At 57.7% G+C, this 53,095-nt stretch carries 50 protein-coding genes, 2 tRNA genes and 1 pseudogene; 20 read left to right on the forward strand and 33 right to left on the reverse strand.

Annotation, left to right across the window (positions count from 1 at the left end; all coding sequences use genetic code 11):
• Positions 1 to 237 precede the first annotated feature (237 nt).
• A tRNA-Gln gene (locus M7439_RS09790) sits at positions 238 to 313 on the reverse strand.
• A 96-nt stretch (positions 314 to 409) separates the two neighbouring features.
• Between M7439_RS09790 and M7439_RS09795 the strand changes: the two genes are divergently transcribed.
• Positions 410 to 508, forward strand: a complete 99-nt coding sequence (locus tag M7439_RS09795; RefSeq protein ID WP_081901091.1) for a 30S ribosomal protein bS22 — start codon at positions 410 to 412, stop codon at positions 506 to 508.
• Between the two features lie 42 nt (positions 509 to 550).
• On the opposite strand, the gene M7439_RS09800 is transcribed toward M7439_RS09795, so the two are convergent.
• The 8 genes from M7439_RS09800 to ychF all read right to left on the reverse strand — a co-directional run bounded on the left by M7439_RS09800 (position 551) and on the right by ychF (position 7,542).
• Complete coding sequence (locus M7439_RS09800) at positions 551 to 1,378, reverse strand: 4-(cytidine 5'-diphospho)-2-C-methyl-D-erythritol kinase (RefSeq protein ID WP_298347314.1); 828 nt, start codon at positions 1,376 to 1,378, stop codon at positions 551 to 553.
• Positions 1,365 to 2,222 (reverse strand): 16S rRNA (adenine(1518)-N(6)/adenine(1519)-N(6))-dimethyltransferase RsmA, encoded by an 858-nt coding sequence (gene rsmA, locus M7439_RS09805; RefSeq protein ID WP_308464480.1) that lies wholly within the window; start codon positions 2,220 to 2,222, stop codon positions 1,365 to 1,367. Before rsmA ends, M7439_RS09800 begins: the two co-directional genes overlap by 14 nt.
• Positions 2,223 to 2,831, reverse strand: a complete 609-nt coding sequence (locus tag M7439_RS09810; RefSeq protein WP_298347315.1) for a septal ring lytic transglycosylase RlpA family protein — start codon at positions 2,829 to 2,831, stop codon at positions 2,223 to 2,225. It lies immediately after the preceding gene.
• Positions 2,832 to 2,979: 148 nt separating this feature from the next.
• Positions 2,980 to 3,768, reverse strand: a complete 789-nt coding sequence (locus tag M7439_RS09815; protein ID WP_298347316.1) for a TatD family hydrolase — start codon at positions 3,766 to 3,768, stop codon at positions 2,980 to 2,982.
• Complete coding sequence (gene metG, locus M7439_RS09820; protein WP_298347317.1) at positions 3,768 to 5,267, reverse strand: methionine--tRNA ligase; 1,500 nt, start codon at positions 5,265 to 5,267, stop codon at positions 3,768 to 3,770. The genes M7439_RS09815 and metG overlap by 1 nt, the downstream gene beginning before the upstream one ends.
• 39 nt (positions 5,268 to 5,306) lie before the next feature.
• A complete protein-coding gene (gene rsmI / locus M7439_RS09825) occupies positions 5,307 to 6,146 on the reverse strand; it encodes a 16S rRNA (cytidine(1402)-2'-O)-methyltransferase (RefSeq protein WP_298347318.1) in 840 nt (279 codons plus the stop codon).
• Positions 6,143 to 6,460 carry a hypothetical protein gene (locus M7439_RS09830; protein WP_298347319.1) on the reverse strand — a complete coding sequence of 106 codons (318 nt, stop codon included), beginning with the start codon at positions 6,458 to 6,460 and terminating at the stop codon, positions 6,143 to 6,145. Before M7439_RS09830 ends, rsmI begins: the two co-directional genes overlap by 4 nt.
• 5 nt (positions 6,461 to 6,465) lie before the next feature.
• Positions 6,466 to 7,542 (reverse strand): redox-regulated ATPase YchF, encoded by a 1,077-nt coding sequence (ychF, locus tag M7439_RS09835; RefSeq protein WP_298347320.1) that lies wholly within the window; start codon positions 7,540 to 7,542, stop codon positions 6,466 to 6,468.
• Positions 7,543 to 7,622: 80 nt separating this feature from the next.
• On the opposite strand from ychF, the gene M7439_RS13100 reads away from it, so the two are divergent.
• On the forward strand, positions 7,623 to 7,706 hold the full coding sequence (locus M7439_RS13100; RefSeq protein ID WP_371524890.1) for a 50S ribosomal protein bL37: 84 nt from the start codon (positions 7,623 to 7,625) through the stop codon (positions 7,704 to 7,706).
• A 587-nt stretch (positions 7,707 to 8,293) separates the two neighbouring features.
• Here M7439_RS13100 and M7439_RS09840 read toward each other — a convergent pair.
• Genes M7439_RS09840 through kynU form a run of 3 tightly spaced genes read right to left on the reverse strand, consistent with a single transcriptional unit; the run spans position 8,294 to position 11,200 of the window.
• Entirely contained in the window at positions 8,294 to 8,776 is a 483-nt protein-coding gene (locus M7439_RS09840; protein ID WP_298347321.1) for a hypothetical protein, read from the reverse strand.
• Positions 8,777 to 8,795: 19 nt separating this feature from the next.
• Positions 8,796 to 9,926 (reverse strand): cysteine desulfurase family protein, encoded by a 1,131-nt coding sequence (locus M7439_RS09845; RefSeq protein WP_298347322.1) that lies wholly within the window; start codon positions 9,924 to 9,926, stop codon positions 8,796 to 8,798.
• A 56-nt stretch (positions 9,927 to 9,982) separates the two neighbouring features.
• Complete coding sequence (gene kynU / locus M7439_RS09850; protein WP_298347323.1) at positions 9,983 to 11,200, reverse strand: kynureninase; 1,218 nt, start codon at positions 11,198 to 11,200, stop codon at positions 9,983 to 9,985.
• 319 nt (positions 11,201 to 11,519) lie between these two features.
• On the opposite strand from kynU, the gene M7439_RS09855 reads away from it, so the two are divergent.
• Positions 11,520 to 12,518 (forward strand): DUF4921 family protein, encoded by a 999-nt coding sequence (locus tag M7439_RS09855; protein ID WP_298347324.1) that lies wholly within the window; start codon positions 11,520 to 11,522, stop codon positions 12,516 to 12,518.
• Positions 12,519 to 12,850: 332 nt separating this feature from the next.
• Here M7439_RS09855 and M7439_RS09860 read toward each other — a convergent pair whose 3' ends face one another.
• The 3 genes from M7439_RS09860 to M7439_RS09870 all read right to left on the reverse strand — a co-directional run bounded on the left by M7439_RS09860 (position 12,851) and on the right by M7439_RS09870 (position 17,002).
• Positions 12,851 to 13,717, reverse strand: coding sequence for an ROK family protein (locus tag M7439_RS09860; protein ID WP_298347325.1), 867 nt, complete (start codon positions 13,715 to 13,717; stop codon positions 12,851 to 12,853).
• Complete coding sequence (gene zwf / locus M7439_RS09865; protein ID WP_298347326.1) at positions 13,718 to 15,085, reverse strand: glucose-6-phosphate dehydrogenase; 1,368 nt, start codon at positions 15,083 to 15,085, stop codon at positions 13,718 to 13,720. It lies immediately after the preceding gene.
• 126 nt (positions 15,086 to 15,211) lie between these two features.
• Complete coding sequence (locus M7439_RS09870; protein WP_298347327.1) at positions 15,212 to 17,002, reverse strand: glycoside hydrolase family 15 protein; 1,791 nt, start codon at positions 17,000 to 17,002, stop codon at positions 15,212 to 15,214.
• Between the two features lie 129 nt (positions 17,003 to 17,131).
• On the opposite strand from M7439_RS09870, the gene M7439_RS09875 reads away from it, so the two are divergent.
• Positions 17,132 to 18,298, forward strand: coding sequence for a hypothetical protein (locus tag M7439_RS09875; RefSeq protein ID WP_298347328.1), 1,167 nt, complete (start codon positions 17,132 to 17,134; stop codon positions 18,296 to 18,298).
• Between the two features lie 24 nt (positions 18,299 to 18,322).
• Here M7439_RS09875 and M7439_RS09880 read toward each other — a convergent pair whose 3' ends face one another.
• The gene (locus tag M7439_RS09880; protein ID WP_298347329.1) at positions 18,323 to 19,327 is read right to left on the reverse strand and encodes an adenosine kinase; all 1,005 of its coding nucleotides are present in this window, start codon (positions 19,325 to 19,327) and stop codon (positions 18,323 to 18,325) included.
• A 200-nt stretch (positions 19,328 to 19,527) separates the two neighbouring features.
• Between M7439_RS09880 and M7439_RS09885 the strand changes: the two genes are divergently transcribed.
• Together M7439_RS09885 and M7439_RS09890 are read left to right on the forward strand one after the other, a co-directional pair.
• Positions 19,528 to 22,071 (forward strand): M1 family metallopeptidase, encoded by a 2,544-nt coding sequence (locus M7439_RS09885; RefSeq protein WP_298347330.1) that lies wholly within the window; start codon positions 19,528 to 19,530, stop codon positions 22,069 to 22,071.
• Positions 22,072 to 22,193: 122 nt separating this feature from the next.
• Positions 22,194 to 22,871: a class I SAM-dependent methyltransferase gene (locus tag M7439_RS09890; RefSeq protein WP_298347331.1), complete on the forward strand. Its 678-nt coding sequence runs from the start codon at positions 22,194 to 22,196 to the stop codon at positions 22,869 to 22,871.
• On the opposite strand, the gene M7439_RS09895 is transcribed toward M7439_RS09890, so the two are convergent.
• From M7439_RS09895 to M7439_RS09905, 3 genes are read right to left on the reverse strand one after another with little or no spacing between them, the layout of a single operon-like run.
• A complete protein-coding gene (locus tag M7439_RS09895) occupies positions 22,857 to 23,843 on the reverse strand; it encodes a hypothetical protein (protein WP_298347332.1) in 987 nt (328 codons plus the stop codon). The genes M7439_RS09890 and M7439_RS09895 overlap by 15 nt on opposite strands.
• Positions 23,840 to 24,505, reverse strand: coding sequence for a class I SAM-dependent methyltransferase (locus tag M7439_RS09900; RefSeq protein WP_298347333.1), 666 nt, complete (start codon positions 24,503 to 24,505; stop codon positions 23,840 to 23,842). The genes M7439_RS09895 and M7439_RS09900 overlap by 4 nt, the downstream gene beginning before the upstream one ends.
• Positions 24,502 to 25,731, reverse strand: a complete 1,230-nt coding sequence (locus M7439_RS09905; RefSeq protein WP_298347334.1) for a glycosyltransferase family 4 protein — start codon at positions 25,729 to 25,731, stop codon at positions 24,502 to 24,504. Before M7439_RS09905 ends, M7439_RS09900 begins: the two co-directional genes overlap by 4 nt.
• 652 nt (positions 25,732 to 26,383) lie before the next feature.
• On the opposite strand from M7439_RS09905, the gene M7439_RS09910 reads away from it, so the two are divergent.
• A complete protein-coding gene (locus tag M7439_RS09910) occupies positions 26,384 to 26,563 on the forward strand; it encodes a hypothetical protein (protein WP_308464481.1) in 180 nt (59 codons plus the stop codon).
• A gap of 85 nt (positions 26,564 to 26,648) precedes the next feature.
• A complete protein-coding gene (locus tag M7439_RS09915) occupies positions 26,649 to 27,896 on the forward strand; it encodes a magnesium transporter MgtE N-terminal domain-containing protein (protein ID WP_298347335.1) in 1,248 nt (415 codons plus the stop codon).
• A 133-nt stretch (positions 27,897 to 28,029) separates the two neighbouring features.
• Here the strand turns inward: M7439_RS09915 and M7439_RS09920 are convergent, their stop codons facing one another.
• Both M7439_RS09920 and M7439_RS09925 read right to left on the reverse strand, forming a co-directional pair.
• Complete coding sequence (locus M7439_RS09920; RefSeq protein WP_298347336.1) at positions 28,030 to 29,616, reverse strand: NRAMP family divalent metal transporter; 1,587 nt, start codon at positions 29,614 to 29,616, stop codon at positions 28,030 to 28,032.
• A gap of 189 nt (positions 29,617 to 29,805) precedes the next feature.
• Positions 29,806 to 30,540, reverse strand: a complete 735-nt coding sequence (locus M7439_RS09925) for a class I SAM-dependent methyltransferase (protein WP_298347337.1) — start codon at positions 30,538 to 30,540, stop codon at positions 29,806 to 29,808.
• Between the two features lie 386 nt (positions 30,541 to 30,926).
• Here M7439_RS09925 and M7439_RS09930 point away from each other — a divergent pair, with 386 nt between their 5' ends.
• On the forward strand, positions 30,927 to 31,532 hold the full coding sequence (locus M7439_RS09930) for an SOS response-associated peptidase family protein (RefSeq protein ID WP_298347338.1): 606 nt from the start codon (positions 30,927 to 30,929) through the stop codon (positions 31,530 to 31,532).
• Here M7439_RS09930 and dxs read toward each other — a convergent pair.
• Positions 31,477 to 33,378 carry a 1-deoxy-D-xylulose-5-phosphate synthase gene (gene dxs / locus M7439_RS09935; RefSeq protein WP_298347339.1) on the reverse strand — a complete coding sequence of 634 codons (1,902 nt, stop codon included), beginning with the start codon at positions 33,376 to 33,378 and terminating at the stop codon, positions 31,477 to 31,479. The genes M7439_RS09930 and dxs overlap by 56 nt on opposite strands.
• Positions 33,379 to 33,609: 231 nt before the next feature.
• Here dxs and M7439_RS09940 point away from each other — a divergent pair, with 231 nt between their 5' ends.
• The 3 genes from M7439_RS09940 to M7439_RS09950 all read left to right on the forward strand — a co-directional run bounded on the left by M7439_RS09940 (position 33,610) and on the right by M7439_RS09950 (position 34,852).
• Positions 33,610 to 33,945, forward strand: a complete 336-nt coding sequence (locus M7439_RS09940; RefSeq protein WP_298347340.1) for a lycopene cyclase domain-containing protein — start codon at positions 33,610 to 33,612, stop codon at positions 33,943 to 33,945.
• Positions 33,945 to 34,268, forward strand: coding sequence for a lycopene cyclase domain-containing protein (locus M7439_RS09945; RefSeq protein WP_298347341.1), 324 nt, complete (start codon positions 33,945 to 33,947; stop codon positions 34,266 to 34,268). Before M7439_RS09940 ends, M7439_RS09945 begins: the two co-directional genes overlap by 1 nt.
• Before the next feature lie 116 nt (positions 34,269 to 34,384).
• Positions 34,385 to 34,852, forward strand: coding sequence for a sterol desaturase family protein (locus M7439_RS09950; protein ID WP_298347342.1), 468 nt, complete (start codon positions 34,385 to 34,387; stop codon positions 34,850 to 34,852).
• Between the two features lie 389 nt (positions 34,853 to 35,241).
• Here M7439_RS09950 and M7439_RS13105 read toward each other — a convergent pair.
• Positions 35,242 to 35,776, reverse strand: a pseudogene (locus M7439_RS13105) (IS607 family transposase); the annotation flags it as partial.
• 430 nt (positions 35,777 to 36,206) lie between these two features.
• On the opposite strand from M7439_RS13105, the gene M7439_RS09955 reads away from it, so the two are divergent.
• Positions 36,207 to 37,172 carry a hypothetical protein gene (locus tag M7439_RS09955; protein ID WP_298348876.1) on the forward strand — a complete coding sequence of 322 codons (966 nt, stop codon included), beginning with the start codon at positions 36,207 to 36,209 and terminating at the stop codon, positions 37,170 to 37,172.
• Between the two features lie 315 nt (positions 37,173 to 37,487).
• Here M7439_RS09955 and M7439_RS09960 read toward each other — a convergent pair whose 3' ends face one another.
• The 6 genes from M7439_RS09960 to M7439_RS09985 form a co-directional block, all read right to left on the reverse strand.
• The gene (locus M7439_RS09960; RefSeq protein WP_298347344.1) at positions 37,488 to 38,297 is read right to left on the reverse strand and encodes a DUF6671 family protein; all 810 of its coding nucleotides are present in this window, start codon (positions 38,295 to 38,297) and stop codon (positions 37,488 to 37,490) included.
• Positions 38,288 to 38,428: a hypothetical protein gene (locus M7439_RS09965; protein ID WP_298347345.1), complete on the reverse strand. Its 141-nt coding sequence runs from the start codon at positions 38,426 to 38,428 to the stop codon at positions 38,288 to 38,290. Before M7439_RS09965 ends, M7439_RS09960 begins: the two co-directional genes overlap by 10 nt.
• A 63-nt stretch (positions 38,429 to 38,491) precedes the next feature.
• Entirely contained in the window at positions 38,492 to 39,742 is a 1,251-nt protein-coding gene (locus M7439_RS09970; protein WP_298347346.1) for an acyltransferase, read from the reverse strand.
• A 206-nt stretch (positions 39,743 to 39,948) separates the two neighbouring features.
• Positions 39,949 to 40,809 (reverse strand): phytoene/squalene synthase family protein, encoded by an 861-nt coding sequence (locus tag M7439_RS09975; protein WP_298347347.1) that lies wholly within the window; start codon positions 40,807 to 40,809, stop codon positions 39,949 to 39,951.
• Positions 40,806 to 42,293 carry an NAD(P)/FAD-dependent oxidoreductase gene (locus M7439_RS09980; RefSeq protein WP_298347348.1) on the reverse strand — a complete coding sequence of 496 codons (1,488 nt, stop codon included), beginning with the start codon at positions 42,291 to 42,293 and terminating at the stop codon, positions 40,806 to 40,808. Before M7439_RS09980 ends, M7439_RS09975 begins: the two co-directional genes overlap by 4 nt.
• Positions 42,293 to 43,387 carry a polyprenyl synthetase family protein gene (locus M7439_RS09985; RefSeq protein ID WP_298347349.1) on the reverse strand — a complete coding sequence of 365 codons (1,095 nt, stop codon included), beginning with the start codon at positions 43,385 to 43,387 and terminating at the stop codon, positions 42,293 to 42,295. Before M7439_RS09985 ends, M7439_RS09980 begins: the two co-directional genes overlap by 1 nt.
• A 311-nt stretch (positions 43,388 to 43,698) precedes the next feature.
• On the opposite strand from M7439_RS09985, the gene M7439_RS09990 reads away from it, so the two are divergent.
• The gene (locus tag M7439_RS09990) at positions 43,699 to 44,388 is read left to right on the forward strand and encodes a PHP domain-containing protein (protein WP_298347350.1); all 690 of its coding nucleotides are present in this window, start codon (positions 43,699 to 43,701) and stop codon (positions 44,386 to 44,388) included.
• A gap of 100 nt (positions 44,389 to 44,488) precedes the next feature.
• Here M7439_RS09990 and M7439_RS09995 read toward each other — a convergent pair whose 3' ends face one another.
• Positions 44,489 to 44,851: an FmdB family zinc ribbon protein gene (locus M7439_RS09995; protein ID WP_298347351.1), complete on the reverse strand. Its 363-nt coding sequence runs from the start codon at positions 44,849 to 44,851 to the stop codon at positions 44,489 to 44,491.
• A 125-nt stretch (positions 44,852 to 44,976) separates the two neighbouring features.
• Between M7439_RS09995 and galU the strand changes: the two genes are divergently transcribed.
• Genes galU through M7439_RS10010 form a run of 3 tightly spaced genes read left to right on the forward strand, consistent with a single transcriptional unit; the run spans position 44,977 to position 47,596 of the window.
• Positions 44,977 to 45,861, forward strand: coding sequence for a UTP--glucose-1-phosphate uridylyltransferase GalU (gene galU, locus M7439_RS10000; protein WP_298347352.1), 885 nt, complete (start codon positions 44,977 to 44,979; stop codon positions 45,859 to 45,861).
• Positions 45,858 to 47,111 carry a gephyrin-like molybdotransferase Glp gene (glp, locus tag M7439_RS10005; protein WP_298347353.1) on the forward strand — a complete coding sequence of 418 codons (1,254 nt, stop codon included), beginning with the start codon at positions 45,858 to 45,860 and terminating at the stop codon, positions 47,109 to 47,111. Before galU ends, glp begins: the two co-directional genes overlap by 4 nt.
• Before the next feature lie 5 nt (positions 47,112 to 47,116).
• Positions 47,117 to 47,596, forward strand: coding sequence for a YbaK/EbsC family protein (locus M7439_RS10010; protein ID WP_298347354.1), 480 nt, complete (start codon positions 47,117 to 47,119; stop codon positions 47,594 to 47,596).
• Positions 47,597 to 47,618: 22 nt separating this feature from the next.
• Here M7439_RS10010 and M7439_RS10015 read toward each other — a convergent pair whose 3' ends face one another.
• Complete coding sequence (locus M7439_RS10015) at positions 47,619 to 47,822, reverse strand: hypothetical protein (protein ID WP_298347355.1); 204 nt, start codon at positions 47,820 to 47,822, stop codon at positions 47,619 to 47,621.
• A gap of 183 nt (positions 47,823 to 48,005) precedes the next feature.
• Between M7439_RS10015 and M7439_RS10020 the strand changes: the two genes are divergently transcribed.
• On the forward strand, positions 48,006 to 48,533 hold the full coding sequence (locus tag M7439_RS10020) for a hypothetical protein (RefSeq protein ID WP_298347356.1): 528 nt from the start codon (positions 48,006 to 48,008) through the stop codon (positions 48,531 to 48,533).
• 130 nt (positions 48,534 to 48,663) lie between these two features.
• On the opposite strand, the gene M7439_RS10025 is transcribed toward M7439_RS10020, so the two are convergent.
• Positions 48,664 to 50,208 carry a hypothetical protein gene (locus M7439_RS10025; RefSeq protein WP_298347357.1) on the reverse strand — a complete coding sequence of 515 codons (1,545 nt, stop codon included), beginning with the start codon at positions 50,206 to 50,208 and terminating at the stop codon, positions 48,664 to 48,666.
• 146 nt (positions 50,209 to 50,354) lie between these two features.
• Between M7439_RS10025 and M7439_RS10030 the strand changes: the two genes are divergently transcribed.
• Positions 50,355 to 50,430, forward strand: a tRNA-Thr gene (locus tag M7439_RS10030).
• A gap of 190 nt (positions 50,431 to 50,620) precedes the next feature.
• Complete coding sequence (locus M7439_RS10035; RefSeq protein WP_298347358.1) at positions 50,621 to 52,294, forward strand: DUF885 domain-containing protein; 1,674 nt, start codon at positions 50,621 to 50,623, stop codon at positions 52,292 to 52,294.
• 504 nt (positions 52,295 to 52,798) lie between these two features.
• Here the strand turns inward: M7439_RS10035 and M7439_RS10040 are convergent.
• Positions 52,799 to 53,095: hypothetical protein (locus M7439_RS10040; RefSeq protein WP_308464482.1), on the reverse strand; the 297-nt coding region annotated here is incomplete at its 5' end.

A 53,095-nucleotide genomic window follows, 5' to 3' on the forward strand; every position in this document is an offset into this window, starting at 1 on the left:
GGCCCGTGGAAGACCTTAGTCTTGCGTCGCTCCCTGCCAGTAGCGGGATCTTGACCTAAGTAAACCTGCAATCGCCAGGTATCCGGTTGGCCCTTGTGGGGAGTGATACTTCCGCGCATGTGATCACACTACCAGCAAGCAATCGCTCCACGGATACCTATCCGTATCACATCCGTATCACGCAACTTTTAGAGCGTATAGTGCTCCACGCAATACTGCCTCTGAGCTGGGCGTTCCTGGCTGGCGGGCCAGGGCTCGAACCTGGAACCTCCTGATCCAAAGTCAGGCGTTCTGCCGATTGAACTACCCGCCACTGCAACCTGATACCCTACCATACGCTCGAATCGATGCCGACCAATCCGCAGCAGGAGACAGAGGGCTACGCCAGAGCGACTAGCATCTCTGACTCATGGGATCATTGATTAAGAAGCGCCGTAAGCGCATGCGCAAAAAGAAGCATAAGAAGATGTTGAAGAAGACGCGCTGGCAGCGACGCGCTGGTCGTTAACTGATTCACGGTTTAATAACCCCTCTGGCGTTGCCAGAGGGGTTATTCTTTCGACGTCGTTGTAGCTCGGCGAAGACGTGGCTCTGCGTGACAGCCGACAGCCACCACCTCTCCCACAGCACTCGGCAACATCGCCGCATGTGCATTGGAGCCGCCTCGCTCCGCCACAAGGCCAAGCTCTGCAAAACTCCCCTCGATGAACAGAGTGGAGCCTGATCCGGCGAGCAACACTGGACGAAGGAACCTTGCGTGCAACTCCTCACTCAATGCGCGCAGTCTCGGTTCGACCTCGCAGGCTGCCAAGAAGAGATCGTTATCGCCTCCATCACTACCTATTCGATCAAAGGCCCGATAGACGGCGACCGTCGAGATTGAGAACTCAGGCAAAAAGAGGATGTAGTGCCGTTCGATGTCTCCAAGAGCTTCGACTTGGTCGCCAATCCCACCGACGCGGACATGCCCACCGACCAAGGATGGCGGGACATCGGCCCCGAGACGTGCGACTTCACCAAGGTCCCCGTGATAACCAAAGTGACGCAATATGGCGGCTGCGTCGCTTGACCCGCCTCCCAAACCTGCACCCTGAGGGATTCGCTTTTTCACCTCAACATGAGCCGATATCCCCAGAAAATCAAGGGCTCTGATAACTGAATTAGCGCTGTCGACAGCAACCTGGTAACGGCTGGCTCCACCCAAAAGAGGATCTGCGACCATTGTCACGACGCTTGGTTCATGCGTGGCGCGGATAGAGAGCACGTCGGCAAGAGAGAGCGAGACCATATCGGCTTCAATTTCATGGTATCCATCGGCCCGACGGGAGACAATTTTGAAGCGAATTGTCAGCTTCGCAGGTGCCTCAAGCTGGAGCACCAAGGCCAGCCTCCTCTAGAGCTCGCCCAATAGCAATCCACTCGTCGAGGAGCAAGGACTCGGGACGACGCGTCACCGCAATGCCTAGCGATCCAACAATGGCACCTTGCTCAGGAGTCAGTGCTCGCCGTAACATCTGACGACGGTGTCCAAAGGTCAACCGAACAACCCAAACGATGGTGTCATACAACCGTGGATCAACTATGGACAGAGGGTCACGCACGCGATCGAGACGTATCACCTTTGAACCCACCTTGGGCGGAGGCACAAAGACTGAAGCTGGTACGGTGAGGACTTGGCGCGTACTCGCCATGAGTGCAACATGAACTCCAAATGCCGAGGAATTACGGCTACCGACTGGTGCCAGCAGCCGGTCGGCCATCTCTGCTTGAACCATTACGATCACCGACTCAACATACCATGCGCGTTCGAGAACACGAAGGATAATCTGGGAAGCGATATTATAAGGGAGATTACCGACGACGACAGTAGGAAGAAGATCGAACCCGGCATGAATAAAGTCGAAAGCCAGGATATCGTCGTTGACGACTTCAACGTTCGTGATTCCCCGCTCCATCAGTGTTGATTGCAATTCAGCCGTGAGCGCACGGTCTGCCTCGACCGCTAGCACCTGCTCGAAATACTCAGCAAGGAAAACTGTAAGCGATCCCGCACCAGGACCTACCTCAATCGCCCGAGCCTTCTGCCCGATGGAGGCCTCATACGCTATTTTCCGAGCGATGTTTGCGTCGACGAGAAAGTTCTGACCCAACGCACGGGACGGCTCAAAGCCTTGCGAGAACAACCGCCGATGCAGTTCAGATTTCGAAACACCCGTGGTCAACTATTGCCAGTGTAGCACTGCCTCCGTAAGCCCTTGGCCAAGAGGTGCGATGTTGGCAAAAGAGGCGGGAGAGAGGTCAAGAATGCGACCACCGACATACGGGCCACGATCGTTGACCACGCACTGTGTTGATGCACCGGTGTTGGCATTGGTCACCGTCACGACTGTCCCAAACGGCAAACCAGGCGACGCGCAGGTCCCAGCAGGTGAACCGTACCAAGAGACAACACCTGACTGGCTGTACTCTGGTGGAGGAGGAGGAGGTGGTGGTGGAGGTGACGTCACAACCGGCAAGGGAATCGGTAATGGTCCCGGAGGCGGAGGCGGAGGTGCCGCCAGCTGCGTCATTCCTGCAGTAGCATCTGCGATTGACCCCAAGCCGGCAATAACCGCAAGGCCATTTTCATTCAAGAGTGTGACCTTGGATGTCGATGAATACAAAACTGGGAGCACTCCGCTGCCAACACTCGCTGAAGTGTGAGCAGTGGGTAGCTGACGCCCAGCGGTGAGATCACTCGTCAGAGAAAAACTCCCTAACGGCATCACAACCGCCCAACTGGTCGCGACAAGCGAAGCAACACCGACACTGATCGGTACTGCCCTACTCATGCGAGCCAACTTCCTGCGAAGTCTCAGAGCGAAATCCTTCCACTCGGCAATAGGACGGCAGATTTGCCTAAGCGAATCTGCATGTAGCTCAAGAGCCTTGGCCAACCTAGCCTGATGAAGTTACTCCTCCGTCACTTCTCAGCCGATTTTATAGATTTTTATGCTGTAATTGGAACACTTCTATGGTATTCTGCCACGTCTGGCCCGCGAATTTCGTGGGGTCGACGCCTCGAAGTTCGGCAAGAAACGAACCGGTGATCGCCACGTTGCCGATGTGATTCGGCCGGCCCCGAAGGGGTACCGGTGCCAAGTAGGGTGCATCAGTCTCAACCAAAACCCGCTCCAAAGGAGCGACCAAAAAGGCCTGACGGACCTCCTCGGCGTTCTTGAAGGTTGCAATCCCCGAGAACGACAGATAAGCACCATAGTCGAGCGATCTTCTCGCCTCAAGAGGGCCACCTACGAAGCAATGCATAATCAGACGGTCCGGAACTCCCTCATCATCGAAGATCCGGAACGTATCCTCCCAGGCGTCGCGGGTGTGAATGACAAGTGTCCGATCAAAGCGTTTTGCGAGCGCGATCTGGGCCCGGAACGCCGCCTCCTGGTCTTTTGGATTCGAGTACTCATAGAACAGATCGAGTCCACACTCGCCAACCCCGCAGACGATCTCGGGGTTCTCCTTGATCATCCCTTCGAGGGTCTCGAGGCTCTCCTTGCTCGCCGAGTCCGCATCGTGTGGGTGAATCCCCACCGCAACCCCGATGGTCAACTCGGGGTACTGTTGGCGCAGTTGGCGGGAGAGCCGTACCATCTCCGCGGACGATTCGACCGAGGTGCCGACCGCCACGAAGCCACCTACTTCCTGTTCTCTCATTGCATCGAGTTCGTCGCTCCAACCCTGGGCCGTCGGATGGGCATGCGAATCGAACCACATCAACGCCCTCCCTTGACCAAGCGCGGGAACAACGGTTCAGCACGCGCAAGTTCGCACACCTCTCCACCGGCGACCCATTCGAGAGGTCCTAGCTCATGCCACCCCAACCGCGCGAGCACTCCCGCACTCGCGTCTGGGACTGCAGGAATGAGAAGTGCTGTGGCGAGTCGAAGCGCCTCCCTGACCACACCGAGACACCATGCACTTGCAGGGTCATCCACAGGCTGGCGCCACGGCTCGTATTGCTCAAGGAGCGAGTTCGAAAAGCGCACCATCTCCATGGCCGCGCCAAGGGCAGCATTTGGACGGAACTCATTCCAGGCAGCGACTCCTTCCAACCACATCGCTTGTAACGGCTCAATTCTCTCATCTAAGGCCGGAACAGGTGGAGTCCTGCCCCCCAATTTTTGCACAATCAGTGCGACCGTTCTTGAGACAAGATTACCAAGATCATTCGCAAGATCAGCGTTATAGGTCGCACGCAAACGCTCGAGTGAGACGTCGCCATCCGACCCGAAACTAGTAGCAGAAAGTAAGTAATAACGAAGTGCATCAGAGGATAACTCCCGGACGACACTCAGTGGATCGATCTGATTGTGGCTTGACTTCGACATTTTAGCGCCGTCCACCAAGAGCCATCCACTCACGAGCAGCTGTGATGGTGGATCGATGCCCGCCGCCAAACACATCGCTGGCCACCAGACAGCGTGAAAACGAATGATGTCCTTACCTAACAGGTGATGAACTGCCGGCCACCAGTCTGCGAACCGGGTGTCATCTTCCCCATAGCCAATGGCGGTAAGATAGTTAATCAGAGCATCGTACCAAACGTAGAAGACGTGCTGATCATCCCATGGAACCTGCACACCCCAGGTAATGGAGGTCCGGGTAATCGAGATATCTTTGAGCCCCTGTCGGAGGAAACCAAGAACCTCATTGACTCTAAATTCGGGCGTCACCTGAATCTTGCCTGATTCGTAGAGTTCAATCAGCCGATCGGTAAATGCGGAGAGTTTAAAGAAGTAATTCTCCTCGCTCATCTCGGAGACTGGTCGCTCATGCACGGGACACCGGTTGCCGTCAAGGAGTTCGCTCTCCTCGTAGTAGGCCTCACAGGCGACACAGTAGAGACCGACGTAGTAACCCTTCTCGATGAAACCATTCTCGTAGATAGCAGTCAAGAACTTCTTGACGGTCTGATGATGACGATCCTGTGTTGTCCGGATGAAATCATCGAAAGAGATCGCAAGCTCTTTCCACGCACCCACGAACCGGGTAGCGGTCTGGTCGACCCAGGCCTGCGGCGATATCTGGTGCTCCTCGGCTGACTGCTGAATCTTCAACCCATGCTCATCGGTTCCCGTCAGGAAAAGGACCTCGTCCCCGAGCAACCGATGCCAACGAGCAAAGGCATCTGCATTGATCGCGGCATAGGCGGTGCCCAGGTGCGGATCACCATTCACATAGAAGATGGGTGTCGTAATATAGAAGCGACTCATTCTGGCAATTCCAATCCATCGTTGCTGTCGAACGCTAGTTTAACTCGACCGCGTTCCATTGGATCGACTCGAGAGCATCAGTTGATAGGCATCCCGGTTGGGCACCGCTTGAACCTGCGCATAGATTGCGGCCGCCTCCTTGGTTCCCAGCGTCGATGCGGCGAGTGCGTGCAGCAATCGATCACCCTCGACTTCGGATGGCGCCACTGCTGGGGCCTCTTCGACTACAATCACCCATTCCCCTTTGGGCTCCGTACCCGCGAGCCACTCCAGCGCTTCGGAGAGGGTCATCCAGTGCATGGATTCGTGCAGTTTGGTTAGCTCACCAAGCAGCAGCACCTGGCGAGAAGGATCGTGCGCAGCAAGCTCGGCACAAGTCTCATGCAACCGTCGAGGCGATTCCAGGATGACTCCGACAGAGGGAGCCCTCATCACGTTCGCGACCATCTGCGACCGTTCCACCCCGCGACGAGGGAGAAACCCATAGAAGCAGGCGGTGCTCGCCATCCTCGGCCAAAGTGCCAATGCTGCGGTGAGTGCCGACGCTCCTGGAATCACGCGAACCGTCCCACCATGACGAAGGGCAAGTTCCACGAACCCAGCTCCGGGATCCGACACACCGGGCATGCCTGCATCCGAGACGAGTGCCACATCACCGGTCTCCAGGGAGGCGAGAAACTCCACCTCAGTGATGTGCTGCCTACCTTGATAGCTGCGGACCTCGCGGGGGGTGATCCCCACCAGATGACAGAGTCGACCAAGGACGCGAGAGTCCTCCGCTATCACAAGATCGACCGTGCTCAAGCACTCGCGAGCGCGCGGGCTAAAGTCTCCCAGATTGCCGATCGGAGTACCGACCACAAAGAGCGTGCCGCTCATGACTTGATCATCAGCCGATCCCCGATTCCTGGCGTCGCAACCGCCACTACATGCCGAGGCAACACGATAACCCTAAGGGATGAAACCATTAACCAGGGGCGTAGGGCACGTAGTTCACGCACACGACGAACAACTAATTCCTTATCGAGGAAGAGTGCTACTCCATTGGTTGCCCTCCCGACTCCTGGCCACAGCACAACGCCTGCACCGAGATCAATGGCCATGTCAATTGCTGCGCGCATTGACCAGCTCATCGATCGTGCCAACATGAGCGAGGCGAGAACCTGACCACGCGAATCAAGTAACCACGCCATGGTCACTACACGTTAAAACGAATCTCGAGGACATCACCATCGGCGACAAGATAGTCCTTGCCCTCCAATCTCAGCTTGCCCGCCGCCTTTGCCTTCGACCACGATCCAATCGCCAGGAGATCCTCCCAGAAGATAACCTCGGCGCGGATAAATCCGCGGGCGAGGTCAGAATGAATCACCCCAGCACACGCCACCGCGTTGGAACCCGCACGGAAGGTCCAGGCGTGGGACTCCTTATCGCCGGTGGTGAAGAACGTACGCCGATCGAGGGCGCGATAGGCAGCCTCGGCGATACGATCAAGCGCCGGGCGCTCGATACCAAGTGCCTCTAACATCTCCTCTCGCTCCTCCTGGCTGAGACGAACCAGTTCGGATTCGAGTTTGAGACTTGCTGACAGCACCACCGGATCACCGCCGAGTTGCGCCGCCACCTTTGCTTCAAGCTCTGGATCACCTTGCGGAGTCTCCTCGTCGGTGTTGATGACCGCCAAGACTCGCTTGTTGGTCAGGAGAAAGGAGTTGTGCAAGATGGCGAGCACCTCACTACTCAAGCCAGCCCGGTAAATAGGTGTCCCCTCCTCCAGTGCAGCACGGGCGACCTCCAGGGCTTCGATCTCTCCACCAAGGGACTTATCAGCTCGCGCGGCACGCTTTCTTCGATCGAGGGTGCCCTCAATGCTCCCGAGATCGGCGAGCGTCAACTCCAACTCCAGCGTCTCGAGACTCGACAGCGGGTCACTCTCCCCTGGTATCTGATCATCTTCAAAAGCCCGTAGGACATAGACAATGCCGTCGACTTCACGAATCTGGCCAAGAAAGCGATTGCCTAATCCCGCACCGGTGGAACTCCCTGAAACAAGTCCCGCGATGTCGGCAACCTGGATATGGGCATAGACGAGTTTCTTGGACTCATGCAACACTGCGAGCTTGTGCAGACGTTCATCAGGTACAACCGCCTCTCCCACCACGCTCTCCGTAGTCGAGAAGGGATGAGGCGCCACCAAGGTCTCCGACCCCGTGAGCGCGTTATAGAGGGTCGATTTGCCAGCGTTTGCGAGGCCAACCAGGCCGAGACGTTCCATACTCCAAAGCCTACCGCTCAATACCACTTCTCCGAAGGGTGGCGAGACTAGCCCCTGTGGCCGACTAGCCTGTCTCACCTATGTCAAAGAGAACAGTCAAGAGAAAACTGCGGGCCAAGAAGAAGGCGAACCATGGGAAGAAGCCGAACTGCGGTCGAGGCTAGTAGCGTCCTCGAGATCGCGACGCTGTTCACGGGTCGATCGCATCACTCTGGGATGACCGGAGAATCTTGCTGGCCTGCACGATGAGTTGAAACCGTCGCAGAGACAGTTGCATCCTGCCAAAGGCAGGGGAATTTGGGCAGGTCAGGCAATGAGAGACGGGGCGAGCCTCGCTCGGTTGGGCTGTCCCAAAGTCGACACCAAATCGGTTCTCTCGCTGCCCAAAGCAGGTCGGCTAGGTCGAAGGAGCGTGGGCGTATCAAGGACCACGACCGACTCACAGCTGAGTTCACCCATCAAACACACTCACCCGCAGGACGAATGCGATAGCCGGAACGGGCCGCCAGTCTTGACAGAAAGGCACCTCCCCCGACAGAATGGTTCCTCTCCGACGGCGTGGAACTTCGGGGTCGCATCGACCATGACCAACACAAGCGTCCACGATCCGGTCCTCTCATTAACCATGTGAAACGTGCTGAAGGGATCGTCTCGACCGGCCGGGGTTGTTGGCGTTTACTCTTCTACCTATTCGACACTTGATTGGATCGAGGTGACGAAGGGGCCGTAGGCACGCAGTAACGATAGGGACTCAGGGCTTAAAGAGCATCAGGTAAAAGGCGACGAGATACAGTACCACTACAACCTGTTGGGTCCGCAGGACGATGAGGCCTTGCGAGTGGATCTCAGCGTCGCTACCTGCTACAGCACCTACCTCCGGTACCGATGCCAAGAGCGCACCCAACGTACGCTGCGCCGGCCAGCCGCGCGCGGTCAAGAGACCAAGGGTGATCACCCAGATCGTGACTGCTGCCAAGAACCAAATCTGGCTGATGTCTGCGGCATCGCGGAGCACCAGCAGGCTAATCCCAAAGACTGGCACAAGGATGACACACCATTGCGCCAGCGATATCCTGCCATCAAAAAACCGCCGTACCGACTCGCTCGGTCCCAAGTGCGCGGCGTCACGGGCAGTCCATCCCGCCATTGCGTTGGAGCCAAAACCGATCAGTCCTATTCCAACGTGAAAGATGAGGAGCACAACATAGAACGGGTTGTTAATCGCTAGATGCACCAGAACACCCTTGAATACTTCACCTTCGCCATAGCTTCCCTGTCACTTCAGTGACTGCATCGAGTGCATAGTCGATATCGGCGGCGTCGAGCGATGCCGCGTAGGAGAAGCGCACTTGGCTCAACGCCTCTTCACGAGCGTAACCAAGGGCGCGCAACACATGCGATGGCTGCATCGCTCCGGAAGCACACGCCGCTCCTGCGGAGGCATAGACGCCACGCTCGTCCAGGAGAAAGAGAATGTCCTCTGCGCGTAGGCCACGAAAGACTGCACTGGTCATTCCCACCCGGGACTCCTCGGAGCCTACGATGATAATTCGTTGATCGAGAGCGACCAATCCCCGTTCCAGCCGCTCCTGCAGAGATCGACAGACCTGTCGATGCTGCTCGCTCTCCCTCTCGGCCGTGAGCAACGCATGAACGCCTGCCGCTGCAAGTGGGACCGACACCGTTCCAGCGCGCAGGTCATACTCCTGGGGGCCCCCAACCAAGAGCGGTGTGATCTCAACCCCACGTCGTCGAAGCACCACCCCCACTCCAACTGGACCGCCTACTTTATGTGGGCTCAAAACGCCAAAATCAACCCACTCCATCGTCTCTGCGATCCCACCCCAAGGTGCAAGCGCGACAAGGTCGGAGGCCACGAACGCAGAAGGATTGAGCCGCTTCACCAGCGAGCTCAACGCACGAACTGGCTGAATGACCCCTGTCTCGTTATTCGCTCCCATGATGATTAGGGCGTTAATGGTCTTTGGCGAGGCCTTCAAAGCCTCCATAGCCGGTACCAGATCGACGATTCCTGATGGAGTCATCGGGAGCCAAACGACCCGATCACCCAAGCGTTTCAGTGGTTCCATCGCGCAGCTATGTTCTATCGGTGTGGCAAAGATCATGCCAGGTCGCTCGGCAGCTACACGGACTGCCCAATTCATCGATTCTGTCGCACCGGAGGTGAAGAGAACTTCATCAGCCGCCACGCCAAAAGCGTGAGCGGCTCGCGTGCGGGAGAGTTCAAGCTGATGCTTCGCGGCAGCTCCAGCAGCGTGCCCGGAGGCTGGATTCCCAAGAGTCGCACGTACCGCGTCGACGTACGTCGCTACGACTTCCTTTGACATCGGGGAGGTCGCCGCATGATCGAGATAGACTTCCACGTCTCCTGAGTCTACGGATCCAACCAGCACCGTTGCGCTGCAACCTCAGCCCCTCCTCATCGAGTCGCAACCTCGCGCAGCGCCATCACGCCTTCGTAGACCTGTGCAAAACTGGTATAGAGCGGAGACGGGGCAAACCGGATACGCTCGGGGACGCGGTAGTCCACCAACACTCGATGATCGACAAAGAGGGAGTGCGAGAAGGCAAGAGCATCGGGATGCTCGAAGGTGAGATGTCCGCCCCGTTGTGCGACCTCGCGCGGTGATGCGAGTCTGAAGCCTTCTGGCGCCAGATAGGCATCGAAGAGCTCAAGGGCCAGCTGCGTTTGAGCGATCGACTTACTCCGAAGTCGTTCGATGCCCGCATCACAGACCACGCCGAGCGCACCCTTGAGCGCTTGGAGCTGCAGTACCGGGGGTGTGCCGACCAGAAAGCGTGCTATGCCAGGGGCAGGTTCGTATCGTGGCCCCATCTGGAACTGATCGGCCGCAGAGAACCACCCCCAGATGGGTTGCGTGAGCTCACTCTGGAGACGCGCTCGCGCATAGAGAAAGGCTGGCGAGCCTGGCCCCCCGTTGAGATACTTATAAGTACAGCCAACCGCGAAATCGACATCGCCATCGTCCAAGGCAATCGGTATCGCACCGACCGAATGGGAAAGATCGGCGACCAACATGCCTCCAACGCTGTGGACCGTATAGGCGATGCGAGCAAGATCGTTCAGTGCACCAGAACGGTAGTTGACCTGCGACACAACGACAAGCGCCACGTCATCATCGAGATAGGGTGCAAAATCGTCGACTGAGATCGGATCATTCATCGCGGTGGCCATCAGGCGAAGTTCTAGGCCATGGGCTGCGGCGATCCCCTCAAGGATATAACGATCCGTAGGGAAATCATTGGCATCGACCAGAAGCGCGCGACGATTTGGAACGAGCGAGAGGGCTGCGAGAATCGTCTTATATAGGTTCACCGAGGTCGAATCAGAGACGACGACTTGCCCGGGTGCGGCACCGAGCAGCTCTGAGCCCAACACGTCACCCAGCTGGGAGCTGAGTTCCGTCCAGTGCTCCCAACCCCGAATCAACTCTTCGCCCCACTCGTCATCGATGGCAGCAAGGATGGCGGCGCGGGCATCGTGGCTCAGACGACCAAGCGAGTTCCCGTCAAGATAATTGATACCAGACGCGTCGGAGACGAATCGACCCCGAAACTCTCCAAGCTCATCTGACTGGTCGAGCTGATCGATTCTCTGCCTTACCTCCGCCACCATAAGCCACCCCTCTCTTCCTAGGGTTACCCTAGCGAGACAGCAGCCCGCTCCCCACCTCGCTCGAATCGCTCCCTGCCTCTCGCAACACGCACCTACTCGACACGACAACGCTTCCGCTCGGGCGATTGACACCACCATGATCGACACCTGCCTTCTCGGTCCTATGCACCGCGCGCGTTGCTGCCAACGGCATCGCAGCTTCCCCGCTCGTGTAGCAGACCGAAACGGAACATCTCGGTGAACTCTCGGTTATACCTAGCACAACAATTCACGAAACTAGGGTCACGAGCTGCTAGCTTGAGTGGATAAAGGAGCGCCTGTGGATGCACATCAGTTGAGACTCGATCCCCTCACCGGTCGATGGGTAGTCGTCGCCGAGGGGCGACGATACCGACCAGCCGCAATCTCCCTCTCTTCGGAGGTATCACCAGAGGATCAGACCCGCCCCTGTCCGTTCTGTCCGGGGAATGAAGAGGCCACGCCTCCGGCACTCGAGACCTATGGACCAACGGGTTCCTGGCAGGTCAGGGTGGTTCCAAATCTCTACCCAGCCTTTCAAGGGGATGCCCCGATGGTCAGTGTCAGTCACGGACCCGTCTTCACCCAAGCCCCGGCCGCCGGGATACACGAAGTACTGATTCTATCGCCAAATCACGATGCAAAGTGGAGTGACTTCGATCAAGAACAGTCACGTGTCGTGATGTCAGCCATCCGGGATCGAACGGAGGCGCACGCGCACTCCAAAGCGATTCGCTACTCACAGGCCATCGTCAATCAAGGACGTGATGCTGGTGCATCCATGGCGCATCCCCACGCACAGCTCCTCGGCATGTCTTTTGTTCCCCGAGAACTCGCGGATGAACAGGCGGGGTTTACCCGATTTGTTGGCGGTTGTCTCCTCTGTACGACCGTTGCGCTTGAGGAGTCCATCGACTCACGGATTCTCTTCGCTAATGACCATCTCGCCGTCATCGCACCGTACTGGTCGTCGATCCCTTTCGAGCTCCTGATCATCCCAAGAGAGCACGGCCCCTACCTGCACCTAGCGGGTCCAGACGCCCTCTTTGGCGTCGGAGAAGCAATCACCGCTTCGCTGGCGACGATCCGCGAGAAAGTTGGACCCGTCGCCTACAATCTGGTTTTTCACTCCTCCCCCTATCGTGCTTTTGGCAACTTCCATTGGCACGCCCATGTCTATCCGAAGCTTTCTACGCTTGCTGGCTTTGAGATGGGTACCGGAGTGCCGATCAACATCGTCTCGCCGGAGCTCGCCATCGAAGTCCTAACGGACGGACCGCGTCACCTCGCCGTTGGGTAGTGCGGTTTCGACACCGCCACTCGCCCGTCGGTTTCTCCATGACCGGGCGTACACTCTGTATTCCCACTGCGGCAAGCGGGTAGTGCCACGATCGGGCAATTGCGCTTGAGAGAACGACCTTGCGTCCTTCCTACGAACCGTACCGATCGCCCTCGCAAGCTATTACGTCCGAACCTGACCGGCAACAAATCACGCAGTCGGCCAACGACTGGGCTTTCTTCGGGGTGGTAGGTGCGTGGTCATGGCCCACCAACACCAGCGGCCACGACGAAATGGCCAATCCGCGAGGACGCATCGAACAGCCAAGTCCCCAGCGATCTCGCCCGAGACCGCTATGTCGTAGCGAGTGCACTCTCGACGAAGGCCGCTCCTCGCAAACCCGCGTCATCACCAAGCTCGGCAGGACTCAGCCGCAGACCCGTCAGATACTTAGGAACACTCCGGTCAAAAACCTGCTGGGTGAGCTCAAGAACAAATGGATCCGAGAGGCCAAGTCCCCCACCAACGACGATCTTGTCCGGCGCTAACAACCAGGCAAGGTTCGAGAGGAGGATACCAAGCGCCTCAGTCACCCTGCTCAGCACCTCGCGCTCCATCCCGGCGTTTGCTGCGGCTGACTTCACCAATCCAGGATTATCGACTACCAGACCAGCCTCTTTTGCCATCCGCGCTAGTGCAGTGCCCGAGGCGAGTGCCTCAGCCTCATCCATCGCCTCAAGTCCAAGACGGGTGTGACCGGCCTCCATTGTCGAGAAATGTCCCCGTAGGAGGCGTCCGGCATGCACAACTCCTGCGCCGACCCCGGTGGAACAGGTCAAAAAGACAACGGTCGACCCACCCTTGCCAGCACCAAGCTCTGACTCTCCGAGTGCCGCCATGTCTGCATCGTTGACGAGGATAACCTTCTTGTTCAGCACCTTCTCTAACGCCGAGACGCTCAGCTCGCTAAGAAACTCCTGATCAAGATTCGGCGCGTAGACAACGTGGCCCTTGGAGTAGTCGACCACACCTGGTGCGCCAAAGACGAGGGTCGAAACCTCTTCGCCCTCAACGAGAGATACGAGCTGTCCAAGTCCCTCACCTACAGAGGTCGCCTCTTTGGTGCTCAATACCGCACGTTTGACGATGTCGCCATCGCTCGAGACACGCGCCATCCGGAAATTCGTTCCGCCTAGATCAACCGCTAAGACCTCGCCCATTTAACACCAACCTCCAAACTCGCTGACTAGACCGTCTGCCTCCCTTGGGCCACCGGTGCCTGCGCCGTAGAGGAGAGAAGCTGGCTGATCAAGTAGTGGTGATACTACCCGCCACGCCGCCTCAACCGACTCTTCCGATGCAAATCGCGACTGATCGTTGCGGGTCACATCGTCGATCAGCTGCGCGTAGGGCTCTTCTCCCTTCACCTGACCGCTAGCACGACCCACCTCCAAGGAGACCGGAGCGGAGCGAAGATTAGGACCGGGCACCTTGGCCTGCATCCGCAGATCGATTAGATCCTGGGGCTTAAATTCGAAGATCAAACGATTCGGTTCCGGCTGATGGTGGGTGTCATTTGAGTCAAAGATCAGTGTCGGCGGCGACCGAAACTCGATGATCGCATTCGTCTTGGTCTCGTCGACCGCCTTCCCAGCCCGGATAAACACTGGCACGCCTGCCCACCGCCACGAGTTCAAACGGACACGAACGGCTACGAAGGTAGGAGTCGAGGAGCCAGGAGTCACGCCTGGCTCGTTCATGTAACCGCGATACTGCCCGAGCACCGACTCAGCCAAGGAGAAGGGCTCCATTGAGGAGAGTACCTTGACCCGCTCCGAGGCAACCGCATCAGAACTCATCGACAGCGGGGGCTCCATTAACAGCAGGCAGAGGAGTTGGAGGAGGTGGTTTTGCACCACGTCTCGCAGGACGCCAACGCTATCATAAAACGCCCCCCGACCCTCAACCCCGAAGTCCTCAAGCATGTTGAGTTCGATCCTCGAGACATAGTTGCGATTCCACAGCGGTTCAAGAATGGAGTTGGCGAACCGAAATACCAGCAGGTTCTGGACAGCCTCTTTGCCGAGAAAATGATCAATCCGATAGATCTGAGTCTCACTAAATGCCTTCGTCAGGACGCTCGAGAGCTGGCGAGCATCTGCGAGGTCTCGACCAAAGGGCTTCTCGACCATCACCCGTCCTGTCTCGGCAAATCCGGCTGCCTCAAGACGATCGACCACGACCTCAAAGAAACGCGGAGGTATCGCAAGGTAGAAGATCGGCTCCGCATCCGACTCGATCACCGTTGCTAACTCCTCGTAGAGATCCTCCGCGCCGTAGTCACCCCGGACATAGACCACGTCAGCAACAAACTCCTCGATCTGGGCCTTGTCGAAGTGGCCCGAGTCGATCAGGAGGGCCGCGACATACTCGCGGAAACTCTCGACACTATGCTCGGTATCGGCTACACCGACTACCTGGAGGCGATAACCTTGGTGATCACGAAAGACCGTCATAAGGGCCGGCAATAGCATCTTTTTTGCTAAGTCGCCAGTCGCTCCGAACAGGACAAATGGTATTTTCCTCATCGCATTTCCTCTCTCAATCACCGTCGACTGTCGTTGCCCATCATGACGCAATACGCCTCAACGTCCCGCCAGCCTGGCAGCCGCCAAACGAACACGCTGAGGCGTAAAGCCAGACCAAGCCATCGGTTATGGCTTGAGCTCGTGAGCATGTTGTCGCGCGTGCACTACACGCTGAACCGCATTGACCAGACCTACATGGGTAAAGGCCTGGGCGAAGTTGCCCAACATCTGCCGTTGGGTCGGATCGTACTCCTCGGAGTAGATCCCGAGCGGATTCGCGACACCGATCAGCTTCTCCAACATCTCCTCGGCCTCATCCACCTTACCTTGCATGGCAAGATTCTCCACCAACCAGAACGAGCAGGGCAAGAAGACTCCCTCTGGCTCATCGATCCCATCGACACCAGCATCGGGTTGGTACCGGAGGATAAAACCATCAGCGGAGAGATCTTTTTGAATCCGATCGACCGTCGAGACCATGCGCGGGTCCTTCGCATCGATGAACCCCATGATCGGCGCAAGCAACACCGAGGCGTCAAGCCGTTCAGAGCCGAACGCCTGCACGAAGGAGCCAAGCTTCTCGCTGTAGCCCTCGCTGAGGATCCGCTCTGCTAGGCGGGTTCGCTCCCGATCCCAGAGCGTGCGGGGGCCATCGTAGCCGAGTAGATCGAGGGTTCGGATGCCCCGGTCGATCGCTACCCACGCCATGATCTTCGAGTAGGTGAAGTGTTGTCGGTCGCCACGAATCTCCCAGATGCCATCATCGGGCTGTTCCCAAACCGAGACCACGTGGTCGGTCAAGTACCGTTGGATCTCCCACGCGTTCTCATCAGGCTTGATGCCGTGGTTCAACATCTGATAGAGCACATCGGCGACCTCTCCATAGACGTCGAGCTGGAACTGCCCCGATGCCGCGTTACCGATACGTACCGGACGAGAATCACGGTAGCCCTTTAGCCAATCGAGCTCAAGTTCTGGGATTCTTCGTTCCCCAGCGACGCCGTACATGATCTGGAGCTGGTCGGCGCTACCCGCGATCGCCCGTAAGAGCCAGGAGCGCCAGGCACGTGCCTCGACTGGATGTCCGCGTTGTAGGAAGCCGTAGAGCGCAAAGGTGGCATCCCGCAACCAACAGTATCGATAGTCCCAGTTGCGACTACCTCCGATTTGTTCGGGCAGTGCCGTCGTCAACGCCGCAACCATCCCACCAGTAGGAGCATAGGTGAGCGCTTTGAGGGTGATCATCGAACGACGAACGGCGGCGTCGTAATGACCATAATCCTCCTTCGCCTCCGCGATCCAACCTCGCCAAAACGCGCGGGTTCGCGTCAACTCCTCGCGTGGACGAACCTGCCTGGGAATCTTCTCGGTTGACCCGTAAAAGACGAGGACAAAATCCATCTCCTCGCCTTCACGCACGCGGAATTGACCGACCGACATCATGTCCTTACCTTCGAGTTCGACGCCTGACTCCAACAGCACGGCGTTGGGACCGAGAACGAACGACAGGCCCCGCTCGATATGGCGAACCCATGGAATCGCAACCCCATAGTCAAAGCGCAACGAGAGAGTGGCCTTCATGTCGACGTAGCCGTCCAGACCCTGGACGATGCGCACAATCCGTGCATGTTCCTCACGAATCGGCATGAAGTCGAGGAGCCGAACCGAACCCGTCTGGGTGGAAAACGTGGTGGAAAGAACAAGGGTGCCCTTCTCATACACCTGTTCCGAACGAAATGTTGGCGTATCCGGCGCTATCTGAAAAAAGCCGTTACCGTCATCGCCAAGCAGGCGCGCAAAGCATGCATCAGAGTCAAAGCGGGGCACGCAAAGCCACTCCACCGCCCCCTCATTCGAGACGACCGCCCCGGTGTGAAGATCCCCAATTAACCCACACTGTTCCAATCCGAGCGACATCCACCACGTCCTTTAGGAACCGGTCGCCGCACAATCGCGGCGTAAACTTACAGGCGTTCCCGCAGGCACAGCAGAAACCCCTTACCAAACTAGCCCAGACTTGATGAAAAAACGAAACGATCAGCCATCATGAGCATCCCAAGTGATCGATCCACCTACCTCCGCTGGCTCCTGCCTGCGAGCAGCTTCCGCCTGCCCGTTGCACTGCTCCCTCTCGTCATCGAGTACGCCATCGGATCAGGAGCGAATTTTCGCTTCGCCTCACTCGTGGTTGGCGCGCTTGGGATGGGCGAGCTCTCCGTTGTCGGGATCGTCGCTACACCTCTTGGCGTGCACGTCGGTCGGCTTAGAACCCGCTCGACCCTCACACTCCTCGCGCTGGCCGATATCGCGTTGGTTCTCGCCAGTCTCATCCATCCACTGCTGTGGGTAAGCCTCCCTGGGGCGTTGTTGTCCGGCGTCCTCACGGCCCTCGGTAGTGGCCAACTCCGACAGCTGTTGACGCTTCGGCTGCAGTCCCAATCGCTCCAACGCTACCTCTCTTGGGATGCGGTTGCGCTCGAGTTCGCCTACCTCCTTGCCCCGCTACTGGTCTCGTTACAGGTGGTCCTCGTAGGCTCACATGGCCTGCTCATCACGCCCGCCATCCTCGCCATCACCACTCCATTGCTTCTTGGAGAGAGCCCTCGCGCAGCACCCACGCCGAAGGAAGCACCGCGTCTCAACCTTCGTTCATGGCTCTGGGTCCTCAGTGCCGCTGAGGGAATGGTCGAGGGAATGGTCGTCGTCTCGATCGTCCCCATCTGTACGGATCTCATCCATCAGCCACCCTTTGGGGCGATCTCCATGGCCTTGCTTTCGGTCGGATCCATCCTTGGAGGGACCCTCTATGCCCACCTTGGAACGCGTTCAATCGGCATCCGACCACTGCGAAGAATCGCCCTCCTCCTCATTGGATTATCGGGCTGTCTCATCGCGAGTGCCCTCGGCGACCACCGCGAACTTTTCCTTGGGGGGCTTCTCTTCGTCTTTGGCGGCTTTATCGCTCCAATCAACGGTCTCCGCAGCTACGCAGCTACGCATCAATTTGCGGCGCATCTCCATGGTGCCGCTTTTTCGATGGTCTACGCCAGTTACTCCGTCGGAAGTGTCGGAGCCGCTTTCACCTTCGCCGTCCTCGACCAGACGATCCCGATCACTGACCTACCCGTGATCGCCGCAATCGTCGTCATCGGCATCGCGCTCGCGTACCTCTCGCTGGATCAACGCCGAACGGCATCGAGCGCCCCTCACTAGTGCAACCGTACGAGGAGTTCCTATTCAGGTGTTGGCCAGATCTGGCTCATGTTGGCTCAGCCAGTCACCAAGGTCCACGAGTGGGCGTGCCCCTGGATGGGCGATCACCTCGGCTGCCAACGATTGTCCAAGTCGCAAGACGTCGAGTGGACGCAACTCGTGAACAAGTCCCGCTATGAAACCTGCGGCGAACAGATCACCAGCTCCAGTCGTATCGACCGCCGAAGCATAGTCAGGTACCTCGAGGTACTCATAGGTATCTGCACCGAAGTAGACGGCCCCATGATCACCAAGGGTAATCGCACCAGAGAACCGCATACCGGATAGCACCTCCACAATCTGGTCAAGGTCACTCCGTTGACTGAAGGCACTCGCCTCCTCGCCATTGGCGAGCAGATAATCGATGCTCGCCGGAAGCGACCGCTGCAGACTCTTGCGATGTCGTTCGACCAAGCTGGCGTCTGAGAGACTGAAAATAACCTTCGTACCATAGCGACGGGCCGTTCGAGCCACATCAAACAGGCGATCTCCAAGGCCAGGAACGTCAAGGAGATAACCTTCGATGAAGAGGTACGGCGTCCCCGTTGCAATCTTGAAAGGAAAGAGCTCCGCCGTCAACTCCTGGGAGGCGCCTAGATAGGTCAGCATCGTGCGCTGCCCGTCCTCCGTGACGAGTACGACACAACGACCAGTTCCTTCAGCGTAGTGCTGCTCGGAGAGGACGACCTCTACGCCGAGCTCGCTGAGATCCTGCGCGAAGAGCGACCCTTCATCATCCTCGCCAACTGCGGTATAGAGCGCACTCTGAACGCCGAGCAGTGAGAGGCCCACCAACGCGTTGGCGACGGACCCACCCCCATGTCGCTCCCACTCCCCCGGAAGGCCCGCAATGATACGCTGCTGCTCCTCACGTGTCGCCAGGCGCATCGACCCCTTGGTCAGCCCGAGCTGGCGGAGCTGTGACTCAACAACGACGGTCGAGACATCGACGATGGCAGATCCAAACCCCAAGACAGTAACTGGTTTCACGGGGTCCTAGCCTAGGAGCACCCAGGGGCGAGCCACTCCCCGCAACGCGCAATGACTCCCCGCGGACTGCCGGCGGAGCGAAGAGCCCTCGTCGTGATCGCAACCTTTCACCATGATTGCGACATAAAAACCGTGCCGGTCGACGACGTTTCCTCGTGCTGGGCTCGACCCTCGCGAGGATCTCGGCTATCGTAGTTGAGGTGAGAGATGATAACCCATACCGCTTAACCCGTTCCGTCGAACCGATCCACTACGACCTTTTTCTCCATATCAACCCCGACGAAGAGAGTTTTTTTGGAGCGGAGACCATCACTGTGCGCGTCAACGACGAGACCACCACCGTCGAGTTGAACGCCCTCGACCTTGACGTCTCAGCCGCACGCCTCAACGGAGAGCCGGTGTCGGTGACGGTCGACCCCGCCCACGAGATCGTCCGGCTCCAATGCGCTGCTCCGCTACCGAGTGGGGTTGATGCGCAGATCCAACTGGAGTTCTCTGGTAAGCTACGCGCCGACCTGTCGGGTCTCTACCGCTCCACCTACAACGATGAGCACGGGGTCACCCACAACATGGCGACTACACAGTTCGAGTCCACTGGCGCTCGAGAGGCCTTCCCGTGCTTCGATGAGCCCGACATGAAGGCGACCTTCACCATCACGCTTGAGACACCAACCTCACTGCAGGCCATCTCGAACTATCCAGAGCACGAAACGAAGCCAAGTGAGGATGCGGGTTTCACGAGACACCTCTACGAAACCACGATGGTGATGTCGACATACCTACTCGCCTTCGTCGTTGGCGATCTGCGCATGACGGCTCCGATTGTTGCAAACGGAGTGCCAATCCGCGTCATCCACACGCCGGGCAAGGAGGCGCTCACCGGTTTTGCCCTCCGTGTTGCCAACCACGCCATCGCGTACTTCGAGGATTGGTTCCAGATACCCTATCCTGCACCGAAGCTGGATCTTCTCGCGATCCCCGACTTCGCCTTCGGTGCCATGGAGAATCTCGGCGCCGTCACCTTTAGGGAGACTGCACTCCTCGTCGACGAGACGCGGGCAGGCCAGACAGAGCTAGAACGCATCTGTGATGTAGTCTGTCACGAGATCGCACACATGTGGTTTGGTGACTTAGTGACCATGAAGTGGTGGAACGGCATCTGGCTCAACGAGGCCTTCGCAACTTTTATGGAGACAAGTGCCTCCGATGCCTTCAACCCTGACTGGCACAAGTGGGACTCCTTTGGCATCGCTCGGCTTGGCGCCCTCAATATCGACGGTCTTCCCTCAACACGACCGATCGAGTTTCCGGTGATCGCACCGTCAGACGCGGAAAACATGTTCGATCTGCTCACCTACGAGAAGGGATGCTCAGTCATCAAGATGATGGAGCAATACCTCGGTGAGGAGACCTTCAAGAATGGCGTGCGACGTTACCTGAACAGCCATCTTCATGCAAACGCCGAGACGGAGGACCTTTGGAAATCGCTCGAAGAGGCAAGTGATGAGCCAGTCACCGAGATGATGAACACGTGGATTCTCCAGGGCGGGCACCCCCTCGTGAGCGTCGATGCACTGCCTAGTGGCGTGCGACTCTCACAGACTCCCTTCCGTTTCCTCGGAGAGGAGACTGATCCCATTGGCGAAATCGGAACGAGTTGGCTGATCCCCGTGGTGAGCCGTGAGCTAGACGGCCACGAGCACCGAACTGTCCTCGGCCAACAGGACCACGTGATCAACGCAGACCGAGGCCCGATTATCGTCAACGCCGGCGGCATCGGCGTCTATCGAACGCGCTACTCCCCCCAGGTACTCCCTGGACTGTGCGAGCACTTCGGCGATCTTGAGATGCTCGAGCGCTTCAATCTCATCGCGGATACATGGGCGATGGTTCTCTCCAACCAGGCGAGCCTCGCTGATGCGATCCAACTCTTCACCTATTGCATCAGCGAAACCGACCCCAACGTCCTCCAGGTCGTCGCGTCCTCCCTTGGGCTTTTGCAGCGCATCGCCTTGGAGGAGGAACGAGCCTCCGTGGCACAACTAACCAGCTCGATCTTTACCCCGGTGATCGAAACTCTCGGAATGGAGCCCAACGATTCGGACACACCGCTGACAAAGGTCGCGCGTTCGGTCGCTTTTACTGCCCTTGGCACGATCGCCGATGATCCAGAGGTCCGTGCCCAAGCCCTCCAGTGGTTCCGCGAAGAGATGAGCGGCGTTGGGGGACCAAGTGGTGATCTCGCCTCTGCCGTACTCGCCACCGTCGCCAGACACGGCGACGACTCAGAGTTTGCCTTCATGCTGGATCGCTATCGCAACCCACTTGACCCACTTGACGAGCGACGACACCTCCTCGCCCTGGCTGACTTCCGACAGCCGTCACTGATCAGTCGCCTCCTGCCAATGATTTTGACCTCGATTCGCTCACAAGATGGTGCCTTTGTGCTCAACCGAGTGATCGCCAACGAAGCGGTCGCCGAGTTAGGGCTTGACTTCGCCTTCTCACACTTCGACGATCTCCTTGCGCGACTGCCGGCAAACAGCTACGACCTCGCCTTTGGGTCGCTTCCAACCTTGATCTCGCCGACCATCTATCAACGTTCTGCCCAGATCTTCTCGTTCTTCGAGACCCATAAACTACCAGCAGGGGAACGATTGCTCACGCAAACACTGGAGCGTTACCGGGTCAATCTGCGCTTCCGCGACCGTTACGCGGGTCGATTGAACTCATTTCTGTCATAGGGAGTCCCCCACGACGACGCTACAGGTTAGACGATGGATCGGGCCAGGGTTGGGAACCGCCCAACTGAGGAACGATCCAGTCGCATGTGTTCCCGATCGGGCCCGCGAGCCAGGATACCGCGTTGGATAAAGATACCGCGTTGGACCAGCACGATAGTGATCGACGCTTGGCGCTCACGTTTGCATCAACCGTGCCTGGCTACTTCTCCCCAGACCAGCTCGCAGTTCTGGCTGACTTCACCGAAGGCGCGATCACCAGATCCAGGGGACCGATCCTTGAGATCGGGAGCTACTGTGGCCGGTCGACGGTGATCATTGGGACGATGGCGCAACGCCACCATCGCCGCTTCATTACTGTTGATCGCCATCTAGGATCGATCGAGATGCAGCCCCCGTTCCCCTACTTCGATCCAGCAATCATCGACCGCGTCCATGGGCGTCTCGATTCGATCTCCGTCCTCATGGATACACTCGAACTCGCTGGGCTCCGCGAATGGGTAACGGTCATGGTAACCCCAAGCCAGGTGCTCACTCACTTGCTACGCCCCGGTTTCTCGATGATCATGATCGATGGCGGTCACGATGCACTCTCCACATGGACCGATTATCTCTGTGCCATTGCACTGCTCGCCGACGACGGAACCCTCGTGATCGACGATGTCTTCGAAGATCCAAGCCGTGGAGGTCGCCCACCCTTTGAGGTGATGACCGCTGCGCTCCACTCGGGCTTTACGCTCGTGGAACGCAGCGGCCCTCTCGTCGCGCTACGACGCACCACGGCGCCCTCATTCGCGCGCTAAGATTCCTTCGACCAATCCCACCGGTCTCCCTAGCCCTAAGAGATACCGGGCGATAATGACCGCTGCCGCTGAATACGCACTCCTCTCATCGGCTGGGAAACTCACCCGATCGGGCCATACCCAACCGGTGAGATAACCGCCATCGCTACGTCGCAGAGCCTCGATATCATCGAGCATCTGCCGTGCTTGACGCAGTTCCCCCAGGCGAATCATGGCCATCGCCGCCTCTGCCGTCTCCGCTGTGGTGACCCAAGAGCTGTTTGCGATGGCCTGCACGCCAGCTCCCGGAACATAGTGTCGCTCCAAGAACTCCTGCATACGACGCCTCGCATCAGCGTCATCGAGGACGCCAGCGAGGACTGGATAATAGCCGTCCATCGCCCAAGCATCCTTCGCGAGAAAACGACTCGCAGGGTCGCAGATATAGGCGCCGAGTGCAGCGCTCGCCTCCTTGACGTGTGGGCGATTCCTGCCGAGTAGCGCATCAAGCGCCTCAATCGCCTCAAGCGAGAGCACCATTGCCGACGAACCAGCCAACAAGGAGCCCTCAAGTGGAGTCCGATCCGGTGCGAGCGCCCAAGGGAACGAACCATCGCTGCGCTGTCGTCGCAGCACAAAATCGACCGTCACATCAAAGGAGATCGCAAAGTCACGGACGCTAGCGACATCCCGGGAACTCACCAGATACGCGAGGGCTCCAACCGCTGGATAGAGACAGTTATTGAGATCGATACGTGGCTCAAGCACGGCCGATGTCGTAAAGAACTGGCAGTATGACCCGTCTCGATTGGCCACGCGAGTCAACCAACCGAGACCACGACGAGCGGCATGGTATCGCGCACCAAGCGCCAATGCGATAACCGCCTCGGTGTGGTTCCATGGATCCGCGTGGTGACCAGCGGCCCATGGAATCATCCCGCGGTGGTCCTGCAGTGCACCGATGGCGTCCAATGTCGTCTCAAACTCGATCATCGGTCATCGACTCTCAGGTAGAGCACGATACTTTTGCCGAGCACTGGGTTGAGCGCACGCTCCATCCGCGTCAAGACCGGGGATTGGCCCATGAGTTCACGTACCAGCGATCGCTCATAGCGTCGCACAAACCAGACCGTGCCAGAGTTCTCAACGCCCACATAGGACTTGAGCCACCAATACGGGCTGTGCAATCCATGACTATGGTGCATCCACTCCACCGTCATTCCTGCCCTGCGGCTAAGCTCTCGCAGTTCATGCCGCGTAAAGATGTGGATGTGGCCACCAGGGACGCGGTGATACTCAAGTGAGATCAGCCAATTGATCACCTCGGGGCCACAGCGCGGTACCGAAACTACGACGCGTCCACCTGGGCCGACGATTCGTGCACACTCGCGGAGAACGAGAAGAGGCGATGGAACGTGCTCAAGCACCTCCGATATCACCACAAGGTCAAAGCTAGCGTCACGGAACGGGAGGTGATGCGCGTCGAGTTGCACGACTCCGCCCGATGCCGCATGGACCTCTGGCCGGAGATCTCCCGCCACGACCCACGCCCCACGGGCGTCCAAGGCTCGCAGATGCCGACCAGTTCCAGCACCGAGGTCAAGAACCTTGGTGCCCTGGACATCGCCGAGCGCCTCCCAACGAAAACTAATCAAGCTCCTAACCTCAAGAGATCCCGATAGTAACCAACCGTAGCCGAAGCCGTGCTCCGCCACGAAAATCTCGCGATGGCTCGCTCTCTGGCGTACAAACCGCGTTCCAACGCTACCGTGCCGGAGGCAAGCACCGACTCGATCGCCTCGGCAAGCGAACGTGCTGAACCCGGCGTTGTCATCGCTCCCGCATCCCCAACAACCTCAGGCAGTGCGCCACCGCGCGAGGCGACTAACGGGACTGCACAGGACATCGCCTCGACCGCAGGCAACGAGAAACCCTCGTAGAGTGATGGGACGACTGCGACACTTGCGCGGGCGTAAATCTGCACCATCTCCTCGCGCGAAAGGACTCCCGTCACCGTGACTCTGTCCTGGAGTCCGAACCGAGCGATCAGCAGGGGGAGTTCCGTCGAATTCTGATGTGGCCCCATGATGATCAACCTGGTATCTTGCAGGAGACTGATCGCCTCGATCAGATACCGCAGCCCCTTGAGAGGGACATCAGCACTTGCCGTGGTGCAGACCAGCCCCCTCTCCCTATGGACATCGGGTTGAGGGGCGTAGAGGTCGGTGTCAACCCCAATCGGGACAATCGCGATCCGACGCCGGTCGATTCCTAGTTCCCGCGCCAGATCACCGGCTGATGAGGTCGAAACCGTCAGAATACGCGGCAGCTCTCGTGCCACCGCTACCTGCATAGGGATAAAACTATAGAAACGACGGAGTCCCACCCGTGCCTTCATCGATGACGCCGCTGCGAGTGCAAGCCGACGGTCGACGCTGATAGGGTGATGAATCGATGACAGCACTGGCGTGCCCGATCGAGCCAACTTCGCAAGTGTCCAGTTGAGCGATTGGTTATCGTGGATAACATCAAAATCACGACGTAGCTCATCGAAGTGGTGCCGCAAGCGCCACCCAAAGCCCTTTGGATCGGGAAAGGCCCCGATGCTCATCAGCCCCACCTCTAGCAGGTCTTCGACGCTGCGATATTCAGAGGGTCTTGGAATACGGAAGGGGTCCGGTTCACGAAAGAGATCAAGACCAGGTACCTTGCGCAACACGACTCGCGCGTCGAGCTCAGGATACGGGGGACCCGAAAAGACCTCGACGTGATGACCTAGAGCAGCGAGCTCCCTGGTGAGAAAGGCCGTATAGACGCCTTGCCCGCCAGAATGCGGATTCCCTCGATAGAGGGTGAAGGCGATTCGTAACTTGTTATCCATGCGCGACAAGCGCCATTCCATCAGTCCCACACACCCAGCCATTTTGCCCAACAGACCTCCACCGCTGGCACAGAGCTGGTGCACTCCCGTCGATACGCTGTTGCGCCAGAGAGCACACCCCCAAGGGAGGTGGGGTTTCCTTGTTCGCGGTTCTTCTGCCGAAGTTTGCCCGCTTGCCTTGCGCGGTCGCGGTGGCCTGATCGGTAGGGAGCATGCCAGCTGCCGCCACACCACTGCCAACGGGTTGTGTCGATTGTATCGATCGCCCCTTGGGCACCTCTAGAGCCGACTCTCCACGTGCACCATCGCCACTGTAGCGACGCCTGGGATCCGTACGAACCACGCCCACCTGCTTGAGTATCGCAGTTGAGGCGACTTCGAGGGCACGCCTAGCGATACGCGCAACACCGTTCCCTTGGTGGTGATCCCACCGTCGATCCAGGCGGTCGCCACGAGCTGGTGGGGCAACAAGAAGGCAGTGTTTGACGATCGAGGTGCCAACGCTAACGGTTCTCTCCTCAGCCAGCTGGTTCTTGCGAGCGACCTGGTTGACAAGGGACGTCGCACACCAACCAGCTATCGCCCGATGTGTCCGCAAGCCAAAAGTTTGGCTTCTCGTCGTCGACCAGGTATCTGATACCCCAAGGTGGCGATGACCGCTCGGTACCTGCTTGTGGGGCCGCTCGTATTGCTTGATCCGCTGTTGGATGGTCAAACGTCCCTCACATCCCCTTGCCAGCTGATCGATGCCGCAGCAGTCGTCCACCATCCTCACCCACAACAGACGAGAACGGCGAACCCAGCAGTCGTTGTGGGTCCCACCATCTCATGAACGACAGCTTACCGGACGGTAGCCTCGTGAGCCGGTCAAGGAATCTACCCTAACTGCGGTCCTAGGTGCTACACTTATCCATCTAATGGAACAACTCCTATGGTTTACCGAGGTTGTCCGCAATCCCGTCTTTGTGCAGGGATCAGAGATTGGCAAGGTCGAGGACGCAGTCCTACGACTTGAGGAATCAAGATACCCGGTCCTCACTGGATTCTTAGTCTCGGTCAACGACGTCTCCATCTTCATCTCCAGCGACAAACTTGAGCACCTCTCCGATGAGTCGATCTCGACCAATCAGGCCCTCGCCGAGTTCTCTCCGTTCGAGCGACGTCCACAGGAGATCCTGATCGAGCGCGATCTGCTCAACCATCACCTCATCTGGGCGAAATCCAAGCTCCGTCCGCGTTTAGTCACTGCAAAGGATGTCGGATTCGGCCTCCAGGGGACCTTGTGGCGCGCGATCTCTATCGATGTGGCAACGGCGCACCGGAGTCGGTGGCTCAAGGCAAAGCGATCCGCCAGAGATCACTCTCTTGTCGACTGGCTTGACCTCGTGCCTCTCGTTGGTCATGTCCCAAGTGCACGCAAACGTCTTGAACTGCGCAGCATCCGCAAGCTCCACCCCGCCCAGCTCGCAGACCTCCTTGAGGAGGCGTCCGAGGTTGAGGGTCAAGAGATTCTCGGTGCCCTGCAGGCAGATCCTGAGTTCGAGGCCGACGTGGTCGAGGAGCTCGCCCCTGCAAGGCAACGCGACGCCATTCGCCATCGGACAGATGCTGAGGTTGGCGAGTTGCTCAGCGAAATGGAGCCTGACGACGCAGTCGACCTCCTCTTAAGTCTCGACCAGGAACGGCGCGAAGGTGTGCTCGCCGCGGTGCCCGAACCCGCTCGCGAGTCGATCAATCGTCTACTGAACTACCATCCAGAGTCCGCCGGTGGCCTGATGACCACCGACGTTATCACGCTCAACCCTGGTGCCACCATCGCCCATGCCTGTGACGACCTCAGGAGTCGAGAATCACTCCCCCACAACTTGTGGTCAATCTTTCTCACTGACGACTCCGGTTGTCTCTTTGGCCAGATTCCGATCTCCGCCCTCATCAGTGCGGATCCAGAGGATACCCTCGCCCAACACGCCGAAGCTGATCCTCCGGTCGTACGACCCGACTCGGATCTCAGCGAAGTAGCCGTGCTGATGGCCGACTACAACCTCGCTGCGTTGGCGGTGGTGGATGACAGCGGGCTGTTGCTCGGATCGGTGACCGTCGATGACGTCCTCCCACGAACCATCGCACCGGCCTGGCGACGCCGACAAGAGGCGCTGAGCGAGTAGCGACTCCCGTCATCAACGGTGAGCGTAGTACCCGAATCGAGGGCCATGCCCGACCCCGGCTGCGTTATGCTCGTACCATCGTCTGGTAACCCACGAGTGCGAGCGCCTCTTGACCAGGAGCGCCCAGAGACATTCAGGATCCGAGACGGAGGAAACTGATGACCATCAGCACGACGGCGATAATGAGATAGACCCGAACAAAGAGAAGAATGAGACTCCGGCCTCGTGACTGGACAGGACGGTGCAGTAACGCAGATGCAGGCATCGACCAACTCAGACGGGCCGCCTTGTCGATCTGTTCTCGTTCACGCACCTTGAACTGGTAGTAGGCTACACCAACCGTCACTACCACAACAGGGATAAACGTTCCCACGAGCAATCCCGTTACCGGTACGGTTGGGAAGACGGTGACAAGGGTAAGAATCAGCGACAACTGCAAGAGTAGCGAGACGATAAAGGTTGCCACGACGTTCAACCACGGAGGATTGATCCAAGGACCCATGATTCCCTTGTCATTGCAGAGCAGGAGGAGAAAGAGCAACGCGCTCGGCAACAGTACGCCTGCCAACACCTGCACGGCAAGGTTGACTAGGCTCAGCGGCAGCGAAGGAATCAGCACCACGCCAGCCGAGATGGCGACAAGTATCACGTAGGAGGCATAGAAGCCCTTGGCCTCTCGCACCGGAGTGTTGAGCGACTGGTCGACCCCAAAGAGGTCTCCGAGTGCATACGAGGTCGAGAGTGTCACCGTTGCGGCCCCGATCAGCGAGGCCTCGAGCAAGATGATCGCAAAGATCACACCGGTGATGGAGCCAGCATGCTTGGCGAACCCCTCAGCAAGAACTCCGGCATTCTGGAAGGCTCCCACCTTGAAGCCGACGAATACCGCCGCCGCCGCCACCATCACCAAGGCACCCGCTACGTTCGTCACGATAGAGCCAAGGAAGGTGTCCGCGCGTTCGTACTTGATCCAGCGGGGGGTGATCCTCTTGTCAACCACGTTCGACTGCTGGAAGAACAGCTGCCAAGGGGCGATCGTGGTTCCAACGATACCGATGATGAAGATCGTCGCGGTCGAGGTAATGCCGCCCTTGACTCCGGGAATCAGCAGTCCGGTCGCGATACCTCCTGCGTGCCAAGGTGTGAGCAGCACTAACGGCACCACGAGGAGGCTCACAAGGACGAGGATGAGCATAAAACGCTCCCAGCGTTCAAATCGTCCACTTGCCACCGCCGCCACCAACACGATGCCCATCAGTGTCACGGCCACCGCAGGAGGGACTCCAAAATAGCCAAGCGCAAAGCGGACGCCAATGAACTCAGTAATGAGCGTTAACAGGTTCAGGACGAACAGGTCAACCACAGAAAACGCGGCCCAGAACCTACCAAAACGCTCCTTGAGGAGCTTTCCATGCCCAACACCGGTCACTGCCCCCAACCGAACCACCATCTCCTGGGAGACGGCAAGAACAATGACGAGCACCGGCATGAGCCATAACAGCGAGTAGCCATAAGCCTGACCCGCCTGTGCATAGGTGGTGATTCCCCCGGCATCGTTATCGCCCACCATCACGATGATGCCAGGGCCGATAACCGCTAGAAGGGCGAGTAGCTTACGTTTGAACGAGGGTGATGAGCGAAGTTCGGTGAAGGTAATCTTGCCAAGCCCGCCACGAATCGTTGACTCGTCGTTATCCACACTTGGATCGAGGTTTTGCACAACAGAGACCTCCTTCGGTTACGGGAGATGCGACTTTGGAAGAGAAGAGAAACGGTCCGCTAACTGCGATCCGCAAACAGATGAGGAGTGGTACTTGGGGGTTCTGATCGCACCAATACCTCCTCTCCAAAGCTCCTGTGCCAGGAAGGCCTGTTGTTCGACTATTCTGCAAACATTACGGCCATTACCCTAGTCGCGGTGCAGGTGGTCTCCTGCCACGCGGGGCTTATCACCAACAACCACACCTGCCTCACTGACGACGCTCTCGAGGTGGACATCGGTAAATCCGGCAGCCTGCAAAAGCTGTATCCAGCGATCCTTAGCGATCGGCTTCTCCTGGACTCTTAGCAAGTAACGCAGGGCATTCTTCGCAATCCGCCAGTAGCCACCAACTCCCTTGGCAGCGAGAAGTTTCACCTTTTGAAGGATCACCTGCCGATCCTCTGTCGTCCCGCCTCGTCCAAACATCATATCGCCAACAACAAGGCGCCCTCCCGGTTTGAGCCAACCGTAACAGAGACCGACGACCCGTGCTTTGCCATCATCATTTAAGTGATGAAAGACATAGTTCGACACGATCAGATCAAGAGAGCCAGCGGGAACCTCTAAACGCTCAAGCGCTGATACCCGCCCGTTGACATGGTGGTACCCCTCGGCCTGTGCACGTTCTAACAGACGTGCAACCATCCGTTCCGAGATGTCGACTCCTGTGATCTCGGCCACCGAGGGAGCGAGTCGCAGCGTCACTTGCCCAGACCCACAACCAAGATCAAGCACACGCATCGAGGCCTGGGGAGCAGCTTGTTCAACGACTGCATCGATCACCTTGTCGAGGTTGGGTGACGCCTCATGCTCCCAGGACTCCACTCTCCGTTGCCAAACATAGTGTTGGATGCGGACCGTCAGGTCTTCGAAGACACTCATAGTTGCCTCAGTCTAAGAGTTGGGACGACCCGATAGTCCGATCCCGCGAAAATCTGCACTCCACCCAACGCGCCGCCGTACGTCCGCAAGAGACGATGGGACAGAAGGGCACCGGCAACCAAATCGCTCCGCGTTTCTCCTTCATCAACCTCTCACGTCAGCGTCATACCATCCTTGGAGTCTGGGCGATCTTGATCGTACCCAGGCGATAGGACTGGACGGACCGTCATGCCGACCCGGACCGCGCCCACGATCCACCGCCAGATGAAACGACAACTCCCGGAGGACCAACACTCGCTTGTCTGTTTGGCAACCCACCAGCTCTATCACCCACGTACCTGAACATAGGCTAACCTTAACCCAGATGCAACGACAGGGGCAGAGGTATGTGTGCACGGTTTGAACAACAGATCGGTCCAGCGCAGAGCCAGGAACTCTTCCTTACACTCGGCGTCACCATCACCCCATCAGAGACTGCGACCGCCCCGACGATTCGTCCAACGGACAGGGCTCTCGTCGTTGTGCAGACTGGGGTTCTTCGTGCTCACTTCGGTCTCCACTGGACGGGACGACCAATGGTCCTTAACGCCCGTTCTGAGACGCTGCGAGAGCGCCCCACCTTCAGGCGACTGCTCGATAAGGGGCGAGCCATCGTGCCGCTTGCTGGCTTCTATGAGAAGTCAACCCTCTTTCGTGGTCGAGACACTGCGCAAGCAAGTCCATCGCTACTTCTTGGAGCTGCCCTTATCGACGAAGCACGCGATTCCTTTGTCCTCCTCACCCAACCAGCGGATGAGGTCGTGTCGCCGATCCATCCAAGAATGCCGGTGCTCATGGGACCTCTCGGAGCGACTCAGTGGCTCACCGAAGGGACACTTGTCCAAAACCGGATCGCCCTCGAAGTCGTCCCTGCGCCACAACCACCCGCTGGAACGACTAGCGCTCGACGCGTCGTGCAGAATCCTCTGTTTGAGCAAGGAAGGCTCGACTAGCGCCAGCGATCCCGAGGCCGTCAAGGCCCAGCTCCGTCAGGAGCGTGTCGACATTCCCATGGGGAAGGTACTCAGTCGGGATGCCAAGGTTACAGAACTCCACCTGTGGGTTGATCCGATGTACCGCTTGCGCAATGTACTCACCAGCGCCTCCGTGGATCAGACCATCTTCGACGGTGATGACGCGACGAGCAGCGACAAGCCGCTCGATCAACTCAACAGGACAGGGCCTGATGACTCTGGGATCGATCACTGCCACGTCATACCCGTCCGCCTCGAGGAGATCGGCGGCCAACAAGGCTGGTACCAACATCTTGCCGATCCCAAGGATCACTTCAGCCTCAGACCCCTCACGCACCACCCTGGCATGGAGACCCTCACCGACACCTCCGCGCACCACACGAGGGGCGAGCGACTTCGAGAATCGCAACGACGATGGGCCTTCGAGGGCAATGGCTGTACGCAACTGCACTCGAAGTTCCTCAACCGAGGAGGGCACAAAGACAGTAAGGTTGGCGACCGACAACATCTGAACCAGATCAAAAATACCGTGATGGCTCGGACCATCATCGCCAGTCACTCCGGCACGATCCATCACAAACGTCACGCCAAGACCATGAAGGCCAACATCGAGGTTCACCTGATCAAAGGCTCTCGACATAAACGTGGAATAGATAGCGACGACTGGATGCAACCCTGCCATGGCCATGCCGGCTGCCGAGGTCACCGCGTGTTGCTCAGCAATACCGACGTCGAAAAACCGAGTTGGGAACGCCTCCTCAAACGGAAGTAGACCGGTCGGTCCTCCCATCGCAGCGGTGAGGACGACGACAGACGGGTTCTCCTTCCCAATCTGGACAAGTTCCTTGGAGAATGCCTCGGTATAGGAGGCTGGGGTATCACCCTCGATGTCAGCGAAAACCTGTGGCACCTTAAGGTCATGCAAACACTGCAGCTCGTCCTCTTCCGCAGGGGCGTAGCCCTTACCCTTTTGGGTGAGTACATGGACGACAATCGGCCCATTCCACTCCTTAGCTCCTGCAAGGGCATACTCAAGTTCAGAGATATCGTGCCCGTCGATGGGGCCGGTGTAACGCACACCGAGCGCCTCGAAGAAGACCCTTGGCTCGATCGCCTCGCGCAGTGCTGAGGTCATATTCGCAAGCGAACTCACCGCACGATTGCCCACCTTCGGAAGATCAGTGATGACTTGCTTGATCCGATTTCGGGCCTGAATGTAGGACGGATTCAGCCGTAGTTTGGTCAGCGACGATGAGAGCCGTGAAATGGTCGGCGCGTAGGAACGTCCATTGTCGTTCCAGATGATAATAATTGGGAGACGACGATGACCGATATTGTTCAGCGCCTCATAGGCCATCCCACCCGTCAATGCACCATCACCCACGACGGCCACCACTCTCCGGAGCGGCAACACCGAGGGATCATCGGCAGCCAATTGAAACGCAGCTGCCATCCCATAGGCATAGCTCAACGCAGTGGAGGCATGCGAATTTTCGATCCAATCATGTTCGGACTCTGACCTGTTCGGATAGCCAGAGAGACCTCCTCGCCGGCGCAGCGAATCGAAGTCGGCGTTACGGCCCGTCAGCAGCTTGTGGGGATAGGCTTGATGCCCAGTATCGAAGAGCAGAACGTCGCGTGGGGAGTCGAAACTGCGATGGAGGGCCAGAGTGATCTCAACCGATCCGAGGTTAGAGCCAAGATGCCCACCGTTTCTCGAGACCGTATCAATGATCCGCTGTCGAATCTGCTGAGCGAGCTCCTCAAGCTCGACGTTACTCAACTCCGCAAGGTCACTCGGACCCTTAACGTTCTCTAATTCCATATGCTCTACCGACTCCAACCGCTCTGCGACGCTGCAAAGAACTACCTCAATACTATCGCAACAGACGTCTCCCATAGGCAACCACCGACCAAGCTTCAGGATTCCGACCGCTTTGTGTTTGCTCCTCGTATCCTTCTGGTCTGGTCATCACCGTCTGACGTACCACAGGCACTCGCTGGACGGTCATACTGGTCACCATCATCCTCCGAGGCACGTTAGGCTGAAATCCCGATGGCACATCTCCAGTACCTGATCCTGATGGCACTCTGCCTAGTGGTTACCATACCGCTGGAGGTGCTTGGTGCTCGCGTTTGGCGTCAACCTTTGAGACTCTTCGCCACCGTCGTACCGGTTGCAGTCGTGTTTTCGCTCTTTGATGCCCTCTCTATCAAGCAAGGATTATGGACCTACGCCCGTCGCTATACCACGGGAATCAAAATCGCCGGCGTGCTGCCAATCGAGGAGATAGCCTTCTTTATCGTCATTCCGATCTGCGCCCTACTCACCTTTGAAACAGTCCAGCATCGCCGCCAGATTATCGCACGACTTCGGCGACGGGGAACCTGATGGGTCTCTACACGATTGAGGCGCTCACAGCTGTCATCATCGTCGTGGTGATCGACCTCGTGCTCACCAAGTCCAAAGCCGTCAAGACGCTGAACTTCTGGATTGCCTGGATCATCGTCGCGCTCTTCCAAATCCCCGTCGATGGCTGGCTCACCAAACTATCGAGCCCTATCGTGATCTATAACTCCCACGACTTCTCCGGGATTCGCTTTCCTCTGTCCATCCCGATCGAAGATTTTGCCTACGGTTTCGCCTTGACACTGCTGACCATCACTATCTGGCTGCGCCTGCAACCCGCCGGTGACCGTCACTCTGACCAGTGACCGGTTATGCCCTCGCTGGAGACGACCACCGCCACCGAAAAGCTACCCATGCTGAGGATGGAGAATAATTAGCGCGAGCACAGTGTTAGAATTGATGGAATCACAAGGAGAGCCCTATGACGTTTATTGCGATTCTCATCGCTACCTTCATCGTGATGGAGCCAGTCGCCTATCTCGCCCACCGGGCGATCATGCACGGTGCGGCCTGGGTGCTTCATGCCTCACATCATCGCCCCCGCGAGACGACCTTCGAGGCGAATGACCTTTTCCCGATCGGATTTGCCTTACCTACGATCGTCCTCTTCTGGTTTGCGACCTCACACCCAGCCTTGCTGCCAATGGCTATCGGCATCACGTTGTACGGCGTCGCGTACAGTTTCGTACACGACTTCTACATCCACCAGAGGCTTGGGGCGATTCCCAAGGTACGCTATCTTGAGTACCTCAAGCATGCTCATGCTCTCCATCATCTGTACAACGAGGAGCCTTACGGTATGCTCGCTCCAATTCTACCCGCTCGGCTGCGGCCGATGATGGAGCTTGAAGTTGTACAAAACTGGAACCCGAGTTCGGTAAAGCCCTAGCACAGGTTCACCCATCACGACAGCAAGATCTCAGAGGTGTCGCCGAAAATGCCTCCGGAAGAGACTCGCCGACCCACTGTGACTGTGGTGGGCTCGTTACCTCCATCATGGACGAGTGCGGACACTGCGTAATGAGTTGATGGTGTACTGAGCGTGCATGACGGGTGGCACCGTGCCTGCTGAGTGAACCGAGTACGAGCTGCCAACACCCATATCGGCGGCTTTCGATGCGGTGCGGTGCTAACCATGGTTCTCTGTCACACAACTCGACAATGATCGCCAGCTTGGGCAACGTTCCATGACCACGGTTTCGCACTCATGAGCAATTGTTTCTCGTTGGCTGCCCCGTGGTGAACACCTTCTTGGGACGCGTCGAGTTGCCTTCCAGTGCTTCTGTTGGAGGCCAACCTAGGTCCATACAGCCTCGCACACAGAGTAGTCAACGACTCCGTTGCATCGCGGACTAGATCATCATCTCCCTCAGCAGAGTCAACCGCGATCAATCTTCTCGATTGTGCACTGAGCGCAGCCTCCACATATTCGGCTTCAAACCGACTAAAGCGGTCTCGGTGCTCGACCAGCATGATCTTCTGGGGGTCACTCAACAGCGACAGAAACGCGCGTCTGTGTCCGTTGAGAACGGAACCCACTTCGGTTGCTACGCGCTCTAGCGAATATCCATGTTCGGTAGCGAAGGCTCATACTCTCCCCATTTGTCTGTCTAGGTCTGATTTTTGGCCAGATGACGAAGCTCGCGCATCGATAAACCCACGATCCATGTTGAGGCTCTTCCGATTCCAAATCTCCGACCAGAATGAGCAGGCCAACCTTACACGCTAGAACAGGCATCTTCCTCGTCCGATATCGCCGATATGGGGTTTGAGGATGTATGCCCTGGGATAGCGCCCAATCACGCAAGGTCATTATTACTGATTATGGCAGCTCCCTCTGACAGCGGTTGCAACCCTTGGACCATGTACCACAGAATTCGGCGAGAGGCTCCGGCGGCCGCCGAGGGCGGGTGGGATCCGTCGTCGACCTCCCGCCCGTCCGAACAGCAGAACGCAGGCCGATGATCCTTGGGCGACTGTCCAAGACGGTAGGTCCTCCGAGTAGACCGCAAAGTTTCACTACCTTTGGTTCGTCAGGATCCTTCATTCAACAGCTTCGTAGCATCAAGGTGTGGGGCATCAGGGTGTGGGGCATCAGGGTGTGGGGCATCCAGGGTGTGGGGCATCAAACTGGTGTCGTCGTAGCCTCCACGGTCATCCAAGGTCCGAGGTACCTTTGAGCCGCGAAAATGCATGCTTATTTACCCACCAACGGTAGATACGCCTTGCCCCACGGTGTTATCATGGAGGCTCAAGGGGAACGGGGTTCTGAAATGGGTGATGTGTCTCGCATCGGTCGACGATCGGCAATTGGGCTCGCGGTCCAGCTCCTGGCGATCACCGCGCTGGCAGTCATCACGTCGGTGCCAGCTTTTGGTGCCCCACCGACCAACAAAACCGGTGGGCACAAAACGACGCCCACCGGATACGATATCTCGTACCCTCAGTGTGGGGAGTCGTTCCCATCGAATGGTGCCTTTGGGATCGTAGGCATCAATGATGGATTGGCAAACAACCTCAACCCCTGCCTCGCCCCCGACCCCTCCTACTCGCAGAGCGAGCTGTATTGGGCGTACGCAACCACAAGTGGTGACACCTCACAACCAAAGGTATCACTATATGTGGATACGGCAGATCCTGGTAACCTCTACGATGGTGACCCGGTCGCTGACTGGCCAACCAGTGGGACAACCCCCTATGGAACGTGTACCACGATGGGTGGCGCCTCTACAATCGGTGAGGACTCCTCGGCTTGTGCCTATCAATACGGCTTCAACAAAGCTTCGCAGGACGCAAGCTGGCTCACGAAAGCTGCGTCAGCGATCGACAGTCAGTCTCCTTCAGATCCGATGTCTACCGTACCGGGATCCTATGTCTGGTGGTTAGATGTCGAGACGTCAAATACCTGGCAAAGCGGTTCCTCCGGCTTGACCATGAACGTCGCCGATCTCCAGGGCATGATCGCTGCGCTGGAAGCTAACGGTGTGAGTGCAGGAGGCGTCGGCGTCTACTCGACATCCTCTCAATGGAGTACCGTGGTCGGCGTCACCACTGCGGCCTCAGGTTCGCTTTGGCAACTACCTGATTGGATCCCAGGAGCGCGAACGCTTACAGGAGCAATTGCGAACTGTGCGCTGCCCTCCTTCACCGGTGGTGTCGTCTCGGTAACGCAGTGGACCGCGCGCTCCGACGGGGACTACGCCTGCTAGCTGGTCAAGAGATGTCCCTTTGAAGACAACCAGAGCACGTGCCCTTTGGAGACAACCAGAGCACGTGCCCTTTGCGATGCGATCGCAACGAACAACACAGTCGATCCGGTCCTGCTCCGACCGAGCCGCTGGCTCCATCGAAGTCGGCGGCAGCAGAACGCTAGCGACATCCTTCACCAGAGTGTTTGTCGCATGGATACGTGGACAACATCGTCACTCCGAACATGCATACGGCCTGGCACGGTGGTGGACGTCCACCTGGGCAACCATGAAAAGCGCCGTCCTCGCCGATACGCACCCAAGCGGAGCCTCGCTTCAGGGATTACAGTACGAGCACTGTGCCGGATTCGCACCTCCCACGAAGGGTACGCGGATCTGTTCTCCACAGGCAGAACAACCCTCAATGATCGCTTGATCGAGATCGGTTGGAGCCCCACAGTCGCGGCAGGGGAGTCCTGGCTCATGCGCAACCAAGCCAAACCCGGGGCGCAAGCAGCTCGGACAGGGTCGACTGAGCCTCGAGGCCAACCGCTGCGCCGCCTCTTGAATCACCCTCCTGCGAGTCGGGCATAGATGGGCTCGTTGGTCGGTCTCGATGAACACCTGTCTATCTCGAGAGCTCCGCGCTACCACAGCGACAGCGGACCTGAGCTGCTCAGGTGTGACCACTCCTTTGATGATCGGGTCACGGTCCCCATCTCCACGCCGCACGATGAGCCCTTGTGCCGGAAATCCCACGCGATGCAGAAATGGCCCCAAGTCATCATTGACCCAAGCCCGCACCGAGGCTACGGTGGTTTCAAAGCTCAACGCCTCCTCGATTACCGTTACACCCGACTCGATATCAACGAAGCCAACGAGTTCAAGATCGTACGTTAATGCAGGTAACTCAGGGTATGGCCCCAGTGTTCCCTCTGACGCAACACCGCGCACGAATCCGGACGCCTCAAGCCCAGCGCGTGCCTTGGCGATCACCACCTCTCGAGCCGGCCCTCGCCGAGCTATCTCTCCCGTAAAGGTGCCAAACTGATCAGTATCAACGGCCACCACCTCCGTAACGAGACCGACGGTCAGCAGAGCAGGGGCGATCTGACCCTCCTTGCCATGGCGGGTCGCTAACGCCACTCTGGGATCACCCCATAGAACCATGGCATCTCCCGGTCATCGCCAACCACTCCACCGACATGGACCAGCCGCTCCCTTCCGTCACTCGAACTCAGCAACAACGCCGGGCCATACATTACTGGGCCATGCATACTGGGCCATACAACACTGGACAAATATCCGCACGACACGCAGGCACGAGAGGCCATCGACCACTACGGCAGCGATTCGCGCTCTTTGGTTTCTCGATCCCAACAATGCCTATCGATTGCAACACTGAAAATCCAGACAGATACCAGCATCCACGCCTGCCAGAAACATCGCTGCAACCATCGTAAGGGGTGATGAGAACGAACCAGAGCACGCTCGATGGGAAGCTGCAGAAGATGGTGTAGCAAACTGGCTGCTAAGAGTGCCACACCAAGGAAACCAAGAAAGACGACTGCCCCCTCAAGTCCACCGCTATTCTTCCAGACACCGATGGGGCGCAGCAGAAAGAACAACGGTTTGTGGATCAGATAGAGTTCAAATGAAATGATCCCGAGATAGGTTAATTTCGGACTCGTCAGCAAAGAACCCTCGTGACGAAGATCTTTACTCACCGCAGCCCCCAGGAGACCAACGAAGGCAGGCAAGGCGGCCAGAAGAACCAAGGGGCGTGGCAGTCCGTGCGTGTGATCGAGGGAATAGAGGGCACCCACCCCTACCAGCACCGCGAGCCATGCCAGGGCTCCCGCAAAGACGAGTGAGGGCCTGGGCACTCTCAGCCCTCCGCCAATCGCTCGGGCCATCAGCATCCCAATCAAAAAGAATCCAAACTGGTAGGGCGGAAAGACAAAGAAGAGCCAGTAACGGGTCGGCGCCGCCACCCCCATCTCGACCGCTACCACCGGTGCAACCACCAAGATGAATAACGTCACCACGGCAAGGGTCCAAAATCCGCGCGCATGGAGCCGTTTGACACCGGCAAGCACAAATGGGAAGACAAGGTAGAAGAAGATCTCGCAGGAGAGAGACCAGCTCACACCGTTGCCGCCAAAATATACCCGCTCCCTGGGCCACCACGCCTGCATCAGCGTCAGTTCAAGCACTTTCCCTCGGGTACCAGGTATCCGTTCGTATTGAGGGAGGGCTAGGTAGGCAAAGACCATCAATCCAAGCGTGATCGGATAGAGCTTGGCGACCCGACGCCACCAGAACTGCCGGACTCCTGGGCGTCGATGCAACCACACCCATGTCAGCACGAAGCCTGAGAGCAGAAAAAAGAACTCGACACCGCCATAGCCATAGACCTCAGCTTTACGTACTGCCCGCACACTGGTGAAATAGTATCCAACATGGCAAAGGACGACGGCGACGGCAGCAAAAATACGCAGCGCACTCAGCCTCGGAAGATGCTGGGGTCGTTCGGGGCGGGACGAACACTCTCCTGGATTGGCTCCAGCTGGCGCGAGCACAGTCGTCATAACCAGACCGAACTTACCAGGCAAATCTCACAGGGCACCTAGGGGTATCTGAGAAAGAGCGTAAGAGGCTACCTTGTGCAACATCATGCCATCCAGGCCAATTCCACACCGACGGCTACTGTATCCAGATGCGTGGGTCATCCGGCCCCCCGTCAGCAGGGGCTCGTCACTTCGTCCTCGTCAACGTGACTGATGGTCCCAGACGGTTAGCATGCCGCTATCGCAGCCCGGACCAACAACTTCAGCCGTCGCGTTCGAGCGACCGAGGCCCTAGCAGAGAAGACATCGTAATCGAGTTCCTCGATCTCGTCAAGTATCGCGCCATAGACCTGACGAGCAACACGAATGCATCGCAGTGCGCGGCCCCGAAGATAGTCATCGCCAGCGTAGGATTCAGCATACCAACGTCGCGTTCGAGCGATCTCAAAAGCCATCAGGTTGCGAAACTCGTCGGTGACTCTACGCTGATCAAAGGCATCCCACGCCCCAAAGCGGTCGATATCCTCCTCTGGCACATAGATACGGCCACGATCCAGATCTTCGTTGATGTCGCGAAGAAAGTTAGTCATCTGAAAAGCATTCCCCAACGCCCGCGCCGGTGCCTGTGCCTCAGGGTTATCGACACCAAGAATCGGCAACATCATCTCTCCGATGACCGCAGCAGAACCATCCATATACGCGAGTAGATCATCGATATGAGGATACCGACGCACGAGAAAGTCTTGCCGCATCGCACCCAAGAAGCGCTCAAAATAGCTGATCGGCATGCTGAACCGATCAATAGTTGCAATCGTTGCCGCCAGAATCGGCTCTTCAGAACCACCTCGAGCAACCTCGGCAAAGAATCGTTCCCTAAACGAGTCCACCTTCGCCAGGCGTCGAGCATCATCATCTCTCTCGACGTCAACGATATCGTCAACATAACGACAAAAACCATACAGTGCGAAAACATAGGGGCGCAAGTGCCGCGCCAGCAGCAACGTCGCCAAATAGTACGTCTTGCCATGCGCCTGGTTTAAGGCACGAGATGGCGCTACGATCTCCTTAGGAAGCCCTCGAGTCGTCACCGCAACCGACCCAAGGCCATCCCAGCCGACAACCTACCCGAAACCATCACCAGCGGCAGGCCAACCCCCGGAGTCGTTCCCGATCCGGTTCGCACGAGGTTAGGAATTTTTGGGTCCTGCATGGTTGGCCGGAACGGCCCACTCTGGAAGAAGGTATGAGCGAGCGAGAAGGGGGTACCCGCATCCATACCCATGCGTGCCCAATCTCTTGGATCGATGTCATAACGCACCGACGCGGGGAGATCTCTAGCAACTCCGAAACGCTCCAGTCTGCGATCAAATCGGTCAACAAATCCTGCTCCTAAACGATCCCAATCGAACCGTCCATTCAGACTTGGCGTTGGTTCCAACGCATAGACGATATGTGCGTTCACTGGTGCAAGCTCTGGATCCGATCGAGTCGGTACGCTCACCAACGTAGACGGGTCACTCATCATGCGCCCATTATCGACAAGATCCTCAAAAGCTTGGGCCCACTGCGTACCAAAAAAGATATTGTGATGACCAAGGGTGGCCGGCAACTCTCCGTGCACACCGCGCAGTGACAGGAAACACGAGGGCGACATCTTCCAGCGCAAGCCACCGAACCTCCGGAACGGTCGCCCAAGCATCTCTGCCAGCTCGCCAGGGTCGGCGGAGGTGATGACCCCATCGCAAGCGATAGATCCGCCATCGGTGACGACGTGAGTAATCCTTTGGTTATGCAGGACGAATGCCTCCACTTCGTGCGCATATCGAAATTCGACACCGAGATCGCGGGCAAGCTGCTCTAGCGCGTTCGCTGCTGCTCTCATCCCCCCTACTGGTTGGACCACCCCGAGAACAACGTCCATATAGCTGATGATAGCGAAAATCCCTAGAGCTCGTAGTGGCGACAGGCCCGCATAGAGCGCCTGAAAACTGAAGAGTTGTTGGAGTCTTTCGTCGTCAAAATAATGCCCGACCACCTTAGGAAGCCGTTGAAAACCCCGCAAGCGCACGAGCCGTACCAGCGCCTTTGGGTTACCAAGCAGAGCACTCACACTATCGAGTTGTGCGTCAATGAAGGAGGGGAACTCAACCGCAAACAGTTCCTCAAGATAGCGACGAAACTGCAGGTAACCCTCGGCTTCCTTGCGAGACACTTGTTCCTCGATCTCTGCATACATCTGGTCTCGATCAGAAAACGTTGCGATCCGTCCTCGTCCATCGACACTGTCACGGTCGGCAAATGCCGCGTGATAGCCCGGCTCCAAGCGTCGGAAGGTGACGTAGTCATCGGGATTACGTCCGGCGCGGCGGAAAATATCACGGAACAGCTCGGGCATTGTAAACACGGTTGGCCCCGTGTCAATTTGAAAACCTTCCCGATCATATCGGCCCGACCGCCCACCTGGGTGCGAGAGTCGATCGACAACGGTGACGCGAACACCCTGGCGGGCAAGCTCAGTGGCTGCCGTCAATCCGGAGAAGCCAGCACCGACGACCACAACTGAGGCCGGCATCAATTCAACCTATCGACCACAAACCCAGCCATCTCGCCGAGTGCCACACGCGCCTCCTGGGTGAGCGCAAGATCATCAAGCGCCTGCATGGAACGCAAGAAGAGCTGATCGATGCGATCCTCCATCGCTCGGAGGGCGCCGGTATGTGCAATCATCTCCTGGAGTGCCTCAACCTCGGAGCCCGAGAGGTCATCCCGGCCAAAGAGTCCCTCAAACAGGGTACGTTCAGTCGAGGAGCACATCTGGCAGGCCAAACCGATGAGGAGCGTCTGTTTTCCTTCCCGCAGATCATCACCAACTGGCTTCTTGGTCCGTTCTGCCTGACCAAAGACGCCAAGAATGTCGTCGCGGAGTTGGAACGCCATCCCGAGTGGGACAGCAAAATGCGTGACCGCCTCTGTTGAGGCAAAGTACGCATCTGCGAGCGCTGCGCCGATGTGCATGGGTCGTTCAACGGTGTACTTGCCCGACTTATAGAGAGCGATGCGCTCAGCCTTTGCCAGTGTCGTACCGGTGGCGAAGCTCCCCGACACATCGAGCGACTGACCAAGGTTCACCTCGAGTTTCAACTCTGCATAGAGTTGACGAGCCCGTCGATTGGCGTCGATCAACATCTGATCCGCATAAGCGAACGCAAGATCGCCAACAAGAATCGCCATCGAGTCGCCATACTGGACCGCAGAACCACGCAACGCCTCCTGCCGGTGTTGTGAAGCAAAGGCGGTATGCACCGAAGGCTCTCCCCGGCGCACATCAGAGCGATCCATGAGATCATCGTGGATCAGAGCGAAAGTATGGAGCAGCTCAAGCCCCATCAGCGTCCTCATGAGTACAGGATCACTGGGGTCTGCACCCATACCCACGGCCGTCCAGTAGCAGAAGGCCGGACGCAGACGCTTGCCTCCAGAGATCACAAACCGACGCAGTGCATCGATCGGGAGAGCGAAGTCAGGATCGATGAGGCTCCACCGAGTGTGCTCTGTCGTGAGGAACTGCAAGAGTTCAGATTCGACCCTCTTTGAGATCTCGACAATTGAGCGAGGTGCTGCCACCTCCGTCATCATGTGAGCCAACGAATCGTTCTCCTCTAGCACACCAACTCCCTTTCGTCAGGATCGCTGACTACTACAACCACCCTTGACCGCTATCCTCTTCCCAGTTTCTGACCTTTGTCGTCAAACTTGAGGTTCAGGCCGACCCAGGTTGTCTACCGCTTCTAGCCTATCGACCTCGGGTGCACTAGCCGGAATTTGGGTTCATCAGTTCACCATTGCAAGTTCCCATTCGACTACACTCAGCGCAGTAGGGTCGTGCTGAGCACGGCGGAGGCACGGTATTGGGCCATTGCGATTGGGCCATTGAGAGAATGTCCACGAGACAATAGCGCCAGGTGAAAGGCACAAACGTGGATGAGGGTGAATCAGGCACGCACGGGAATGCGATGCCCGGCATACGGATCGATCTTCATACGCACACCTATCGCTCAGGCGACGCTAAGACGCCCCTAACTGAGTTTGCTGCGTTCGCGTCTCAACTTGACCTCGTTGCCGTCACCGATCATCACGACCTCAGGGCAGCAGCCATACTTCAACAAGACTACGGTCTCACCGTCATCCAAGGAGAGGAGGTGAACACCGGACAAGGGGAGGTCATCGGCCTCTACGTCACCCAACTAGTCCCGAGGCTTCTCGGTTTGGAGGAGACGTGTCGGAGAATCCGTAGCCAGCATGGATTGGTCTACATACCGCACCCAACCGATACCACACGAAAAGCGATCGGTTTAACGGGCCTCGTCACACTCTGCAGCATGGGGCTCGTCGACATCGTGGAGGTCGGCAACTCCAAGTCTGCGCTGGTGGATCGAGATGCCGAGGGCATCGCCCATTCCTTTGGGATCCCAGTGACCGCCGCCTCGGACGCACACACCGCCACGGCGATAGGCTCAAGCTATACCACGATTGCGCGCTCGCCAGTCGACGCTCCCGATCTTGTCCAACTCCTCTTAGAGGGGTACTATCACCATCAACCCTATGATCCTGCACGCGAGACGCACACGACCTTTGTGGTACCAGGTACTGCAGTACCTAATGCATAGAGTCAGGCAACATTGCCTACACCGAAGGAGAACTCGTGCTCGCAGTCGTCGTGAAGCGCTGACGTGACTCTCACGGTTGACGCGACTCTCACGGTTGAAGCTACGCCGCGGAGTCTGAGTCCTTGGTGCTGGAGCCTTTCGCTTCGGAGCTTTGACTAGGCGCCGTTGGCTTCTTCTCCGCCGGAGTCGTGGGGGTCGATGCCTCACCCGACGAGCCTTTCGCCGCATCAGTCTTCGAGGTCGCCTCCTGAGCGGCACCCGTCGCTGGTGTCACCGCTGAAGAGCTTCCTCGCGAGTCCGTCTTGTAGAAACCCGAACCCTTAAACACGATACCAATGTTGCCAAAGACCTTACGAAGTTCACCTCCGCACGCATCGCAGACGGTCAAAGGGTCGTCGTAGAACGACTGCACTACCTCGACATGCTTCCCGCACTGCTTGCAGACATACTCATACGTCGGCATCGCTCCTCCACTCACGATTCGAACTACTAGCACTCGAATGGCTAGACTGCTAAATCCATTGTAACCGGCATGCCACGCGAGAGACCCCACGCGTTAGAATGAGCTGAACAATCGAGGAGTACGGCATGGCAACGGTAACAAAGGTAGTGATCCCAGCGGCGGGTCTTGGAACACGATTCCTGCCTGCCACAAAGGCCCAGCCCAAAGAGATGCTGCCCGTTGTCGACAAGCCTGCGATCCAATACGTGATCGAAGAGGCGATTCGCAACAATCTCAATAACATCCTCGTGGTCACTGGTCGTGGCAAGCGATCGATCGAAGACCACTTTGATCAGTCCTTCGAACTCGAAGAGCTCCTTATTGAGTCTGGTCGCAACGCCGATCTTGAGCTCGTCCGCGCTATCTCCAAACTCGGTACAATTCACTACATTCGACAAGGGCGACCACTCGGCCTTGGACACGCAGTACTCGCCGCGAAGGCCCATGTCGGCAACGAACCCTTCGTAACAATGCTTGCCGACGACATTATGGCTGAAGATTCAGATCTGTTATCGAGGATGCTCGACCTTCACCACAGCACTGGTTGCAGCGTATTGTCACTAATGGAGGTCCCGCGAGAACAGATCCGTCTCTATGGCTGTGCCGAGGTAATCGAGAATCGCGACGGCACCACACAGGTCGTCTCGGTGGTCGAAAAACCCGACCCGAGTGAGGCGCCGTCGACGCTCGCAATCACCGGCCGCTACCTCTTTACACCAGAGATTTTCAAAGCGATCGAAGAGACGCCCTCGGGCAAGAATGGAGAGTTTCAACTCACTGACGCCATTGCCCGCCTCGGGCAGAACCAACCGGTGCTTGGTGTTGTCTTCAACCAGGGTCGCTACGACATCGGCGACAAACTTGAGTACTTGCGTGCCGTCGTCGAGATCGCCCTCGGTCGAGAAGACATTGGGCCAGCGTTCGCTGCTGAACTAAGGGCGATTTTGGCCCGAGAATTCCAAGCATCATGAAACCACTCAGCGAGGTGATCGACCACACCCTGGCCAACGTTCAACGTTTGCCAGAGGTAGAGACTCCCCTTGCTGACGCAAGCGGTCTCTATCTTGCTGGTCCAACGCTCGTCAAGAGCCCAATACCTCCCTTCGACAACACGGCCGTCGATGGTTTCGCTATCCGCCTGGATAGCACACTCGCCCACTCGGGCACCATCCTTCGGGTGACGGCGACGGTAGCCGCGGGGGATGATCCCTCGAAGCTCACTCTGAACCCAGGAGAGGCCATTCGCATCATGACAGGTGCGCCGATCCCTCCCCAAGCCGATGCCGTAGTCATGGTTGAGGACACCACAACCATAGATGACGCCGTGACGGTTCACCGACTACCGCAGGTCGGTGACAATATCCGAAGAGCCGGCAGTGATATACAGGCTGGCCAGCGGGTCTTTGAAGCCGGGACCAAGATAACGCCGGCCGTTCGTGGAGTACTCGCCTCGCTTGGTGTTTCCCACATCGCAACCTTCGCTCGGCCAACGGTCGGCGTCATCTCAACAGGAGATGAACTCTCTGATGCCGAGCTCCTCGCACCTGGGAAAATCCATGACTCGAATCGTCCTGCCCTCCTGGACTCCGTCGCTGCGCTCGGAGCCACCGCGGTTGACCTCGGCAACGTCGGCGACGATCGTGAGGCCATTCGTCGTGCGTTTTGGCATGCGGTCACTACCTGTGACGCCCTCATCACCTCAGGTGGAGTCAGCGTCGGTGACTTCGACTACACCAAAGCAGTGCTCGATGAACTCTCTGACAACCAAATCACCTGGTTTCAGGTGGCGATCAAGCCAGCCAAGCCCTTTGCCTTTGGCCGAGTTGGTAACGTTCCCGTCTTTGGGCTGCCGGGCAATCCGGTCTCAGCCCTCGTCAGTTTTGAGCTCTTTGTACGGCCTGCACTTCTCTATATGCTCGGAGCAAGACAGCTCTTTCGCCCCACGATTCGCGCAGTCACGACAGTCCCACTCGATCATCATCCTGACGGAAAACTCCATCTGGTCAGGGCCACCGTCGAACTCGACGGCGCCGGCGGACTACAGGTCACCCCACAAGGACATCAGGGTTCCCATGTGCTCACAGGGCTCGCGCAGGCGAATGCACTCATCCTGCTGCCCGATGGAGTGCACGTCCCAATCGGTGCGAGCGTTCAGGTGTTGCTCATTGGCAGCCTCGACACCGATACCTTCTCTCCGCCAAACCCAACGAACGTACACTAACCCTCGTGGACCCACTCCAGCGAGTCCGAGATGCGCTTTGCCTTTGGGGACTCGACGACACGATCCAAGCCTTCGGGGAAGGTACCCATACAGCGGTTGATGCCGCACGAGCCATTGGTTGCGAAGTTAATCAGATCGCCAAGAGTATCGTTTTTGCCACCGCCGACGGACCGATGATCGTCATGGCGGGAGGAACGAACCGCATCGACAAGCGCAAGGTCGGTAGGGCCACTGGCATGAAGCTCCACTCAGTTGGCGCGGACTATCTGCGTGAGCGACTCGAGCTTGAGCCAGGTGGGGTGACGCCACTCGCCACAGACGCCGAGCTTCCCGTCGTGATCGACTCCGACCTTTTTACTTTTGACCAGATCTGGCTCAGTGCTGGCACGCCATCACACATACTGAGCATCACTCCCGAAATGCTTCGTATGATTACCAGGGCTCAGATCATGGCAGTGACAGAAGTTCCCAGTTCATCCTCCTAGACCAGGACAGATCGGTACCCGCCTAATCGGAGGAGGTGTTGTTACCCGCTGCGATCCGCCAGGTGAGTACCGCAAAACTGGTTGAGATCGCTCCAAGGCCAACATGGACCAACCGAAAGCGCACCGAATGTTCGCGGTCCTTGACCATATTCTTGATCAACACCGACCACACATAGATACTCCATGCCGCACTCGCTCGGAGCAACCACCTATCTTTTCTTTGCATGCCAACGAGTCTACTCAACCCCATCGCGATCTTCGGAGCACCCAACACCATAACGCATCGGCGAAAATACTTTGCGCGAACCTGTAACGGTGTCTATGGCACGTGCGCTTCCCCCTACAGACGCCGCGGTCGTCACCATCGAAAGCAAGAGACATCGCACGTGAGAAAGGATATCGATCTGCTATGCTAATCAACTTCATCTCCGGGAAAAGTCTGGTGCTCGCCACACTCCTCGCATCTGGCGGCCTCGGCACCATCGCCGTCGCGCACATGAACGAACACGCCGCGAAGGCAACGCTTGCAGTAGCCTCCACAAGGAGCACAACGGGTCAGCACTCCTCAACTCCTAACAATCGGTCAGCCCAAACGCAAACAGCGACGACGCCAGGGACTCCTGCGATCAACCAAGGCCTCTCGTCGGGGGCGAGTCTTCACGGGCTCTGCGTCGCCTATCGCGCCCATCTGATGATGAGTGGAGGAGCAACCGCGAATGCCGAGACCCACCTGGCACATGCCCACGCCTTCCTTGAGCTTGCCGAGTTTGCGACCGCAAAGGGAGAGACGATCCCTGTCCTCTGTGCCAACCAGGGTGGAGTGTCTATCAGCATCATGCCTGCCGGCCAGAGCCCTGCAATGGGGAGGAACGGTAAAACTTCGACCGTTAGCGCAGCGAGTGGTGCTTCCTCATTCGCCTTGGGCAACCGACCTTAACCCACCCATGCAGTCCAACGGATAGGCAGTTAGTTGATGGGATCGCTGATCTCAGATCCAAACTGTCTATCTGTTGGACAAACCAGGGTGCACTCGTACGACTCTTAGCGCATTCGCGCATCACAGAGGACTACGGATGCAACCATGAGGGGCGCTCGATTCGGTAACTGAAGTTTCTATCCTGTTGCTTACCCTCTGATTCCAGATGAGGGTTGAGGGTGAGCGCCGGTGCATTTGCGGCGAGCAAGCGGTGCCATGCGGCAATACCTCCCGTGCTCAAGTCATCCGACCGCGGAGTGGCAACACCCTCGAAGTTCACCATGACCCCCGTTACCCAGATGGCTTCCTGATCGACGGTGATCTCGAGTGAGCGCGCCTCACACGGCCAATCCATCAGTGCAGAGGTAGTGACCTCAAGCAGTTGACGTCCGTTGCCATGATGTACACGGACCCGATTCTCGTGCGTATGCCCGTTCACAAACGCGATCACATTAGGAAAGCGCAGCAACGTTGCGAGCAACCAGTCGCCCAGCTGGAAATCGGGTCGCATGGCAGCCCTCTCGTTCGTAAGCGTCGAAAGTGGATGATGTGCTGCGACGATGATCAATCGATCCTCGCCATCGCTCGCTATCAATTCACCATCCTCCCTCACGTGACTGGACGAGTAGCGTTCCAGTACCTTGACCAACCAGCGCGCCTGGCCCGTATCGATAGCACCCTCCGCCCCACCCCAGCTGAAGGCGGTGTCGAGCCCGATCAGCAGCACCTCATCATTGAGCTCGGCGCTGTAATAGAGGTGCTCATCGTCCACGAGTCCATGCCCCTCAGGAGTGCCGCCGGCGTTTCGGATAGCCTTAGCGAGCGTTCGGCGATCGATAAAGTGCCGATTCAAGTCTGGGGCGATCTCGTGTCCATGCCCCCCATCAAGAAGCGTCGCTGGCGATTCAACCCCGAGACGCAGTGCGTCGTTTGGGTCCAACTCATCGGGTGGCCCGAGCTGTTTTGTCTCTCCCACGACGATCGATCCCGCCGCAGCGTTGGTGACGCCGAGCCCTTGGACGAGCAGCTCGTGATTTCCGTTGGTGATATACCAATCGCAGCCAAGACCTGGAGAGACGATCGGACCAAAGGCAGCCGCAAGCAAGCCCTCAAGAGTGGGAAACCCCCAAAGCTTTTTATAGTCGTCCCCACCAGGCTCTGGATGCCAATAGGTACTATCCCCAAAGCCATGGGCCGCGACAAAGGACATGGCTTCGTCGCCCGATTGAAGATTAACGACTCCACCACCGATAGCCGCAACAAAATTGTCAAGTTCATTCTGTTGCGAGTTATCGATCGAGTCACCGGTCACGATACAGCAGACTCTTTCCTGTCCATCCGTCATCTCATTAAACTGACGCAACATGGCGACGAGCGCGTGAGCAACAAGGAACTCCTGCGCCCGATAACCCGGGATCAGCTCTTCGAAGCCAGGCACACCATAGAACGAGTTCACCCACTCATATCGAGCCGGTGATTTCACATCCGCCAGCTGAATATCTGAGAGGTGCAAAAGGTGCAGCAACCGCCTCCCAGGTGGCATCGGACAAGGCTCGCCCTCTGCTCGCAAATCGTGAAAACCACCCATCAATCCTGGTGTCAACTCGCGCTGAGCGACAAAGCGCAACGACTCCACAACGCTCCCTTCTCTCGGTCCAACAACCAAGCTAGGCCTCCCAGTTATCCACACGGGAAAGCTACGGTAAACAACGTGCGACAAAGAAGGCGCGCCCAAGAGCGCCTAACCCACCGACGCGACCCGATAGGCTCTAGCTGATGTCAGCCGGTGTGGCGCAGCTGGTAGCGCAGGCGATTTGTAATCGTCAGGTCGTCGGTTCGAGCCCGACCACCGGCTCCACGATCGAGCCTTCCCATGCCATGAAGGTTGCCTATCGATGAAGACCTCCTAAGCCAGGCCCTAGGATAGGACTGATGCACCCAGACCGGTTGACCCGACCCTTTTTTGTCCAACACCAAATGAACGAGACAAGTATCCTTGTCCAACGGCGATATCAGGACCACAGCCCGACCCAAGGAGACAGCACCCTATGACCGAATCCATCAACGAACTCGCCAACGAGTACCTCGCCAATCGGCTGCAACTCGATCCTATCCTCGCCACCGAACTCGGTACAGGGGATGATCCAGCGGGTCTTCCCGACTACTCCGTCACCGGCGTTGTGGCCAAAGCGGATCTCGACAGATCGATTTTGGCCAAAGCGCGCATCATCGACGCAAGTGATGACGAGGTCATCGCCAAACACCTGATGATCGAGCGCCTCAGCACACAACTCGCCCTCCATGATGCGGGAGAATGGATGGCGGAGATCAACGTGATTGCTTCACCCCAACACCAGATAAAACACGCCATCGACCTGATGCCTCGTGCTACCGTGGAGGACTGGGAGACCATCGCCGAGCGGTTGCGCAGGGTGCGCGCGTCGTTGGCGAGTTATCAACAAAGCCTACGTTTGGGCCTTGCGCAGGGGCTCGTTGCTTCGCAGCGTCAGGTTCTTGAAGCAGCCCGACTGGCGCGACGGACGGCGACACCGGGAGGACCTTCGTACTTTGAAGAGCTCACCACCTCGTATCACCGGCAGGCGCCAGGGAACCCTATGGATTTTGGGGCCGCCTGTCAAGAGGCTGCATCAGCTTACTTAGACCTCGCCACCTTCTTCGAACAAGAGTATCTCCCACATAGCACCTCTATTGACGGAGTCGGTGGAGATCGCTGGCAACTCTACTGCCAGCTCTTTAACGGAGCGACCTTTGATCCCCAGGAGTCCTACCAGTGGGGCTTTGAGGAACTACAGCGCATCCGTCGTGAGATGGAGATAGAAGCGGACAAGATCCTTCCCGGCGCAGGTATTCATGCAGTGATCGCGCATCTTGAGCATGATCCATCGTTGGTGATCAACGGTGCTGACGCCTTCGCGCTCTGGAACCAACAGGTTCTCGATGGCGCCGTCGCGGTCCTCAACGGCGTACACTTCGACATTCCTGCCCCGATCCAACACATCGAAGCGATGCTGGCCCCCGCCGGCGGCGCAGCTGCCATGTACTATACGCCGCCATCGATAGATCTCTCGCGACCTGGTCGAACCTGGTATCCGACCCAAGGACGGACGGAGTTCCCCCTCTGGCACGAACTCTCTACGGTCTATCACGAAGGCGTACCAGGTCACCATCTCCAGATCGGCTATGCGACATGGCTCGGCGAACGACTCAACCCTTTCCAAAGGGTCCTTGGTGCTAGCTCTGGTCATGTTGAGGGTTGGGCGCTCTATGCCGAGCGACTGATGGATGAATTGGGCTTCTTCGAGGAGGCCAGCTACCGCCTCGGGATGTTATCGTCACAGGCGTTCCGAGCGGCCAGAGTCGTCATTGACATCGGATTACACCACGACTACCCAGTTCCACGCAATGTCTTCGCAGGGGCACCCGAACACTGGACGCGTGAATCCGCAATCGATTTCCTCCGCAACATGACTGGCATCGATGGCATCTTTGCCACCTCCGAGATCGACCGCTATCTCGGCTGGCCCGCCCAAGCCACCAGCTACAAGTTGGGGGAACGCGCCTGGCTCGCCATTCGCGAACAAGTTCGACTCCGTGAGGGACCACGCTTCAATCTCAAACGCTTCCACCACCAGGCTCTAGCGTTGGGTTTTGTTGGTCTCGATCAACTGGCGAGCGCCTTTTCGGTATTGACGACCACGTAGGCAAGACCATATAGCGCGCCCAACAAGGAGCTCGCTCACTGACGAATCATCGAACCATCTCCCCATGAGCTTGGCAGGTGATCCGAGAGTCGCTGTTCTTTTGGCATCGTTCTGGTGCCTGATTCAATAGATCCTCTTGGCAGTGGGTTGCGACGGCGATCAGCTGCGGAGCTATAAGGAAAGCACCAAAAACCGGGCCTCGCTGAACCATGAGCGAATTGACGTCTAGAACAATGGGCGTTATACTGCCGAGATGCGCATGCGATCACTACCGCCCAGGTGCAATGACGACCATGGCGCACAAGTGCGGCCATGGTTAACCATCTCGCCGTACGCCGACACCAAGTCGTCACAGGGATGAGCAAAGCGATCAGCATGGGGGCGCACTTGGTCCGAAACAGGCCTCGTAACCAAGATTTGGCATCGATCAAGTCACGTCTCTCGCGCTGTCGACACCCGTCGTTCCGGTTCTTAACAACACTGATCATCCTTGTCGCGACGAGCTTATCGTTGGCGCTCGTACCGGCACCAGCTCTTGCCAAAGCGAGTTCGCCAATGCACCCAGCACGGCTCCCCGCTGGACTCGGGTTGACTGGGGATTCCAGTGACATTTCCGACATCACCTGCCCGTCGCAGAACCAGTGCCTGGCGGTGGGCAATGGTACCAAGGGTGCGGTTCTTCTTCGTACGACCAACGGAGGCGCGAGTTGGAGTCGGGTCACGCTCCCAAGTGGACAGGGCTTGGTCGATCATTCGATAGGTTTTATTAACACGATCACCTGCCCGTCGCAGAACCAGTGC

It is taken from the genome of Ferrimicrobium sp. (assembly GCF_027319265.1).
In the GTDB taxonomy this organism is placed as follows: domain Bacteria; phylum Actinomycetota; class Acidimicrobiia; order Acidimicrobiales; family Acidimicrobiaceae; genus Ferrimicrobium.

Coding starts and splice junctions, on each gene's coding strand:
- M7439_RS09795 (WP_081901091.1), top strand. CDS start 410: ATGGGATCATTGATTAAGAAGCGCCGTAAGCGCATGCGCAAAAAGAAG.
- M7439_RS09810 (WP_298347315.1), bottom strand. CDS start 2,831: ATGAGTAGGGCAGTACCGATCAGTGTCGGTGTTGCTTCGCTTGTCGCG.
- M7439_RS09815 (WP_298347316.1), bottom strand. CDS start 3,768: ATGTGGTTCGATTCGCATGCCCATCCGACGGCCCAGGGTTGGAGCGAC.
- metG (WP_298347317.1), bottom strand. CDS start 5,267: ATGAGTCGCTTCTATATTACGACACCCATCTTCTATGTGAATGGTGAT.
- rsmI (WP_298347318.1), bottom strand. CDS start 6,146: ATGAGCGGCACGCTCTTTGTGGTCGGTACTCCGATCGGCAATCTGGGA.
- M7439_RS09830 (WP_298347319.1), bottom strand. CDS start 6,460: ATGGCGTGGTTACTTGATTCGCGTGGTCAGGTTCTCGCCTCGCTCATG.
- ychF (WP_298347320.1), bottom strand. CDS start 7,542: ATGGAACGTCTCGGCCTGGTTGGCCTCGCAAACGCTGGCAAATCGACC.
- M7439_RS13100 (WP_371524890.1), top strand. CDS start 7,623: ATGTCAAAGAGAACAGTCAAGAGAAAACTGCGGGCCAAGAAGAAGGCG.
- kynU (WP_298347323.1), bottom strand. CDS start 11,200: ATGGTGGCGGAGGTAAGGCAGAGAATCGATCAGCTCGACCAGTCAGAT.
- M7439_RS09860 (WP_298347325.1), bottom strand. CDS start 13,717: ATGGGCGAGGTCTTAGCGGTTGATCTAGGCGGAACGAATTTCCGGATG.
- zwf (WP_298347326.1), bottom strand. CDS start 15,085: ATGAGGAAAATACCATTTGTCCTGTTCGGAGCGACTGGCGACTTAGCA.
- M7439_RS09870 (WP_298347327.1), bottom strand. CDS start 17,002: ATGTCGCTCGGATTGGAACAGTGTGGGTTAATTGGGGATCTTCACACC.
- M7439_RS09875 (WP_298347328.1), top strand. CDS start 17,132: ATGAGCATCCCAAGTGATCGATCCACCTACCTCCGCTGGCTCCTGCCT.
- M7439_RS09895 (WP_298347332.1), bottom strand. CDS start 23,843: ATGATCGAGTTTGAGACGACATTGGACGCCATCGGTGCACTGCAGGAC.
- M7439_RS09905 (WP_298347334.1), bottom strand. CDS start 25,731: ATGGATAACAAGTTACGAATCGCCTTCACCCTCTATCGAGGGAATCCG.
- M7439_RS09910 (WP_308464481.1), top strand. CDS start 26,384: ATGACCGCTCGGTACCTGCTTGTGGGGCCGCTCGTATTGCTTGATCCG.
- M7439_RS09915 (WP_298347335.1), top strand. CDS start 26,649: ATGGAACAACTCCTATGGTTTACCGAGGTTGTCCGCAATCCCGTCTTT.
- M7439_RS09925 (WP_298347337.1), bottom strand. CDS start 30,540: ATGAGTGTCTTCGAAGACCTGACGGTCCGCATCCAACACTATGTTTGG.
- M7439_RS09930 (WP_298347338.1), top strand. CDS start 30,927: ATGTGTGCACGGTTTGAACAACAGATCGGTCCAGCGCAGAGCCAGGAA.
- dxs (WP_298347339.1), bottom strand. CDS start 33,378: ATGGAATTAGAGAACGTTAAGGGTCCGAGTGACCTTGCGGAGTTGAGT.
- M7439_RS09940 (WP_298347340.1), top strand. CDS start 33,610: ATGGCACATCTCCAGTACCTGATCCTGATGGCACTCTGCCTAGTGGTT.
- M7439_RS09945 (WP_298347341.1), top strand. CDS start 33,945: ATGGGTCTCTACACGATTGAGGCGCTCACAGCTGTCATCATCGTCGTG.
- M7439_RS09950 (WP_298347342.1), top strand. CDS start 34,385: ATGACGTTTATTGCGATTCTCATCGCTACCTTCATCGTGATGGAGCCA.
- M7439_RS09955 (WP_298348876.1), top strand. CDS start 36,207: ATGGAGGCTCAAGGGGAACGGGGTTCTGAAATGGGTGATGTGTCTCGC.
- M7439_RS09965 (WP_298347345.1), bottom strand. CDS start 38,428: ATGCATGGCCCAGTAATGTATGGCCCGGCGTTGTTGCTGAGTTCGAGT.
- M7439_RS09970 (WP_298347346.1), bottom strand. CDS start 39,742: ATGACGACTGTGCTCGCGCCAGCTGGAGCCAATCCAGGAGAGTGTTCG.
- M7439_RS09980 (WP_298347348.1), bottom strand. CDS start 42,293: ATGCCGGCCTCAGTTGTGGTCGTCGGTGCTGGCTTCTCCGGATTGACG.
- M7439_RS09995 (WP_298347351.1), bottom strand. CDS start 44,851: ATGCCGACGTATGAGTATGTCTGCAAGCAGTGCGGGAAGCATGTCGAG.
- galU (WP_298347352.1), top strand. CDS start 44,977: ATGGCAACGGTAACAAAGGTAGTGATCCCAGCGGCGGGTCTTGGAACA.
- glp (WP_298347353.1), top strand. CDS start 45,858: ATGAAACCACTCAGCGAGGTGATCGACCACACCCTGGCCAACGTTCAA.
- M7439_RS10015 (WP_298347355.1), bottom strand. CDS start 47,822: ATGCAAAGAAAAGATAGGTGGTTGCTCCGAGCGAGTGCGGCATGGAGT.
- M7439_RS10020 (WP_298347356.1), top strand. CDS start 48,006: ATGCTAATCAACTTCATCTCCGGGAAAAGTCTGGTGCTCGCCACACTC.
- M7439_RS10035 (WP_298347358.1), top strand. CDS start 50,621: ATGACCGAATCCATCAACGAACTCGCCAACGAGTACCTCGCCAATCGG.